Annotated in this window: 49 protein-coding genes, 1 tRNA gene, 1 rRNA gene and 2 pseudogenes (1 of these 53 running past the window's edge); 29 read left to right on the top strand and 24 right to left on the bottom strand. The window is 37.6% G+C overall.

The window, feature by feature from the left end:
- The 3 genes from rrf to B3394_RS04340 form a co-directional block, all read left to right on the top strand.
- Positions 1–84 (top strand): 5S ribosomal RNA (gene rrf, locus B3394_RS04350); the annotation flags it as partial.
- 284 nt (positions 85–368) lie between these two features.
- The gene (locus B3394_RS04345) at positions 369–671 is read left to right on the top strand and encodes a hypothetical protein (protein ID WP_177732231.1); all 303 of its coding nucleotides are present in this window, start codon (positions 369–371) and stop codon (positions 669–671) included.
- A gap of 149 nt (positions 672–820) precedes the next feature.
- Positions 821–2188: a sigma-54-dependent transcriptional regulator gene (locus B3394_RS04340; protein WP_286913404.1), complete on the top strand. Its 1368-nt coding sequence runs from the start codon at positions 821–823 to the stop codon at positions 2186–2188.
- Here B3394_RS04340 and B3394_RS04335 read toward each other — a convergent pair.
- Entirely contained in the window at positions 2185–4596 is a 2412-nt protein-coding gene (locus B3394_RS04335) for a hybrid sensor histidine kinase/response regulator (RefSeq protein ID WP_286913400.1), read from the bottom strand. The genes B3394_RS04340 and B3394_RS04335 overlap by 4 nt on opposite strands.
- Before the next feature lie 82 nt (positions 4597–4678).
- Positions 4679–5818: an acyl-CoA dehydrogenase gene (locus B3394_RS04330; RefSeq protein ID WP_177732240.1), complete on the bottom strand. Its 1140-nt coding sequence runs from the start codon at positions 5816–5818 to the stop codon at positions 4679–4681.
- A 96-nt stretch (positions 5819–5914) separates the two neighbouring features.
- Between B3394_RS04330 and B3394_RS04325 the strand changes: the two genes are divergently transcribed.
- The 5 genes from B3394_RS04325 to B3394_RS04305 all read left to right on the top strand — a co-directional run bounded on the left by B3394_RS04325 (position 5915) and on the right by B3394_RS04305 (position 10718).
- On the top strand, positions 5915–6985 hold the full coding sequence (locus B3394_RS04325) for an anhydro-N-acetylmuramic acid kinase (RefSeq protein ID WP_286913399.1): 1071 nt from the start codon (positions 5915–5917) through the stop codon (positions 6983–6985).
- Positions 6986–7060: 75 nt separating this feature from the next.
- The gene (locus tag B3394_RS04320) at positions 7061–8287 is read left to right on the top strand and encodes a Glu/Leu/Phe/Val dehydrogenase dimerization domain-containing protein (protein WP_177732246.1); all 1227 of its coding nucleotides are present in this window, start codon (positions 7061–7063) and stop codon (positions 8285–8287) included.
- A gap of 121 nt (positions 8288–8408) precedes the next feature.
- Positions 8409–9302 (top strand): energy transducer TonB family protein, encoded by an 894-nt coding sequence (locus B3394_RS04315; protein ID WP_286913398.1) that lies wholly within the window; start codon positions 8409–8411, stop codon positions 9300–9302.
- A 32-nt stretch (positions 9303–9334) separates the two neighbouring features.
- Positions 9335–10549, top strand: a complete 1215-nt coding sequence (locus tag B3394_RS04310) for a bifunctional folylpolyglutamate synthase/dihydrofolate synthase (protein WP_286913395.1) — start codon at positions 9335–9337, stop codon at positions 10547–10549.
- A 91-nt stretch (positions 10550–10640) separates the two neighbouring features.
- Positions 10641–10718: transfer RNA gene (locus B3394_RS04305), tRNA-Val, on the top strand.
- Between the two features lie 92 nt (positions 10719–10810).
- On the opposite strand, the pseudogene B3394_RS04300 reads toward B3394_RS04305, so the two are convergent.
- Positions 10811–11065 (bottom strand): annotated as a pseudogene (locus B3394_RS04300) (hypothetical protein); the annotation flags it as partial.
- Between the two features lie 574 nt (positions 11066–11639).
- Between B3394_RS04300 and B3394_RS04295 the strand changes: the two are divergent.
- From B3394_RS04295 to B3394_RS04280, 4 genes are all read left to right on the top strand, one after another.
- Positions 11640–12620, top strand: coding sequence for an adenine-specific methyltransferase EcoRI family protein (locus B3394_RS04295; protein ID WP_286913391.1), 981 nt, complete (start codon positions 11640–11642; stop codon positions 12618–12620).
- A gap of 62 nt (positions 12621–12682) precedes the next feature.
- Positions 12683–15451 carry a DEAD/DEAH box helicase family protein gene (locus B3394_RS04290; protein ID WP_286913387.1) on the top strand — a complete coding sequence of 923 codons (2769 nt, stop codon included), beginning with the start codon at positions 12683–12685 and terminating at the stop codon, positions 15449–15451.
- A gap of 9 nt (positions 15452–15460) precedes the next feature.
- Complete coding sequence (locus tag B3394_RS04285; protein ID WP_286913382.1) at positions 15461–16393, top strand: DNA-methyltransferase; 933 nt, start codon at positions 15461–15463, stop codon at positions 16391–16393.
- A gap of 488 nt (positions 16394–16881) precedes the next feature.
- Positions 16882–17046 (top strand): hypothetical protein, encoded by a 165-nt coding sequence (locus tag B3394_RS04280; protein WP_286913380.1) that lies wholly within the window; start codon positions 16882–16884, stop codon positions 17044–17046.
- Between the two features lie 14 nt (positions 17047–17060).
- Here B3394_RS04280 and B3394_RS04275 read toward each other — a convergent pair whose 3' ends face one another.
- Genes B3394_RS04275 through B3394_RS04265 form a run of 3 tightly spaced genes read right to left on the bottom strand, consistent with a single transcriptional unit; the run spans position 17061 to position 18565 of the window.
- Entirely contained in the window at positions 17061–17339 is a 279-nt protein-coding gene (locus B3394_RS04275; protein ID WP_286913376.1) for a hypothetical protein, read from the bottom strand.
- A 2-nt stretch (positions 17340–17341) separates the two neighbouring features.
- On the bottom strand, positions 17342–17611 hold the full coding sequence (locus B3394_RS04270) for a helix-turn-helix domain-containing protein (RefSeq protein ID WP_286913374.1): 270 nt from the start codon (positions 17609–17611) through the stop codon (positions 17342–17344).
- Positions 17612–17626: 15 nt separating this feature from the next.
- Positions 17627–18565 carry a hypothetical protein gene (locus B3394_RS04265; RefSeq protein ID WP_286913372.1) on the bottom strand — a complete coding sequence of 313 codons (939 nt, stop codon included), beginning with the start codon at positions 18563–18565 and terminating at the stop codon, positions 17627–17629.
- Positions 18566–18635: 70 nt separating this feature from the next.
- Here B3394_RS04265 and B3394_RS04260 point away from each other — a divergent pair, with 70 nt between their 5' ends.
- From B3394_RS04260 to B3394_RS04230, 7 genes are all read left to right on the top strand, one after another.
- Positions 18636–19346, top strand: a complete 711-nt coding sequence (locus B3394_RS04260; protein ID WP_286913371.1) for a hypothetical protein — start codon at positions 18636–18638, stop codon at positions 19344–19346.
- Positions 19347–19456: 110 nt separating this feature from the next.
- A complete protein-coding gene (locus B3394_RS04255) occupies positions 19457–20983 on the top strand; it encodes a type IV secretory system conjugative DNA transfer family protein (protein WP_286913367.1) in 1527 nt (508 codons plus the stop codon).
- A gap of 12 nt (positions 20984–20995) precedes the next feature.
- Entirely contained in the window at positions 20996–21769 is a 774-nt protein-coding gene (locus tag B3394_RS04250) for a hypothetical protein (RefSeq protein WP_286913361.1), read from the top strand.
- A 227-nt stretch (positions 21770–21996) separates the two neighbouring features.
- A complete protein-coding gene (mobF, locus tag B3394_RS04245; protein ID WP_286913360.1) occupies positions 21997–24735 on the top strand; it encodes a MobF family relaxase in 2739 nt (912 codons plus the stop codon).
- Positions 24725–25105 carry a hypothetical protein gene (locus B3394_RS04240; protein ID WP_286913357.1) on the top strand — a complete coding sequence of 127 codons (381 nt, stop codon included), beginning with the start codon at positions 24725–24727 and terminating at the stop codon, positions 25103–25105. The genes mobF and B3394_RS04240 overlap by 11 nt, the downstream gene beginning before the upstream one ends.
- A 103-nt stretch (positions 25106–25208) precedes the next feature.
- Positions 25209–25502, top strand: coding sequence for a hypothetical protein (locus B3394_RS04235; protein ID WP_286913351.1), 294 nt, complete (start codon positions 25209–25211; stop codon positions 25500–25502).
- 10 nt (positions 25503–25512) lie between these two features.
- Positions 25513–26322, top strand: a complete 810-nt coding sequence (locus tag B3394_RS04230; RefSeq protein WP_286913347.1) for a hypothetical protein — start codon at positions 25513–25515, stop codon at positions 26320–26322.
- 247 nt (positions 26323–26569) lie between these two features.
- On the opposite strand, the gene B3394_RS04225 is transcribed toward B3394_RS04230, so the two are convergent.
- From B3394_RS04225 to B3394_RS04185, 9 genes are all read right to left on the bottom strand, one after another.
- A complete protein-coding gene (locus tag B3394_RS04225) occupies positions 26570–27487 on the bottom strand; it encodes an ArdC family protein (RefSeq protein ID WP_286913345.1) in 918 nt (305 codons plus the stop codon).
- 200 nt (positions 27488–27687) lie between these two features.
- Positions 27688–28590, bottom strand: a complete 903-nt coding sequence (locus B3394_RS04220) for a toprim domain-containing protein (RefSeq protein ID WP_286913342.1) — start codon at positions 28588–28590, stop codon at positions 27688–27690.
- Between the two features lie 64 nt (positions 28591–28654).
- Positions 28655–28846, bottom strand: coding sequence for a helix-turn-helix transcriptional regulator (locus B3394_RS04215; protein ID WP_286913336.1), 192 nt, complete (start codon positions 28844–28846; stop codon positions 28655–28657).
- Between the two features lie 220 nt (positions 28847–29066).
- Positions 29067–29957 (bottom strand): glycosyltransferase, encoded by an 891-nt coding sequence (locus tag B3394_RS04210; protein ID WP_286913334.1) that lies wholly within the window; start codon positions 29955–29957, stop codon positions 29067–29069.
- A 124-nt stretch (positions 29958–30081) separates the two neighbouring features.
- Positions 30082–30699: a DUF6705 family protein gene (locus B3394_RS04205; RefSeq protein WP_286913333.1), complete on the bottom strand. Its 618-nt coding sequence runs from the start codon at positions 30697–30699 to the stop codon at positions 30082–30084.
- Positions 30700–30710: 11 nt separating this feature from the next.
- Positions 30711–31586: a hypothetical protein gene (locus B3394_RS04200; protein ID WP_286913332.1), complete on the bottom strand. Its 876-nt coding sequence runs from the start codon at positions 31584–31586 to the stop codon at positions 30711–30713.
- 853 nt (positions 31587–32439) lie between these two features.
- Positions 32440–32973, bottom strand: a complete 534-nt coding sequence (locus tag B3394_RS04195) for a hypothetical protein (RefSeq protein ID WP_286913330.1) — start codon at positions 32971–32973, stop codon at positions 32440–32442.
- A 33-nt stretch (positions 32974–33006) separates the two neighbouring features.
- Complete coding sequence (locus tag B3394_RS04190) at positions 33007–33552, bottom strand: hypothetical protein (protein WP_286913328.1); 546 nt, start codon at positions 33550–33552, stop codon at positions 33007–33009.
- A gap of 10 nt (positions 33553–33562) precedes the next feature.
- Positions 33563–34177: a hypothetical protein gene (locus B3394_RS04185; protein WP_286913326.1), complete on the bottom strand. Its 615-nt coding sequence runs from the start codon at positions 34175–34177 to the stop codon at positions 33563–33565.
- Between the two features lie 209 nt (positions 34178–34386).
- Here B3394_RS04185 and B3394_RS04180 point away from each other — a divergent pair, with 209 nt between their 5' ends.
- A complete protein-coding gene (locus B3394_RS04180) occupies positions 34387–34740 on the top strand; it encodes a helix-turn-helix domain-containing protein (RefSeq protein ID WP_286913324.1) in 354 nt (117 codons plus the stop codon).
- A gap of 29 nt (positions 34741–34769) precedes the next feature.
- On the opposite strand, the gene B3394_RS04175 is transcribed toward B3394_RS04180, so the two are convergent.
- Complete coding sequence (locus B3394_RS04175) at positions 34770–36056, bottom strand: tyrosine-type recombinase/integrase (RefSeq protein WP_286913316.1); 1287 nt, start codon at positions 36054–36056, stop codon at positions 34770–34772.
- Between the two features lie 413 nt (positions 36057–36469).
- Between B3394_RS04175 and B3394_RS18140 the strand changes: the two are divergent.
- Positions 36470–36811: pseudogene (locus tag B3394_RS18140) on the top strand (JAB domain-containing protein).
- Here the strand turns inward: B3394_RS18140 and B3394_RS04170 are convergent.
- The 3 genes from B3394_RS04170 to B3394_RS04160 form a co-directional block, all read right to left on the bottom strand.
- Positions 36808–37341, bottom strand: coding sequence for a hypothetical protein (locus tag B3394_RS04170; protein ID WP_286913303.1), 534 nt, complete (start codon positions 37339–37341; stop codon positions 36808–36810). The pseudogene B3394_RS18140 and the gene B3394_RS04170 sit on opposite strands and share 4 nt — an antisense overlap.
- An 8-nt stretch (positions 37342–37349) precedes the next feature.
- The gene (locus tag B3394_RS04165; RefSeq protein WP_286913300.1) at positions 37350–37577 is read right to left on the bottom strand and encodes a hypothetical protein; all 228 of its coding nucleotides are present in this window, start codon (positions 37575–37577) and stop codon (positions 37350–37352) included.
- 75 nt (positions 37578–37652) lie between these two features.
- A complete protein-coding gene (locus B3394_RS04160; protein ID WP_286913295.1) occupies positions 37653–38870 on the bottom strand; it encodes a site-specific integrase in 1218 nt (405 codons plus the stop codon).
- 555 nt (positions 38871–39425) lie between these two features.
- On the opposite strand from B3394_RS04160, the gene B3394_RS04155 reads away from it, so the two are divergent.
- The 4 genes from B3394_RS04155 to B3394_RS04140 all read left to right on the top strand — a co-directional run bounded on the left by B3394_RS04155 (position 39426) and on the right by B3394_RS04140 (position 43905).
- Complete coding sequence (locus tag B3394_RS04155) at positions 39426–39965, top strand: DUF3575 domain-containing protein (protein ID WP_177732255.1); 540 nt, start codon at positions 39426–39428, stop codon at positions 39963–39965.
- 431 nt (positions 39966–40396) lie between these two features.
- Positions 40397–40972 carry a helix-turn-helix domain-containing protein gene (locus B3394_RS04150; protein ID WP_286913287.1) on the top strand — a complete coding sequence of 192 codons (576 nt, stop codon included), beginning with the start codon at positions 40397–40399 and terminating at the stop codon, positions 40970–40972.
- An 87-nt stretch (positions 40973–41059) separates the two neighbouring features.
- Positions 41060–42556, top strand: a complete 1497-nt coding sequence (locus tag B3394_RS04145) for a class A beta-lactamase-related serine hydrolase (protein WP_286913285.1) — start codon at positions 41060–41062, stop codon at positions 42554–42556.
- 197 nt (positions 42557–42753) lie between these two features.
- On the top strand, positions 42754–43905 hold the full coding sequence (locus tag B3394_RS04140) for an aspartyl protease family protein (protein ID WP_286913279.1): 1152 nt from the start codon (positions 42754–42756) through the stop codon (positions 43903–43905).
- 141 nt (positions 43906–44046) lie between these two features.
- On the opposite strand, the gene B3394_RS04135 is transcribed toward B3394_RS04140, so the two are convergent.
- The 5 genes from B3394_RS04135 to gldJ all read right to left on the bottom strand — a co-directional run bounded on the left by B3394_RS04135 (position 44047) and on the right by gldJ (position 49130).
- A complete protein-coding gene (locus B3394_RS04135) occupies positions 44047–44640 on the bottom strand; it encodes a hypothetical protein (RefSeq protein ID WP_286913273.1) in 594 nt (197 codons plus the stop codon).
- Complete coding sequence (locus B3394_RS04130) at positions 44627–45133, bottom strand: RNA polymerase sigma factor (RefSeq protein ID WP_286913267.1); 507 nt, start codon at positions 45131–45133, stop codon at positions 44627–44629. The genes B3394_RS04135 and B3394_RS04130 overlap by 14 nt, the downstream gene beginning before the upstream one ends.
- 6 nt (positions 45134–45139) lie before the next feature.
- Positions 45140–45991: an alpha/beta fold hydrolase gene (locus B3394_RS04125; RefSeq protein ID WP_273246433.1), complete on the bottom strand. Its 852-nt coding sequence runs from the start codon at positions 45989–45991 to the stop codon at positions 45140–45142.
- A gap of 102 nt (positions 45992–46093) precedes the next feature.
- Positions 46094–47377, bottom strand: a complete 1284-nt coding sequence (locus B3394_RS04120) for a UDP-N-acetylmuramoyl-tripeptide--D-alanyl-D-alanine ligase (RefSeq protein ID WP_286913262.1) — start codon at positions 47375–47377, stop codon at positions 46094–46096.
- A gap of 76 nt (positions 47378–47453) precedes the next feature.
- Positions 47454–49130 (bottom strand): gliding motility lipoprotein GldJ, encoded by a 1677-nt coding sequence (gene gldJ, locus B3394_RS04115; protein ID WP_177732277.1) that lies wholly within the window; start codon positions 49128–49130, stop codon positions 47454–47456.
- A 213-nt stretch (positions 49131–49343) separates the two neighbouring features.
- On the opposite strand from gldJ, the gene porU reads away from it, so the two are divergent.
- The 4 genes from porU to pdhA form a co-directional block, all read left to right on the top strand.
- Complete coding sequence (gene porU, locus B3394_RS04110) at positions 49344–53210, top strand: type IX secretion system sortase PorU (RefSeq protein WP_286913257.1); 3867 nt, start codon at positions 49344–49346, stop codon at positions 53208–53210.
- A gap of 40 nt (positions 53211–53250) precedes the next feature.
- Positions 53251–54423: a type IX secretion system outer membrane channel protein PorV gene (gene porV, locus B3394_RS04105; RefSeq protein WP_273246430.1), complete on the top strand. Its 1173-nt coding sequence runs from the start codon at positions 53251–53253 to the stop codon at positions 54421–54423.
- Between the two features lie 75 nt (positions 54424–54498).
- On the top strand, positions 54499–54981 hold the full coding sequence (cdd, locus tag B3394_RS04100) for a cytidine deaminase (RefSeq protein ID WP_177732287.1): 483 nt from the start codon (positions 54499–54501) through the stop codon (positions 54979–54981).
- Between the two features lie 250 nt (positions 54982–55231).
- On the top strand, positions 55232–55988 hold the 5' portion of the coding sequence (gene pdhA, locus B3394_RS04095; protein WP_177732290.1) for a pyruvate dehydrogenase (acetyl-transferring) E1 component subunit alpha. The gene runs 242 nt beyond the window's last position; only the first 757 of its 999 coding nucleotides appear in the window; the start codon lies at positions 55232–55234; its stop codon lies beyond the right edge, outside the window.

Below are 55988 nucleotides of genomic sequence, written 5' to 3'. Positions count from 1 at the left end.
CCTCTTCCCATTCCGAACAGAGAAGTTAAGCCCGCCTGCGCAGATGGTACTGCAATCCTGTGGGAGAGTATGTCGCCGCCTTTCTTTTGAAAACCCTATCCGTTTGGATAGGGTTTTTTGTTTTTAATAAAATTGCGAATCAGGCAATTACCCTTTCTCCACACTTTTTCCGGACTAAAATGTAGAATAATTCTACACACTGTAACAGTTTCTACATTGTTTTTTCTAAATAAATAATAACTGTTTTTGTTTTAAATAACTGATTATTAGTTGTTTGATTGTGTTTACTGCTGCTGTTGGTATTCTGGTATGCTTTTTTCATATAGGTTTAGTGTAACACAATTTAACAACCTATAAAATTTAATATTATGAAAAATTTACTTTTATCAACAGTTTTAGTTTTAGGATTAGGAACAATTGCTATGGCAAACAACGTTTCAATTTCAGAGGTTCCATCAATTGCTATCTATCAGGATAAAGAATATAAAGAAATTAAACCATCAGAAGTAAGTGCTGATGCGTTGAAAAAAATTGGTGAAAAATATGCAGGATACACCTTAACCGGTGCTGCTGTTGCCGCTGACGGTGAATACAAATTAACATTACAAAAAGACGGAAAGTCTGTAGTAGCGTTGTTTTCATCAACAGGTGAATTCATCAAAGAAGCTTAATTATTGGAATGTAGTAAGGTGAATAAGTAGAATTTTTCTACTCAGTGAGAGGAGGCTTTGCCTCCTTTTATTGTTTATATACTTTTTGGACTTAACATTTATTAACAACCAAAAACGTTAAATTTGTACGGTTTCAAATTTAATTTTAGATGAGTTCGAAAATATTAGTTGTTGATGACGATATCTCTTTCTGTGTAATGCTGAAAACCTTTTTGGAGAAAAAGGGATTCGCTGTTACCAATGTTTTTTCTGCAAAAGAAGCAGAGACTGCTTTGGAAAACGACAGCTTCGACATTGTACTTACAGACATACGCTTACCGGATAAAGATGGGATTGAGCTTTTAAAATTAATTAAATCAAAATCTTTCAGCACACAGGTTATCCTGATGACAGGTTATACTGAAATCAGAACAGCAGTAAATGCAATTAAGCTGGGTGCTTTTGACTACGTAGGGAAACCGATAAATCCGGATGAAATCCTGCACACTATCAACCAGGCGTTGTCAAAGAAAGGAATGCCGCAGACTGCTGCAGTAGTGACGGATGCTCCTGTAAAAGAAAAAAAGAAGCCGCAAAACCAGGATTTCCCTTTTGTAAAAGGAATAAGCGATCATTCCAATCAGCTGCATGATTATATCGGTTTAGTGGCACCAACCAATATGTCTGTCCTGATTATAGGCGACAGCGGAACCGGAAAAGAATATATTGCCCATACAATACATTTGCAAAGCAAGCGAAAAGACAAACCGTTTATTGCGGTCGACTGCGGAGCCATTCCGAAAGATCTGGCTTCCAGTGAATTCTTCGGCCACTTAAAAGGATCTTTTACCGGTGCGATCAATGATAAAACAGGTCATTTTGAAGCGGCTAACGGCGGAACGTTATTTTTGGATGAAGTGGGGAATCTTTCCTATGAAGTCCAGATACAGCTGCTCCGGGCTTTGCAGGAACGCAAAATAAAACCGGTGGGCAGTAATACCGAAGTGGGTGTCGATATACGCGTTATCGCGGCAACCAATGAAGATTTACAGGAAGCGGTGAAAAGAGGCGATTTTAGAGAGGATCTATACCATCGTCTGAACGAGTTTAGCGTTAAGGCGCCAAGGCTTTCCGAAAGAAAAAACGACATACTGATTTTTGCCAATCACTTTCTGGAAATGGCAAATAGTGATCTTGAAAAAGATGTGCTGGGATTTTCTCCGGATGTCACCGATTTGTTCCTCACGTATGACTGGCCGGGGAATTTAAGAGAAATGAAAAACATTATCAAACGTTCCGTTTTATTGTCCAGAGGCGATACGGTTTTAAAAGAGGTTTTGCCTCAGGAAATGTTTGAAAACAATTTTCAGGATAAAAACGAAAGCGAATTTTTGCTTTACTCGTCAAAGGATGAAGAAAAAGCCATCCTTGAAGCCCTGGAAAAAGTGAAATTCAATAAAACCAAAGCAGCCCAATTGCTGGGTATAGACAGAAAAACACTCTACAATAAAATAAAACTGTACAACATCGAGCTTTAATCCAGCTCGATGTTTAGTTTTTCGATCAGGTTGTTCATCTGGTCGGTCAGTGTTTTCAGGTAAACGGTACGATCCGCTGCCTTAAGATCCAAGGTTTTGTCTTCCAAAGGGATCAACCGGTCTACAATAGCATAGGCTTCCATTTGTTTTAACATCGGAATCAGCCTGTGTGCGAGCTGTGCAACGGCATCCCAGTCGTTATTTTGAGCAGCCGTGTTTAGCGCTTCCATATTTTCGGTACTACTTTTTATAAAAACCTTTATGATGTTGTTCAGGGCAGTTTTGTCATTCTGGGTAAACTGGTTCAGACTGCTTAAGTCATATAGTTTTTCGGTACTTTCCACCGCCGTGTCATATTTTATTTCTACCGGGGTATTTCCTTCAAAAATAGCCTGTAATTGCTGTAATAACTTATCCAGCTGAATCGGTTTCGGATGAAAAGTGATGAATCCTTTCCGGATAAAATCTTCCTGGATTAGATCGCGTTTGCCTGTCAGGGCAATTACGGGGATTTCCCGGATGGAAGCGTCCTGTTTTATTTTTTCGACCAATTCAAAACCGTCCATTTTGGGCATTTGAATATCACTGAGTACTAAATCGAAATGATTTTGTTTTAACAAAGCCACCACTTTGGAAGCATCGGTTGTTGTGGTAACCGAAACCGGATAATTGGCAAATATTTCTTCCATCAGTTTTAACTGCATAGGATCGTCATCAACGATTAACAGCTGTTTGTTTTCCAGGTAATCGTATTTCTTTTCCTGATTGTCGGAAACGGAATGCCGGTTTTGATCCGGGGCTTTTACATTCGGGATTTTAACCGTAAAGGTCGATCCGGTATGTTCTTTGCTTTCCAGTGAAATACTGCCGCCTAAAAGCTCCATGATACGTTTGGCGATGGTTAACCCTAATCCGGTACCGCCAAATTTCTTCTCAATACCCGAATGTGCCTGAGTGAATTCTTTAAACACGGCTTTTTGCTTGTTTTTCGGAATTCCGATTCCGGTATCGGTAACGGCAATCGAAATCCAGTCGGCGTCTTTGCTAACGGAAACACTTACAGAACCTTCCTGGGTAAATTTAATGGCATTGGTAACCAGATTGGTCAGAACCTGTTTGATCCGGTACGGATCGGAAATATAAAGTGCATCCAGTTCTTCAGGGACATCCCAGCGTAGTTGGATCCCTTTGTTAGTAGCATTCGGAACCAATGGCTGGCAGGTATTTTCAATCAGATCCTTAAAATTGAAATTAATTGTTTCAATCTTTATTTTGTTGTTTTCCAGTTTTGAAAAATCAATCAGGTCATTCACCAGCTTTAGAATATAATGCGAGGAGTGCCTGATGTTGTCCAGGTATTGCAGCTGCTTCGGCGTAACCGGTGTGTTTTTTAATAAATCGGAAAAACCGATCACGCTACCCAAAGGTGTCTGAATGTCGTGTGTTACGGTTGCCAGCAGCATGGTCTTGCTTCGGAGTAAGTCTTCTTTTTCCGAATTAAGGCGTTCCAGCTGCTGCCGGTATTTCTGATTGATGTTCAGGTCACGAATAATAATCAGTCCGAAAAGCAATACCAGTAATAAGGCAGCGGCGCCAATCCAGGCGATATTTTTGGTGGTTTTGCTGATGGCATATTTGGAATCGTTGATCTTCTGATAGGATTTTTGCAGAATTTCTTTTTCTACGGAAGTAAGCACATTGCGGAGCTGGTCGGATATAACCCTGTTCTCATCCAGTAGTTTCTGTTCTCTCATGAACAGCTGACTTTTGATGCGGTTTTCTTTCGTGACAACATCCGAAATGATCTTTTCAAAAGCCAGTACCAGCGAGTCATTCGAAACCGGTAAAATGCTTAAGGAATCCCGTTGATGCGGATTGAGCACATTGTCCAGAAATTTCCGGATCTGCGAATTGTTCCGGGCACGGCTGATGGGCTGGAAGTTGAGCACCAGCGAATCTTTAACGTTGTATATTTTAGTAATGGCTTTGTCCAGATTGTTCTCGTGGCTGTATTTTTTACGGAAGTTCAGAATTTCACTGATACTGCGTCTTTTCTTTTGCAGCAGCATCTGGATGGAATCAAATTTGGCAAGCTGATTTTCTTCGGCATCCGTTTTTATGGTCTCGATCTCGGCATTGATACTGTCTAAAAGGCGATGGTATTCCCGGATGCTGCTTTTGCTTTCGGTAAGCATCGCCGCTCTTCCCACAGCTTCGGAGGCATACAGGTTGGTAACCACATTACTGATCATCAATATTTTCTTATTCTCTTCGGAAGCCGTTTCTTTTGGGGTGGCAATCTTTAAAATTTCAGAATAGATATACCAAACGGAAATAATGGCAATAACGATTAAAAAGAAATAACCTATTACGACTTTAAATTGTAAGGACTTTGCTTTTTTATTCATTCTATAAAGATAATTTATCTGAATTTTTATTCAAAAAAAAAGTCCAACATTGCGTTGGACTTTTCGTTTTATGATGAAAATCTTAAGAAATAAGGCTTCTTGAAATAACAATTTTTTGGATTTCTGAAGTTCCTTCATAAATCTGGGTGATTTTTGCATCACGCATCATACGCTCTACGTGGTATTCTCTCACGTATCCGTTTCCGCCGTGAATCTGTACCGCTTCGATAGTAGTATCCATTGCTACCTGTGAAGCATATAATTTTGCCATAGCACCCGATTGTGAAATATCCTGTCCGGCATCTTTTTCACTGGCTGCTTTAAAGCAAAGCATTCTTGCCGCAGTGATTTGTGTTGCCATATCGGCTAATTTGAAAGCAATTGCCTGGTGTTTGAAAATTTCTTTACCAAAAGCTTTACGCTCCTGAGAATATTTTAAAGCCAGTTCGTAAGCTCCGGCAGCAATACCTAAAGCCTGGGAAGCAATACCAATACGGCCTCCGTTTAATACACCCATTGCAAAGTTAAAACCAAAACCGTCTGCACCGATTCTGTTTTCTTTTGGTACTTTAACATCTGTAAACATTAAAGAGTGTGTATCGGATCCGCGGATACCCATTTTTTGTTCTTTTGGTCCGATCTCAAAACCAGCCCAGCCTCTTTCAACGATAAAAGCATTGATACCTTTATGTCCTTTTTCTACATCTGTTTGTGCAATTACAATATAAGTAGAAGCAGTATTACCATTTGTAATCCAGTTTTTAGTACCGTTTAATAAATAGTAATCCCCTTTGTCAATTGCTGTTGTTTTTTGTGAAGTAGCATCAGAACCAGCTTCCGGCTCCGATAAACAGAAAGCACCAATAACTTCTCCTTTAGCAAGAGGAACCAAATATTTTAATTTTTGTTCTTCGTTACAGTATTTTTCAAGACCTGCACATACTAAAGAGTTGTTAACTGACATAACAACCGCAGCAGAAGCATCAATTTTAGCAATTTCTTCCATCGCTAAAACATACGAAACGCTGTCTAATCCTGCTCCGCCATATTTTGGATCTACCATCATTCCTAAGAAACCAAGTTCCGCCATTTTCTTTACCTGTTCTTCTGGGAATTTTTGGTGTTCATCTCTTTCAATTACACCCGGTAGTAATTCAGTTTGAGCAAAATCACGAGCCGCTTGCTGTATCATTAAATGCTCTTCAGTCAGTTTAAAATCCATTTTAATTTAAGTATTTTGTTTGCGTGTTTTTTTAAAAAGTTCCCAAATATAGGGTATAAATATCATACTTTCAACTGGATTGCCTAATTTTAACCCATGCAAAATAGTGTATATAAAGTTATCGGTGTAATGTCGGGGACTTCCCTGGACGGAATTGATCTGGCGGTTCTGGTTTTTACTTTTCAAAATCAAAAATGGACCTATACAATTCAGGAAAGTGCCACGGTGGGTTATTCTGCTGATTGGGTTGCAAAATTAAAAGAAGCCGTTTCGTATTCTGAATCCCGGCTGAAAGAACTCAATAAAGACTATACGGAATTGTTAGCGAAGGTGATTCGTGATTTTATAAGCCGGCATGACATTCAGGAAATTGATGCGGTCTGTTCCCACGGACATACGATACTGCATCAGCCGGAAAAAGGATTTACGCTGCAGATTGGCAATCTTCCGGAAATAGCCGCACTTATTCATCAGAAAGTAGTTTGTGATTTCAGGGTTCAGGATGTGGAACTGGGCGGACAGGGTGCACCTCTGGTTCCGATTGGCGACCGCCTGCTTTTTTCAGGATATGACTACTGCCTGAATCTGGGTGGTTTTTCCAATGTGTCCTTTGAAGAGAACGGGGAACGCATCGCTTTTGATATTTCTCCGGTAAATACGGTACTGAATTTTTATGCCGGTAAACTGGGTTGTGATTATGACGACAAAGGGAAGCTGGCTGCTCAGGGAACTGTTTCGGAAGCCTTGCTGGCCGAATTGAATGCGCTGCCGTTTTATCGCAAACAGTATCCGAAATCACTGGGTTTTGAATTTGTAAAAGAAACAATTTTTCCGATCATTGAACAGTATCCCATTACTGCAGAAGCAGTGTTAAGAACGTTTACGGAGCATATTGCTTTCCAGATTGCCGAAGCGTTGCCGGTTAAAAAAGGAAAACTGCTGGTAACCGGTGGAGGTGCCTACAATGATTTCCTGATTGCACTTTTGAAAGGTCATTTGCCGGACATGACCATTGCCATTCCGGATCCGAAAACAATTGAATTTAAAGAAGCTCTGATCTTCGGATTATTGGGCGTTTTAAAGCTTCGGAATGAAGTCAATGTGCTGGCCAGCGTTACCGGAGCCAGGTATAATCACAGTTCCGGAAGAATTTATGATATACAGTAAAAACTTTGAGACTTTAAGAGTTTCAAGCTATATTTGTGCCACTTAAAAAACAACAATACAATAAAATTATATACAATGAAAGATTTATTGAAGAAATTCGAAAATAAAGAGCCGGAAGTAGTATTCCATTGGAAAGATGCTGAAACAGAAGCAGAAGGTTGGACGGTAATCAACTCATTAAGAGGTGGAGCAGCCGGAGGAGGAACCCGTATGCGTAAAGGATTAGACATGAATGAGGTTCTTTCACTTGCCAAAACAATGGAAGTGAAGTTTTCGGTTTCGGGCCCGGCTATTGGCGGTGCAAAATCTGGAATTAACTTTGATCCTAACGATCCGAGAAAAAAAGGTGTATTACAACGTTGGTACAAAGCGGTTTCTCCATTATTAAAAAGTTACTATGGAACCGGAGGGGATTTGAATGTTGATGAGATCCACGAAGTAATTCCGATGACAGAAGAATGTGGGGTATGGCATCCGCAGGAAGGTGTTTTTAACGGACACTTTAAACCGACAGAAGCTGATAAAATCAACAGAATTGGACAATTACGCCAGGGAGTTGTAAAAGTGATTGAAAACACGACTTTCTCTCCGGACATCAACAGAAAATATACGGTTGCCGATATGATCACCGGTTATGGTGTGGCGCAGGCGGTACGTCATTTTTATGATATTTACGGTGGTAATGTTGCCGGTAAAAAAGCAATTGTTCAAGGATTCGGAAATGTAGGTTCTGCTGCCGCATTCTATTTAGCAGAAATGGGTGCGAAAGTAATCGGTATCATCGACAGAGACGGTGGTGTGATCAAAGAAGACGGCTTTACATTTGAAGAGATCAGAACATTATTCCTGAATAAAGACGGTAATAAATTAGTAGCAGACAATATGATCCCTTTTGAAGAGATCAATGCTAAAATCTGGACTTTAGGAGCGCAGATCTTTACGCCATGTGCTGCTTCAAGATTGGTAACAAAAGAACAGCTTGACAACATGATCGCTTCCGGATTGGAAGTTATCTCTTGTGGTGCGAATGTTCCTTTTGCCGATAAAGAAATTTTCTTCGGTCCTATTATGGAAGAAACCGATAGCAAAGTGAGTTTAATCCCTGACTTTATTTCCAACTGTGGTATGGCGCGTGTATTTGCCTACTTCATGGAGAAAAAAGTTCAGATGACGGACGAAGCTATTTTTAACGATACGTCCGATACGATTCGCAAAGCCATTGAAAAGGCACATGCGTTAAATGCTGACAAGAAAAATATCAGTGCGACAGCCTTTGAAATAGCACTAAAACAACTTTTATAATTAAAAACACCCAACGAAAGTTGGGTGTTTTTTTTAACTAATAATTATTTACCTTTATCTCCGTTATATAAAAAGGAATAATATTTGCTAATACTATAAAAAGCATCTTATTTAATAGACAATGAAAGGATTCGAAACGGAACAGGAAAAGAAATCATTCGTAATAACAACCATCTTATGCGGGCTTATTGTTGCGCTGTTGTTTCTTTTGAAATTTACGTCCAGTCTTGATATCATGCAAATGCAGCTGGAAGGCGGAGGCGGAGGTGGTATTGCCGTAAATTTCGGTGATAGCGATGTGGGTTCCGGGAAAAACTTCCGGAGCGAGGTTTTAAACGTAGCCAATCATGCTAAAGTAACTCCGGCAGCTCCGGCACCGGAGGAGGAAATAATCGGGCAGGATTATGACGATGCTCCGGTAGTGGCAACAACTAAAAAGACAGAAAAAACAAAACCGGTTATCAAACCGGTTGATAAACCGGCAGTGGTACCGGAGAAAAAACCGTCCAAATCGACCAGTGACGCCTTGGCAAATTTGTTAGGTGGATCTAAAAACGGTGGTGACGGCGATGATAAAGCCAGTGGCAATAAAGGAAAACTGGACGGCGATAAAAATGCTTCCGGTTATTATGGCGGCGGCGGTTCCGGCGGTGGAAAAGGTTCTGGTGACGGAACCGGTGAAGGCAGCGGGTCGGGATCCGGAAAAGGCGGCGGTTATGGAAGCGGTAACGGAACCGGTGTTGGAAACTACCAGCTGGCCGGACGTAAAGCGATTTCGAAACCACGTCCTAATTATAACTGCAATGAAGAAGGGCAGGTTGCCGTAGCGATCGAAGTGGACAAAAACGGAAAGGTTATTGGTGCAGAACCCGGAGTAAGGGGAACAACCAATGCCGCGAAATGTCTGCTGGACCAGGCTAAAATAGCTGCACTGCAAACAAAATTTGACCCAAACCCGGGCGCACCTGACAAACAGGTCGGGAAAATTATATATAACTTCAAGTTGACAGAGTAAAGAACTTCTTTACTCTTTTTCTTTTACAGCAAATGAATTATCAGGAAACTTTGAACTGGATGTTTGCACAACTTCCAATGTTCCAGCAACAAGGCGCTTCTGCCTATAAAAAAGATTTAACGAATACCTTACTGCTTTGTAAACATTTGAATAATCCTGAAAAAGGGATCAGAACGATACATGTTGCCGGTACGAACGGCAAAGGTTCGACCTCTTCAATGATTGCTTCCGTTTTGCAGGAAGCAGGATACAAGACAGGATTGTACACGTCGCCGCATTTAAAGGATTTCAGGGAACGTATTAAGATTGACGGTGTGGAAATACCGGAAACGTATGTTTGTGATTTTATAGCGCGTAATAAGGCTTTTTTTGAATCCGGTCATCTGAGCTTTTTTGAAATGACTGTCGGACTGGCTTTCGAGTATTTTAAGGACCAGCAGGTCGATGTTGCAGTGATAGAAGTAGGAATGGGCGGCCGGTTGGATTCAACTAATGTGATTACACCGCTGGTTTCGGTGATCACGAATATCGGTTTTGATCATACGCAGTTTTTAGGCGATACTTATGAGGCGATAGCTTTTGAAAAAGCAGGAATCATTAAACCCGGTATTCCGGTGGTTGTGGGCGAATATAATGCCGCAACCCAACCGGTTTTTATTGCAAAAGCCAAAGAGTGTGCTTCGGAGATTTATTTTGCTTCCGATCTGGAACAGCAGGATTATCCGATAGCTTTGCTGGGCGATTACCAGGTGCACAATAAAAAAACAGTATTGCAAACTATTGATGTCCTGAAAAATGTTTTTACGATTTCGGAAGAAAATATAAAAAACGGCTTGTGGCATGTGGTTAAAAACACAGGACTTCACGGAAGATGGGAGCAGGTTCATAGCAATCCTAAAGCAATTTGTGATACGGCACACAATAGTCACGGGCTGAAAATTGTGCTGAATCAGATAAAAAAGGAACAATTTGAAAAATTATTCTTTGTTTTAGGAGTGGTAAATGACAAAGATCTGGAAACGATCCTGCCTTTATTTCCAAAAAATGCAAAATATTTTTTCTGTAAACCAAATGTTCAAAGAGGACTGGAAGCTTCCGTTTTACAACAAAAAGCAGCCGGATTTGAATTGTTTGGAGAAGTATATAATTCTGTTTCAGAAGCTTATGCGGAAGCGTTGCGTACAGCGGGAAAAGACGACTTTATCTACGTTGGCGGAAGCACTTTTGTTGTAGCGGAAATTTTATAAATTTTTTTTCGATTTTGTTTGCAGATATAAAAAAGTGTCCTATATTTGCACCCGTAATCAGGAACACAATTACTGATCACAACAACAAAAAGGGCGATTAGCTCAGCTGGTTCAGAGCACCTCGTTTACACCGAGGGGGTCGGGGGTTCGAACCCCTCATCGCCCACCAAGAAAAACCAAGCCCCGCAAGGATTTCCCTGCGGGGCTTTTTCTATGGTACAACATAGGTACAACTTTGTTTAAAAGGTGAAAGAATGGCTATTCCTTCAGGCAATCGCAAAAATGTGCCGTCTCAAAATAATTCCCGTCAAGATCAATCCATGTACCGAAAAACATTTCATTGCGCTTTGTTGGTACATGTTTACGGGAAATAAGATAGGCGAACATTTTGACTGTTTACTTGTGATGGCTTGTCAGTTCGTTGGTGCGCACCCCGCCCCTGTACTTGGTTTGCAGTAGATCGAATGATAAACAAGACATAGGGAAGCTTAATAATTCGATTTCATCGAACGCGTCCTAAAACTACGAACGCTCCAAAATTGAAGTACTGGAAATTTGTTGCCTTTATCCAACCATCGCAAAGCATCGATGATATGGAAGCTGAGTTGGATAAGTCTTATGTGTTTATAAGGTATAGAATTGAAGGCTAGTGAACTTAAATTCATGCCTTTTGAGTATGAGTATGTTCAAAAAATTGAAATGATTGAGTATTTAAAAAAAAAATCACCGCGCATTGTACAAACAAAAATTTATTACATGTGGTTTTTATAATAATGCAGGATGTTATTGGCGAGAAGTCTTTATTTGAAAATATCAATCTCGTCGAATTGGCACAACTGTCCTTTGAGGATCTTAATAAATTTAGAATCTAAGAAGTAATAAAACTGTACGTCTATTAAATTTCAAACCTTTTATTGATAGAGTATAACTGTTGCAATCACCTTAATCGCGCATTTTTCAATTGGTAAAAAGAGATTTTTAGATTTCCAAATTATCGGTACTTACAGATCGTTTTAAGAGGTATCCGTTTTAGGTTTTACGTGCTTTTTCGTATGTTTGCGATTATATTGAAATTTAAATATCGCTCTAAATGTTGGATAGAATACCAAACCAAACACTACACGTTGCAAAATTTTCAAAAAAAGACGAATTTTACACACAACTCGCTGATATTGAAAGAGAGTTACTGCATTACGAACAGCATTTTAAAGACAAAGTAGTTTATTGTAATTGCGACGACCCAAAAGTCAGTAATTTTTTTAAGTATTTTGCTAATAATTTCGAGAGGTTAGGTTTGAAAAAATTAATGGCCACTTGCTATAAAAACCAAGAAAATGATTTAAACATAAATGTAAATCAGAGCGGTTCATTCATCGAATACTTAGGTGACAAGAATGGAAACGGTGTTCCAGATGTAGAAGAAATAGGAATGTTTCCGCTGAATGGAGACGGCGATTTTCGAAATGAAGAGAGCATAGAATTTTTGAAGCAGGCAGATATTATTGTTACAAATCCACCTTTTTCTTTGTTCAGAGAGTATGTTGAACAATTAGTAAAGTACGATAAGAAATTTTTAATAATTGGAAATATTAATGCTATTACTTATAAAGAGATATTTAAGTTAATAAAAGAAAATAAAGTTTGGTTAGGCATAAACTTAGGTAGAGGAATTTCGGGTTTTATAGTGCCTGAACATTATGAACTTTATGGCACCGAGGTGAGTATCGATAGTTGCGGAAACAGAATTGTATCTCCAAATAACTGTTTGTGGCTAACAAACTTGGACACGTCAAAACGCCATGAAGATATTGTTCTTACTAAAAGATATTTTGGAAATGAAAACGATTATCCAAAATATGATAACTATGATGCTATCAACGTAAATAAAACAAAGAATATCCCTATGGATTATAACGGTTTTATGGGTGTGCCAATTACTTTCTTGCACAAATTTAATCCCGATCAATTTGAGATAGTTAAATTTAGAAAAGGAAATAATGATAAGGACTTATCTATAAATGGTAAATGTCCATATTTTAGAATTTTAATAAAAAATAAGCGGGTAATATAAGAAATGAAACGTTGTGCTTAAATTTTAATATATTTTAATAGAACTGAATCCACCAACGACTAATGAACCAAGAAATAGAAAATACCTCTGCGAATTACGGAAATTTACTTGAAAACGTGTCTTCAGTGACGCTACAAGAATATCTCGACATTTATAAAAATAGGATAACTCAAGAAAGCGAAATCCTTTTTGTCAGAGAGTTTCTTTTTCCTTTATTAGGATCGGAAAAAATGAAGCACGTAGTTCCTCAGTACCCATTTATAGATTCCGAAGGCCGTTCAAGAAGAATTGATTTTGGAATTGTTTTTAATAATAAAAGGGTAGCTTTAGAGGTGAACGGTGAAACTTATCATGCCGAAGGAATTATACCAAACGAAATGTTTGATGATAATCTTAATAGACAAAATGAAATATTAAATGCCGGTTGGTTTCTATTAAGGTACTCATATTCGCAATTGCAGCATCCTGAATGGAGAACAAGGGTTTCTGAATCATTATTTTATTTGCTTCGCAAACGGATTCCTGAAATTCTGTCAGATAGATTAATAGAACCAAACTATCTCCAAAGAAAAGTCTTAGAGGCGCTTGAGTACTATCGTGCGAAAAGTTGGAAAAAAGGTATTGTCGTTTTACCGACTGGAACTGGAAAAACATATTTATCTGCATTTGACACGTTAAACGCACCGGGAAGAATTCTATTTGTTGTTCATAGATTGGATATCCTCAAACAGTCCAAAGAAGCATTTGAAAAAATTTATCCTAACGAAATAATTGGTCTCCTAACTGGTGATGTAAAAGAAAATATTCCAGATAGTAAAATTTTATTCGCTTCGAAGGATTCGCTTCGAAGCACCGAAATATTAACTTCTTTTTCTCCAAATGAGTTTGACTATATAATCGTAGACGAGGTACATCACGGTCAAGCACCGTCTTATCAAATGCTCCTCAAATATTTCGAACCGAATTTCTTTATGCTCGGTTTGACAGCAACGCCAGACCGTATGGATAGAAAGGATATTTTTGAGCTGTTCGATTACCAAAAAATATATGAATATAATCTATTTGAAGCGATTGAAGACGGTTTTCTGGTGCCATATACTTACTATGGCCTCCAAGACAATATCGATTATAGTACGATTAAACACAATGGCATAAAGTATAATGTAGCTGATTTAGACCACAAATTAATAATCAAAGAACGTAATCAAAAAATATTCGAAGAATATTTATCAAAAGGAGAGGGGAATAAAGCGCTTGGTTTTTGTTGTTCAGTTAAACACGCAAATGCGATGGCTACATTTTTTAATGAGAATGGCATACCATCGGTTTCAATAACTTCGGAATCATTAAACAGAGACGATTTAATTAAGGGGTTTAGAAATAATTTATATACGGTCATTTTCACCGTCGATCTATTCAATGAAGGAGTAGACTTTCCTGACTTAAGAGTGTTACTTTTTTTACGGCCAACTGAATCAAAAACTGTATTTTTCCAACAATTAGGTAGGGGATTACGTCTCTGTGGTGGTAAAGAAAATGTAGTAATAATCGACTTTATTGGCAATTACAAAAAAGCTAATAATATCAGGAAGTACCTTTCAAAAGGTGCAAGCAAAGTAATAAATCAAGCAACTGGTAGAGTCGAGAAAATTGAATACGAGTATTCACCCAAATGTGAAGTCATATTCGATGTAGAAGTCGAGGAAATTTTAGACAGACAGGATAATTTTGAAAGAGAAATTACCAAAGAGGATCTAATTGATGCGTATTATATTTTAGCAGAAACACTCGGTAGAAAGCCTTCCCAAGAAGATATAAATCGTGATGGTGAGTTTAGAATAAGCCGTTATGTTGCTTTGTTTGGTACATGGGTAAATTTTCTTAGAGAAATTGGAGAGCTTACGGAATTTAGTTATCATTTTCCACAGGGAACTCATTTAGGTCACATTATGTACATATTAAATACAGTAGGCTCAAATTCGATAACAGGAAGTCATATTGCTCCTGAACATGTAAAATTTAATGGTAGTTATTCAGAAGGCCAAATGGGGAGTTTTCAACGAAAAACCAAATATGCTTTACAGGCTTCGATGGAGTTAGGTTTGATTATTGATTTTCGACAAGAGGCACTCGAACAAGATTTTAAAATAGCACTCACGAAGAGTGGCCATGAGATTTATAATTCGTTAAGGCCTATGCTTGAAACTATTGACTACTCGTTTAAAGAAGATGGCAAAGCAGTAATTTCATGGAGTATGAATTGTGAAAATACAATTAATGATACCATAAAAAATTATATCACTGAAAATAAAAAAGCTAAAACACTCCTTCGAAATCTATTCTTAGAAATGGATGCTGTGAGCTTACTCTTAAAGTATCTTTATACAATTCAGCGTAAAACGACGATAACAAAAACAGAAATATATACTGATTTTTTTGAAGCCCCTTTCGTCAAAAGTTATTTGGAACGCCATGGTTTGGAGAATCCTCCTCAAAATGTTATTGTTAGGCGGATTCCATTCCTATTTAATGTTTTGGAAGCTTTAGGAATAATCAAACAGCGGAGAAGCGATATCGAGGTTTTGGAATTTGTTCCTGCACGAGAAATTATTAAAATATCGTTGAAAGAAAGTAACGATATAATTGACGATCGTATTTCTAGAATTATTGCTTTCAATAAAGAATTATTGGCGATACCAGAAAATGAAAAAGATGCGGGTTACATAGTATCGATTCAAAATAAATACTTTTCAGCTGATGAGATATCGTTGTTAAAAGAAACACTTGGTGCGGAATTTTTAACAGAGAAATTTTATTTGCAAATTGTATAAATGACGACTATGGCAAACAAATCACATTTAAACAGCGGCCACATTGCATTAAATAGACAAAAAAAAATAAATAAAGAACATAGTACGCCTATTGGCAGTAAAAAAAATAAAAGTAGTATACATGGTATTTATATTGAAGACGCCATAAGTTTTTTAAAAAAATTACCAGACTCGTCAGTCCAATTAGTTTTAGTTGATCCACCATATAATTTAGATCTTGCTTATTGGGATAATTTTGAAAATTATCTTGATTGGGCTAAACAGTGGTTAGATGAAATCTATAGAGTATTGGAAGATGCAGGTAATTGTGTAATTTTTGGAGGATTTCAATATCAAGACCTAAAAAAAGGAGACTTACTTGAGGTACTTCATTATACAAGACATCACACTAAACTTAGATTTACAAATCTTATAATATGGTATTATAAAAATGGGATGAGTGCTCATCGTTTTTTTGCTAATAGGCATGAGGAAGCAGTTTGGTTAACAAAAACTAATAAATACTATTTTGATTTAGATAAAGTTCGCATTCCGTATGACGAAGAATCAAAAAGGTTAGCTTTGAAGGACAAAAGGTTAGTGCCGGAGAATATAGAAAAAGGGAAAAATCCAACTAATGTTTGGGAAATAGGAAGATTGAATGGAAATTCAATTGAAAGAGTTGGTCACCCCACCCAAAAACCTTTAGAAATCATCAGGCGATTTGTAAAGAGTCTGTCTTACGAGGGTTCCATTGTATTAGATTTCTTCGCGGGTTCAGGTACCACAGGAATAGTTTGCATGGAAGAAAATAGACATTCTATCATGGTAGATCTGGATGAAAAAATTAATGAATATCTCGACTTACATATTCAGAAAAATAAAAGTAAATTAAAAGGTAAAGATTTTAAAATTTTTAGAGATGTTGAGATTCGCGAGTTTTTAGAGACTATTAAAGAGTAGATTTTTTTTTTTGGTAGTTATTAAAAGTATTGATAAATATGGATGTAGGAGCAATCAATCGTTCTCCGAAACGTTGCTCTACCAGTTGCATCTTCAATTGTATAGTATACTCGTGGGATCTGAATTGTCTACAGATTTAAAAATTCTTTAGGAAACTGAAGAGTTTTTTTGTTTTCATCTATATGGAATATTTTGTTTATTTTTACAAAGGTTACCGATTGGCAGATTATGTGAAGAGGTTTACGCATCCAGGACAGAAGTCCTCAAATGTGAGCTACAGATTAAGAAATAGAAGAACGGAAAGATGATCATTAAGCTCATCTCGGATGACGAAGCGGTTTAGGGCATCCCGATTTTTCATCGGGAGGGTCGGGGATTCGAAGTCTTCATCGCTCACAAAGAAAACCCAAGCTCTAAAAGTATTTCCTTGCGGTGCTTTTTATTTGGTACAACATTTTATATCTGTTTAATAAAATTATATTTCTATTATGGTCAAAACTAAAAGTAACACAGAAGAAGGAAAACTAGTGAAGATTATTTACCAAGAAGGAGAAAACCGTATTGATGATGAGAAAGCCCGTAACGATAATGAGGCTAAAAATAAAGAGAAAATGCAGAATTTAGACACAATAAAGAAAAACAACATACCGTAAAAAAGTTTTGAGTTTCAGTCTTTATCCATGTCTATTTCACTTTTATCTTTATCCATGTCTATTGGCGTGTTTTGCTTTTGCATGAACATAAATGCCATACTTCGTTCAAGTTTTTTTTCTACGTCGTATTGCAGCATACCTAACTGAAAACCCTTACTTCGATCTGATAGGTTTTCATTAGCAAGGCTATCCGTTTTAAATTCAGGATTGTGTTTCGCAATTACATACCCATCGTTAAAACCTTTAATATATTCTGGTGACGGTGTTATTTCTTCATGTTCAATATTCTCCATAATTAAAAAGTGTCTTTTGAATTTTTTGCTAAAAACGTATCAATTGAATCACGATCATAAAGAATGATTTTCTTTTCAGGTTGTGAGAAACGTATTTTTCCATGATCACGCAATTTCTGTAATGTGGTTTTTGACTTGATATTCATTAGTCGCATGGCTTCTTCATTGGAAACCCACTTGTCGCGCACAATATTATTTTTTTCTTTCAACCGTTCAACAACCTGTTCAACAAGTTCGTAAAACGCTTTTTCTTCTAAACAAATTACTTGCATATAAAAAAAAATCAATTAGTCTTTATCAATGTCAGGGGCTACGCTTGGCGCATGATCGCTTCCTTTAATAGCAGAATAGTTAAAATTAACACTTGTTTTATTAGGCGTAGTTTTTTCTGTATCTAAAACAGCTTTATTAAAACCAAGATCGCTAAAATATCTATCTGCCGCTTTTGGCTTATCAGGATTTTGTGTTTCAGTTTTATCATCACCCTTATCTTGGCTCACCTCATCTTTTTGCTGACTGGCAGATTTGTTATATTGTTCTTTGATTGATTGCAGTTTTTCATTGCTCATGTCCAACGACATAAAAAACTTACTGGACATAGTATACTTTGCATCGCCTAGTGACGGATCATCTCTCTTTTCGTGTCTTTCTTTTTCAGATAGGCGGGTAGCTTCAAATCTATCTTGTGTTTCGTCAAATATTTTATCAGCGTATTTACGATTATATGCTTTAGGGTCGATCTCTTTTAATTCCCTTTCCTTAAACTTTTCCAAATTGTCCTTGTAGTTAGCAGCTTTATCAGGATTTTTTTTCTGAAAGTTATTATGTGCTCTTTCGGCAGTTAAATCCTCAGGAGAGAGTCCATTTAGATCATTAAAATTTTGTCGAAAATCAGTAAGTATATTACCAGACTTTTCATTAAAGATTTCATTTTTTGCAGGTTTCTCATACCCGTGTTTTTCAGCAAGTTTTAAAGCCTCTTTTTTATATTCTTCATTTGTTTCAAAGTTCCGCCAATCATTAGGTGCTATATCTATTCTTTGGGTATTGGTTACTTTCTTAAACGGATCTGGGGTAAAATTGGGAGCAGGAGAATCTACTGAAATCTGACTTATCCTGTTGCTATGATATTCATCTGATAAGTTTCTGAAATCATCATAGGATTCATTCGTTCCGATGTTGGCTACATAACGCATCATCCAGTCCGGCATGGCTTCTTTTTTCATAAATAAATTGATTTTTCAGTGGTTTTGTTTTACAATCTGCTTAAAATCACAGAACTAAAGGTAGATAAAAATGCCCTACAAAAAAAATCTGTTTGCAATTTCGGAAGAAAAGAATGATTTGGTTGGAGAGGATATTTACGGCAAATATTCCGATATAAACATCGCTTTATCACAAGACGGGTCTTTAGCTCGTTATGCTCCACTAAGCAGAAAAGTACTCTATCAAAACATTAAAGATTATAACCCCATTGACAACACTTATCGAGAATGGAAACTCCGCTATCTAATCAAGCAGCTTATGCTTAAATATATGTATGATAATAAGCCGTATGATCGAGAATATCTTGACCATAAATTTAAAAAAGTAGTGGGTATTCTTTTCAAAGTAGGTATCTCTTATAATTCTGAAATTATTTGTAACACAGAAAGTAAAGATGCTACCGATTATACAGAACAGGATTTCATTTTTCGATACGCAAAAAAAGAGGATGTAACGCAAGAGCAGACGTTGCCATTGTTTTATTATCTAACGCGTGGTGAATGGGAAATAGCGGTAAAAGCAAGAGATAATTATCCCAAATTAAAAAGACAAAATGCTATGTTTGATTTTGGAACAGATAATCCGTTTACGGTTTACGAAATCCAGTATCACAAACAAATGACTTGGTGTCTGAATCTGGATAATATCACGCGTTTTCTTCCAAATGGGGATAATTGGAAAGTAGCAAAAATACCTGTGCTTTGCTTTACAGAAAATCCAGAAATTGTTAACTCTAATTGACCAATTGTAATTTCACTTATTGTTAAATTAATGTAATTATTAGCAACGATTTTAAGACGAAATACTTTACAGTATTTTTATTTAGTATATTGCAATAAAATCATTATCAGATGAGTACGTTTAATTTGGATGAGCCAATCTTCGAGATTGGGAAAGAAAACGTGCCGTGGACAATCGGTAATTCCGTAGAGGGATTACAGATTTTCGGGGGCATTGGTTCAGGTAAAACGTCCGGTAGTGGACGTTTTTTTGCGCTTAAATTTTTGTCAAAAGGTTATGGTGGTTTGGTGCTTACTGTAAAACCTGACGAAAAAGATGAATGGATTAAATATTGCGAGATTACCAACCGAAAAGATGATTTGATTATAGTTGAGCCAAACGGCAAGCAATATTTTAATTTCTTGGAATATGAAAGCAGACAGGCGGGAAATAAATCTTACACGGATAACATCTTGCAAGTTTTAAAAACCGTTCTTCGTGCCAGTGAAGAAAAAGCAAATGGTAAAAATGATGATCCGTTTTGGGAGAATGCATCAGACATGCTTATTTCCAACACAATTGATTTGTGTTTACTGGCCTATGGCAAGGTTTCAATAGAATTGCTCTATAATATCGCACGATCTGTTTTAAAATCCGAATTTTTAAAAGAGGGTGGCGGAAATGTAGCAAGTGACCAGACCAATATAGTTGCTTTTGATAAAGCAATGGTTCTTGCAATTGAAACCGTCCATGAAAAAATTTCACATTGGTCGTCCTTTTTTGATATAATGGAACAGTCAAAAATGACCGATGAGGAACAGCAAGAAGCAATCAGGCAGAATGTACCCGAAGCAAGAACATTTACAGCTATTAAAGAGTTCTTTCTTGAAACCTATGCAGGGCTGAACGAAAAGACACGTTCGATTGTTGATTTTTCTTTCACTGGTTTTTTATTTCGATTGCTTAAAGAGCCTGTTTATTCCCTGTTTTGCAATAAGCCCTCCACTTTTACGCCCGAAGATTGTTTGAATGGAAAAATCATCATCATCAATTTGCCAGTCAAAATCTATCACAAGGTTGGGCGAGATGTACAAATTATGTTTAAGTATATCTGGCAAAGGGCTATGGAAAAAAGAAACGTAAAGGCAAATGGTCGCCCTGTATTTCTTTGGGCGGATGAAGCACAAAATTTTCTACACGAATATGACCCCGAATATCAGGCAACGGCTCGTAGCAGTCGTATTGCCACAGTGTATATCTCACAAAATATACCGAACTATTATTCTAATATGGGTGGGACAAAAGGAGAGTATAAAGTCAAAAGCTTTTTAGGAACATTGGCAACCAAGATTTTCCATGCCAATGCGGATATTGAAACCAATAAATACGCTTCTGAACTGATTGGTGAAGATTATAAGGAAAATCCAAGTGAATCAAGAAATAGTGTGGATGGCAAAGTTACTATTACCAAAACCATGTCATACCATTTGGCAAAGCTTGTTCGTCCCGAAGAATTTCATACACTTTCGACAGGCGGTGAAAAAAATAATAGCAAAGTAAGAGGTTATATACATGTCCAAGGCATGAAGCTTACGCGTGAATTTAGCTTTTACAAACTACAATTTGATCAGAACTATAGTACTACCAAAAACAATTAAATTAACATATTTATGAAAAAAAATCTTTACTATCGTGAAATGTTTCAGCGTCGAAATGTAATCAAAGAAGGTCTGCTTAATTTGTTTACAGGTCTAACCTCATTTGGGCGTCTTATTATTGAAGTCTTTATCCGTAAAAATATGGGTAGGCGTTATTTCAAATTTTCAGAGTCTATACTTACGGCTCTCAGTTTATTTATTGTACCGTTTCTTCCTATGGTGTTTTCTTTCGCCCGTTCGTTTGGTGAAAGACTTTCTTTTTGGGGTACAATCAAAGAATACTGGATGTGGTACGTTTTTATCGGGATATTTTTATATTTCTCTTATCTGAGATACAAAGATGTAAAACATCTAAAAGCTCAGTTCGATATGGAACATTTCAGCTTGTCAAGCGGTGATACTTTGCCTTTTTATCTGAATTTAAAAATGAATGGTAAACCATTTTCAATTCGGACGCTTGAAGTTTTTATAGAACCCTTGCCGTTCTTTATCGGTGGACTATTCTTCTTATTAATTGGATTTAAGCTTTTAGGCGCATTGTTTATATTTTCATCAATCATTTATTGCATCAGCTATGCTCGTGCATATATGATCGGAGATCATTTTATCATGGATAAAATTGATGAAGTTATTTGCAACGAACAATTAAGCAAAGTTTTTGTAAAGGACGAACCTGCTTCAAAAGGCTTTCGTTTCTATGGCGAAAAGCCCGAATCCGAGCCTTTAAGAGAGGAAGCTTTTAAACACTTCTTTGAGGATGACGATGATTTCAGTGAGGTGAATTAAAACACAAAGCTGTGCAACGAAATGGCATAAAAATACCCCTATGCTGTGCAAAGGGAAGATGTCTGATAGAATTAATTAAATATACGTCCTCACAGCATTTGCAGTTATAACAGCACAGCCCTGATAAAAATTGGGGCTGTGCGTGTATATTTAATATTGTTTATCTGTTTTATGCAGATAAGCAATTTTTACAGTTCATGTATGTAATAATATAAAACTCCGTCCTTATGATTAGGATGATACAAAACAAGTCAGCTTCAGGCGCAAAAAGCTATTTTGCGACAGAACTGAACCAAGCGGATTACTACATCAATGATCAAGAGCTAAAGGGGCGGTTTCAAGGCAGGCTTACCGAGCGCCTCGGCTTGGGGCAGGATGCTGACAAGGGTAATTTCTTTTCCCTGTGTGAGAACATAAATCCTCTGACTGGAGATAATCTTACTTATATGACGAAAGATAATCGTACAGTCGGTTATGATATAAATTTCCATTGTCCGAAGTCAGTGTCGATTGTCCATGCTCTAAGTGGAAATCGGGATATTCTTGAAATCTTCGAGCAAAGCGTTTCGCAAACGATGCGCGAGATAGAACAGGATGTCATGACCCGCGTACGTAAGGACGGGGCGTATTTTGACAGGAAAACAGGCGAGCTGGTCTGGGCGGAATTTACACACCAGACGGCACGACCTGTCGAAGATTATGCCCCTGATCCGCATTTGCACGCGCATTGTTTTGTTTTCAATGTCACTTGGGATAAAGAAGAAAACACATACAAGGCGGCACAATTCCGCGAAATTATGCGCGACATGCCATATCATCAAGCACGGTTCCACAAGGTGTTATCCGATAAGCTGATTTTGGCAGGCTATGATATTGAACGTACCAAAGGTTCATTCGAGATTAAGGGCGTTCCTAAGCATGTCATCGAACATTTTTCTAAGCGAACCAATGAAATCGGACAGATCGCCAAAGAAAAAGGAATTACCGATGCAAAAGATTTAGACGAGTTGGGCGCACGTACCCGTAGTAAAAAGCAAAAAGGCTTATCTATGATCGAATTACGGCAGGAATGGAAACGACAGATTCGAGAACTCGAAACTGCCAAAAGTCTTGATAGTGACTCTGACAATAATTCGATAATTCGCAAGCCTTTCGATAAAAACAGTCTGCCAGTCCATGATGCTAAAAATATAGTCGATTTTACGCTCAACCATGTGTTTGAGCGTGTTTCGGTTATTCCTGAAAGGCGGCTGCAAGCACAAGCGTATCGCTATGCAATAGGGCAATCAAGCGTATCGGCTGACGGGATAGATCAAGCCGTTTTACTAGATAACAGGGTTATTCGTGTTAAGGAAAAAGGCCGTGCCATGTGTACTACCAAGACAGTACTGACCGAAGAAAAAGAAATGGTTGATCTTGCCCGAAAAGGTATTGGTAAGGTTGAACCCCTTTATAAAAAAGCCCCTGCTCTGAACTTGCAAGGACAACAAAAAAATGCCGTTGAGCATGTGTTGACCACGAATAACCGCGTGTCGATTGTGCGTGGTGTAGCAGGTTCTGGTAAAACCACACTTATGAAAGAAGCTGCCGAAAAAATCGAGGCGAGTGGTAAGAAACTGACTGTTATAGCCCCGACAGCACAAGCCTCGCGTGGAGTTCTTAAAGATGAAGGCTTTGAGCAAGCCAATACGGTCGCAAAGTTCCTTGTCGATAAGGATATGCAAACGCAGATTAAAGACCAGGTACTTTGGGTAGATGAAGCGGGCTTGCTTGGGACTGGTGATATGAAACGGATATTACAGACAGTTGAAGAACAGAATGCCCGTCTGATATTAGGCGGAGATACAAGACAACACGCAAGTGTTGTACGCGGTGATGCCTTACGTATCCTAAATACTGTCGGTCGTATCAAAACGGCAGAGGTCAATAAAATTTTTCGACAGCGAACTGAGGTCTATTTGGATGCTGTGCAAGATTTATCAAAAGGCAATGTCAGTACCGCTTTTGAGAAACTGAAAGGTATGGGAGCTATCAAAGAGATTGAGCCAACGGACGGTAATCGTCAGTTGGTCGATGATTATGTCAGTACGCTGAAAAAAGGGAAAACAGGCTTGATCATCTCGCCAACACACAAACAGGGCGAGGAAGTGACAGCAGCAGTACGGCAGGAACTCAAAAAACAGGGTATGCTTGGTAAACGTGAAATTACCGCAAGGAAACTAGCAAATACCAATATGACCGAAGCGGAAAAACTGGATTATCGTTCATATAAGAAAGGACAGATTTTACAGTTCAGCCAAAATATGAAAGGCGTTAAGCGTGGTAGTGTATGGTCAGTTGATAGTGTTGAAGAAAACACACTGCACATAAATAACGAGAACGAGCAGATTTCCGTTCCGGTGTCCGCTTCAAAGAATTTTGAAGTATTTGAAGATAAGGAAATAGCCTTGTCGATTGGCGATAAGGTGCATATTACCAAAAACGGTTTCGACAAGCATCGTACCCGTTTGGATAATGGACAATTGTTACAGGTTAAATCCATATCAAAGAAAGACGGTATTGTTCTTGTCAATCCCGTGAGTCAAAACCGTTATCATCTTGATAAGGATTTTGGACATTTGGATCATGCCCATTGTATTACTTCCTATGCATCGCAGGGTAAAACGGTAGATGAGGTTTTCATACATCAACCTGCGGCGACATTCCCTGCTACCGATGCCAAACAGTTTTATGTGTCGGTATCTCGTGGTCGTGACAGCGTTCATATCTATACGGACGATAAAGAGCAATTACTCGATTATGCTTCGGAAATAGGCGATAGAAAGTCAGCTTTGGAATTGGTCGGAGAGCATCACGATTTTATCCGTGATCGTATGATTGATAAAGACAAGTCGAACAACGATAACTCAAAGAAAATAAGTAAAGAGTTTAACCGAAATAATTTTACACGGGATTATGAACCATGAGGAAATAAAAAAGAAGTTACATCAATATACGGGCAAGCAAAATAATGCGGACGATAGTAGTATCGCAAAATTTGAAACGGATTATAACGGAGTACGGAATGTTTGTTTTGTTTTATTGGACGGTAAACATATATTTTTAAGCTATAGTTATCTTGTGGCGGGCGAGTTCTTTCCCGAAGAAAACAAAATTGTCCTGCATTTTACTACTCATGTGATTAGCTTACAGGGGCAAAACCTTGAAAATTTGTATCAGGACTTAATGCTGCATTTGCCTAAAGTAATAATTGCGATAAATGATCGTTATAGAGATATATTAAAGAATGATAGTTCAATAATCTCAGAAATTAAAATCATGATTAATAATGCTTAATTGCAACTACAGTTTTTAAACGGCACGTTATAAGTGTTTTAAGGATAATTTGGCATTTTTATTGTTTTAATTTTATATATTTGATATACTAACGATGAATAAAATGGTAAATACAATTGATAAAGATCAAGAAAAGATTAGTGAAAAGGAGACAATTACTGTGGTGAAATATAATTTAACCGATCCTTTTCCTAAAAGTATGGCTCGTTTTTTCTATGAAATTACAGCCAAAGACCCAGATCAAGCAAGGTATTTAACTGAATGGAGTTACGATGAATTAAAAGAGTTTTTAGTACCTCAAAAAGATGAAAAAACACAAGAATTTTTAGGATTTAAAATCGAAGAGAAGAATAAAACTGAATATCTTGCTGCGAAAAGAAAGTTGAATCTTTTTTAAATAAATAGCGTTGAGTATAATAAATACCCTTGTATCTACGGTCTGTTTAATATTTTTTCTTCTCCCTGGAATAATATTTCTTAGGTCGTTATGGGGGAGTGATAAGGGAGCCTTATCAGCAAGTAATTTTTACCACTATTTAATGTGGAGTACATATACCTCTACATTAATATATTTCATTGCTTTTGGAATGTTTAATCTTTTTTGCATTATTCTAACAAAATGCAATATTGCGGTTCATGGTGTATATATTGATGAAATAATCCAATATGAAGCGGCCGAGAATCCTAATAGATTACTCATAGAAGATTTTTTCAAGATTATTTTTATTATCATTTTTTCAATTACATCATCATTTTTTCTTGGTCGCTTTTTACACTCAAAAATAATAGCAAAGCGTTTAGATTTAAAGTGGGACTTTTTAAGATTTAAGAATAAGTGGTTTTATATCTTAAATGGAAGAGATTATTTAGTGACAGATGTATTTCCTGATGGGTTTTATTCAGAAGTGTTTTTACTTTGTGAAATAGGAAACTCAATTATTCTCTATAAAGGAAGTTTAGAGAGTTATAAACTAAAAGATGAATCACTTGAGTATATATGTTTACAAGGAGTTTATAGAACAGGTATAACAGAATGGGAAAATGATCGAACTATAAAGGCAGATGTAAAAACTGTTGATTCAGATTTACTTAAACTTATTAATACAAACCCACCATTTTATCATCTAGATAATGGAACTACAATTTTCAATGCCGCAGAAATCAAAAATATTCACGTTAGATATATTGCTCTCCCTACGTTAAAAAAAGAAGATTAAATTAGTTCAAGCTTCTTTTTTATTATGATATAAATTACTTAGCTCAACTTAGGTGATTGCGAAAAATACAATATATGTTATCTTTTTATCAATAATTACCAAACAAGTTTATATGATTACATAGAAAAATACTATTTCAGGGCTTTGTTATTTTATAATATATCTTCTCAATGAAAAAAGCAAAGTAAGTTGATCGTTGCTAGATAAAAGGGGGCTGTTCTTTAGAAACAGCCCCCTTTCTTTTTGATTACGGTGTTAATTGCTTCATATAGTTTACAGCTTTCGATGCTTCACTGGCTGCGGAAACAATACAATGCTTATTGTCTTTTAGGACTTTCAACCAACTTGCAATATAATTGGCATGATCGCCCTTTTCCACATTGCCAATATCATACTCGGCACAAAGGAAAGCAGAACCAAGCTCGGCAATAAGTTCTTCGACCGCATACTGGTAATCGCCAAAGCGTTTGCTTTTTGCGCGGTCAAGACGTTTTGGTGCGCCTGACCAATGTACCAATTCGTGTAATAGGGTAGAATAGTAGCCCTCCGTTGCGGTACAACTTTGCGTATCTTGGAAAGCCTCAATCTTGGGCATATAGATTTTATCTTCGCTTGGACGATAAAATGCACCGTCTGTACCGTGTTCGATTACGGCTTGTGTGTTTTCTACAAAGCTATCGACAACCTCGATACGGCGAACCAAAGGTACGATGTTGGTTTCAGGCTTTGCTTCTTGCGGGGTGTAACTGTTTAACTGGCAGCGATTGAAAACATAGTATGATTTCAGATAAGGGATTTTCTGCAATTCGCCCTTTTCATCTTCTTTTTCGAGAAAGTCATAATAAACGATCATCGAACCTTTTTCGCCTTTACGGATGCTTTCTTTCTTTTCCGACCATTGCTTGAATGTCGCCCATTCAGCAGTATCGAAATTCTTTTCCAGAGTTGCACCCCATAGCAGAACGATGTTGATGCCCTGATAATGGTTGTTAGTCACCATATTGTAAGGTAGATCAAAGAACCCTTTGCTTGATAGACCTTGCCACGGCTGACGCCACGGAATAGTTCCTTTTTCAAGCTGAGAGATAATCGTGTCCGTGACCTCTTGGTGAATATCACGGTATTTCGTTTGCGGTTTTTCTTGTGATAAAGCTTGTGTTGTCATTTGTAACTCCTTTACTGTTAGGTTGTGATGACAGGGGATTTCAAACCGGTGCTTGAGCGACAAGCCGGCTGTTATTTTGGTTGGGCGGGTGAATGGCTGCGAAGCAGACAGAGGAAAATAATAGTTGGTGACGGAGCGGTATCGGTTATATCCTGCCGTCACATCATCAACCTTACTTGACTGTAAAGAGTGACCACAAATTACAAATCAAGCTTTGCCATGTGTGCCGCATTTACGTCTTTATATGGCTGATAGAGGCAATTCATCGGACAGAACACAATGTTCTCCTGCTTGAAAATATCAATCAATTTTGGAGTGGCTTTCTTGCCTGCAAGGTCATTATCAAGCCAAGAGTAACCGAATGTGTAGCCATAGCTTTTGACATACGGCATGACCTGTTTCATGCAACCAAGCGAGTTCAGGATTATGGTGTCGCTCTTTAGAAGCTTGCCGTTGCGTTGGGTAATGACGGAAAGATAGTCAAACATTCCCTCGAAAATATTGATCCCCTTTGGCGGTTTATTATCACTTCCTCGAATAAAGGAAATGCTTTTTTGTCCGATGCACCCCTTGAAAAAAGCATTTCGCAATTCGTAACCCTCATCTTCGTTAGGCAACCCCAAAGCGAAAATCGTTTTGCCTGAGTTCTCGTTGATAAAGCTGACCTGCTTTAAGAATTTCTCGGCAACCGTAAGCGGAATACCGCGCTGTTCAAGATAATGTTTCATGGCGATATTCTTGATCGAGGAAACGGATTTAAGTGTTAAGGCGGGTGGCTGTTCTTCCTGTTCATGTGCGGCTGGGGGGGCATAGTCGATTTTACCGTCTATGGCGCTATCGAGCCATTTGAGAGCAGCCGAAACGGAATTGTCTTGTCCAAGCTGTTGCAAAATAGCCTGGACAAGCGAGATTGTATCACCGCCCTTTCCCTCGCCGAAATCAAACCACAGGTTTTTATGGTTGTGGACATGAAAGCTTGCGGTCTTTTCATTACGGAATGGTGACAAATACCAACTTTCTTTTTCGGTCTGTTTTGTGGGATATAAATTGAGTTTTGCCAAAATTTGGGCAAGCGGAATACGCTTGGCTGTTTCGATTTGCATCGAAGCCTCCTAAAAATACGAATTGTGAAAATGAAGTAAGGAACGGCTGATTGCCGTTCAAAGATTACCGGACTGCTTGTGAAGCGATAAAGGCATCCAGTACGGATTTACGATAACGCACGGAACGGCCGATTTTGATCGGTTGCAGATTGTATCGTTTGGTGCAATCCCAAACGGCCAGTGTTCCTGCTGTGAATCCCGTATATCGGGCTGCCTGTTTTCTATTAAATAGTGTGTCGTGGTCGTTAATATTCATTAATGAATAGCCTTTATGTAGTTAATATATACAAGAATATAATTCGGTTTTATTTTACCGAATCAAATGCGGGTTAAGCTTGTAACATATCTGCTATGTTCAATTCAAAGATTTGAACTTCATTAATAACGAATAAGAACAATTAACATATTATGCTATTCATTTATTGGCCTATGGTATGTACAAATCAATCTGAATTTGAAAATGTTATGAAACTTTTCTATTCATCATTTAGTTCTACGGGATTCTTATATCCGAGAGTTAACCATGTGTATTGCATGAAAGCTAAAATGAAATTGATAGGTGTTCGTTTGATGGGCTTGAATGTTGTAGGTGTTAAGTTCAGATCATAAAGTTGGCTTATGATTTTATTTCCACGACCATAGCGTATAAAACGTTCCTTGAAATCACGAAGTCCATCACCAAAATTATGTTTTGCTACACTATCAAAAGCATAAGAAAGTTGTCCAATGTTAAGTAATTTAAAGCCTAAATCAATATCCTCACCACCTGCAATCCTTATTTTTTCGTTGAAGCCACCAACCTTATAAAATGCAGGTCGCCAAACAAGGCAGTTAGCAGTGACTAAATAATCAGGTCTTGATTGATTAGGTTGTTCATAAACTTTTGGAGGTATAAGAATTTCCTGTTGTTCGTAATATTTTGAAATAATATCGGAGCCATAAGCTTCTATATTACCCGCATAGCCAATAGAACCATTTTGTACTTTTAAATAGCCTGTAAGAAAGCTTTTTGTAGGAATACAATCGCTATCGGTAAATAAAATCCAGTCCGTTTGAGAATGATTTACCCCCATATTTCGAGCGCTTGCAGGGCCGATTTTAAGACAAGTCAAGAGCTGTACCGGAATAGGGAAATCATTTTTTTTTAGTTCGATCTTAGGTTCCGAATTATTATCTACGATGATTATTTCTTTAGGGAAATTTTCAAATGTGTGGGTTTCAAAAAACTCGGTCAAAAAGAGATCAATACCTTTTTGATTGTTTTTAACTGGGATAACAATAGTAATCTCGTTAGTTGTTAGGAGTAATTCTGATTTGAATATATGTTGCTTGGTTGGCTTAAACCCTAAGCGACTAATCATTGTCATATTTAATATTTTTAATAACGGTGCTTTTTTATAAGAATTGATAACTTATGGAATAGCATTTTAGGCAATCAAATATGTTTATGATTGCTGTGTTCGCATAAAACTATAAATAGTTTGAGGTATGCTAATTGGTCTTTGTTAATGTGACGTTGGTTGGTATTGTAAAGGTACTTGGCTGATCCATGCCCCGCATCCCTTGTGGTAAGGTAACTTTCCATTGTGCCGTGTTTGGATTGGTAGAATTTATTTTCATTTCCAATTGCCCTCGAACCCCAGTAGGGTATGCCGGATTTACCTGTCCTGTAACATCGTATATTGTCCCCGACATCCTGTAATTATCTATTACTCTAGCTGAAGTTAGAACGGTTGACCATGGAGTAGGTGAAGTTCCAATATTAATTTCAGATGTGTAGACGATTTGCTCGTTCGGCTGACCGTAATTTTGTACAAGCTTGTAGTGTCCTCGTAATTCGTCCGTGTAATATCTAGGAGCCTCCGCTGTATAATCAACTTTGGTTTCTTTCCAGAGCTGTATAACAAAGGTTTGATTGCCGTTTTGGTAAATCCATTTGCCGATGAATGGTGCGTAATGATTATTGATGTCCTTGTAATAGTAGGTATATAACTGTAACTTCCTAAAATTAGAGTTATATAATTGCTTTGCATCTTCTACTTTTTCTGCTTGGGCATAAGAGAAAGAAGCAACGAATAATAGTAAACCAAGACTGAATATCTTTTTCATGGTAAATAGGTTTAATTTGGACATGGTTTTCTGATGATACTATTTGTTTTTGAATCCAATTCTAATTTTTCAAAACTGGTAAACGTTTCATCAACTTCAAAGAGGTTTATTCCTAAGTTTCCAGCTTTTATAAATTTTAAAAACTTTTTCGTATCATCTATAGGATTTGATTGTGAGTGTATGCCGTCATCGGAGTTGTAAGTGTTATCAATTAAAACGCCTGTTTTTAACAGTCTTGTCATGTCAACTGGCGTACCCATTCCTGCCGATTCACAAGGATAACAAAACGGTTCCAGACACGTTGCGCAGTTTATAGTCATGGCATATCGTGTGCCATCAGCGGTAATCACATAGAATACGAAATTATCTAGGTCTATTTTATTTTTCTGAATAAGATTACTTATTACTGCCATATCTCCAGATGAAAATATCGAATATGTACCTGTCCCGTCAGAACCGTATGCGTCATGCGTATGTGCTAGCATTACGTATGGTTGACTTGGGTTTGTATTGATTTTAATCATACCGCCAGTTCCTTGTGGAATAGTCTGAAACGGATTAGCTGTTTGCGCTGTTGCTGATTTATCAATAAATATGCCGTTTTCGTGATTTTGTGATGTTGTTCCTGCAAGATTTACAAGTTCCTGTTTCAGGCTTGGAAATTTTGTAAATTGATCCGATATCGTGATACAATCTGCTGGAGTAAGATATACAGGTGCTGTAATAACAGGCGGATTTGTACTTCCATTATTGCCTGGGCTGCTACCGCTTCCGCCACCGGAATGACCACCACCAGTATTTCCACCTGTTGAGCCGCCATCACCACCCAAGCCGCCGCCAAAACCACCGTCCCCCGAACCACTATTGCCGCCACCGCCTATAGACATACTGCAATCCACAGTCGTAACTGAAAAAAGGTGACTTGAGTCATTGCAATACTGTGTAGCTACATGCGGTTCTGTTGACCCTCCTGCTGTCCATGCCTGATTGCACATCCAAACAGTTGCNNACCGTGCCTTTGAAATGAAAAGAATGATGTTCTTCGCTTGGTGTTAGCGGTGCTGTCGGTGTGTATTTAACAAGATACGCATTCGCCTGATTCAATGAATCAATACGAATGACAAGGTTCTCGAAAAAATCAGGGTTAGAGATTTCGCGTTTGATCTGGAATGTATAGCTTGTATAAGATCCGTCCTTAATCACTTTGGCAATATCGGGCATAATGGAAAATCCGTGTGTATCTTCCATAACGGTTTTGGCAGTGCTGCCTTTTTTCTGTTTTCCCTTATTCAATCTTGAAAGGGCTGTAATAAACTGTTCTTCTTTTAGCAGCATATCAAAAGTGCTGTTTCTTATGCTTATTTTTTCCTGATAGCTTTCTTTGCTTATTGCATCATGTTCCAGTTCGCATCCGAACAGAATAAATACAACCAAAATCATCACAGGAAAGCAGGCGTGTAATTTTCTATGGTTCATTTCCTTGAGTTATTAATAATCGCAAATATTGTATTTTTTTGAATAAAAATATTTGTGATTTTCCGTAAATTGGTGCAATACGTGTAAAAATACGTATTTATACGTATGCGTTTTACGGATGTTGATATTTAAAAAGTGTTTTTATAATTTGACCTTTCGGTTTTACTGGCACAATTGCCAATTTTAAAACATTTAAAAACCCCGATCGTTAAACATATCGGGGCTTTCGTTTGAATAGAGTTTTTGCGAATAGCAAATTTGGGATTAGTCTATCCCGAAACAGGTAATTTTGATTTTGTTACCCATACTCATACCCTCGGTCGAGTTCGGTACAAAAGCATATTCCCCTGTAGATGTATCGTTTGGTAATTTAACTTCATAGATACCGTCTTTTAGCTTTTTATAAACAGCTTTGATTTTAGGCTCTCCCGTATCTTTCGCTTTTCCGCCCATAGCATAACTACCGACAAGGAAGCTTCTTTTTTTCTTTTTCACTGTGGCTTTCAAAATTACATAGGCTTCGGCAGGATCAATCCCCTTATCAACCTTAATAACGAATGTCGGTAGCTTATCTTTGGCAAACCGAATATCTGATTTATCGGTAAATACGGTATATAAAATGTCAACACCGCCATAGCCTAATGCTTTGGATTTCGTATCAAATTGCGCTTCGATACGTTCCAGATCAGATAATTTTTTGTCTTGCCATAGATACGGACGACCGGAGTATTCAGGATTTTGGGCAAATGCAGTCATTCCGATAAAGAATAACATTGTCGTTAGAATATATTTTTTCATTGTCCTTGATTTAGAATATTATAAATAAAATGGTTACTCAATGCGGATAGAGTATAAGCCCCCCTCTAAACAACCGATATAAAGCTTGTCTGCTTTCTTGTTGCCAACATTCATGGTTATAGTCATTAACCCGTTACCGCTTTCTGCAATGTTGTTTTCAGCTATTACTTCATTGCCATTACACAAGCTAATTCTTCCAAGTCCGTAACTTGCGATAGTTATCGTGACTTTTTGGATAGCAGGTAAATTACTGACATCGGCAATCAATGTATTATAACTTCCTGTACCGATAGCGATTGCACTTTGCTCACTTGCATCGAAAGTTACATTTTCTAAAACGGCATTATTTGAATCGGCACAGTCTGACCAACCTGTCGTATGATGATAGGTGTTTCCTGCTTTGACGATTATACCATTGAGGTTAACTGACGTGGCATTATTCGGCACAGTCATACCTCTAAAATCGAAATCTATCGGAAGCACGATACCATTGCCGTTATTTGTTGCTTCGTTGTCGTCACTTGAACAGGAAGAAAATATGAAAGAACAGACTGAAAGAAATAGAAATACTTTTTTCATATATTTAGATTTATTGGTTATTGGTTTTTCCTAAAACAATATCTTTTACTTTGTCAAAGAGAACTTCTGCTTCGTTCAATCCTAGACCTTTGGCAATCGCTATGTTTTTTGTTCCGTAGCGCATACATATTTTGTAATTTGAATCCGCTACGATTTTCCTGATTTCTCGACCGCTTTGCTTTGCGAGATTGGTTGTTTGCGACATTGCCCCGACAAGACTTGGTGAATACCCGATAACTGTCGTGCTAACCACCATTTCGCTTTCATTGCCGTATGTGTCCTGAATAAAATAACTGTGGATATGGTCATTGTCATACGTTTTACTTCCTATGATTATGCCTTTTGTCGTTACTCGGAATGTGTTCGTATTTCTTGTGCGTAGAAAATTGATAACAAATGTGATTATTAATCCGAGGATAATCATAACAACAAACCAAAGGATAAATCCCGAAACGACACTGCTTGGCTCTAGCATAAAAACTATTATAATAGCGGGGATAGCGGTGATAAGTGCCAATGAAAAAGTAAGTTTGTAGCTAAATGGGGTTTTCTTATACTGAAATACGGTATCGTTTCCCTCTTTGTGCGTTGTAAAATTGTATTTTGCCTGTACTGCGCTATTCATATAAAAGATGTTTTTAGATTGATATTTTTCTTTTATCCTGTTTCTAAATACACTAAGCAAACAGGAAAGCTTAGGTTCTTAAATTGTAGATTATGTTTTCATGAATTTTATGTATTTTTGTTTCTACAAAGATTTATAGAAACCTGAAACTTGATTGTGACAGTTTCGGGGTAAATCATACCGATATTGTCTAAAATTATACCCTATTTATGGCTACACAAACACGAAACAAAATCCGAGCTATCCGAGAGATAAAGGGTTACAGTCAGGATTTTATGGCAGAGAAAATGAACATTTCTCAAAAGACTTATAGCCGTATTGAAAGCGGGAATGTTAAGCTCGATATTGACCGCTTGAAGCAGATTTCTGAACTACTGGAAGTTGAACCGAGCGCATTGCTTGATAACGAAACCAACGTGTTTAATTATTACGATAAGGTGAATAACTCAGGCACGTTTTATAATATTTCGTCAGAGGAATATATTTCACATCTGAATAAGGAAATTGAATATTTAAAAGAGCAGAATGAAAGATTAATGCGTATGTTAGAAAATAAAGGCTGATATATAGTAATATATAGTGTTAGTAAATATTATTTCAACATTATACCAATTCCTCTTTCAATAGAAGCTCGAACAGGATCAAGATATAATCTTGCATAAATTTGCGTAGATTGTAATGATTTGTGTCCTAAGCTCTTTCCAATAATTAGCAAACTTGATCCTGTAATAGCCTGATAGCTGCCGAATGTTCTACGTAAATCGTGAATACGAAGATCCATTAATCCTACAGGAAGCGTTATTTTGGCTCTTTCTGCATCTGCCAAAATTCGTTTATATGCACTATCTACACTTTCATAGGTGTCCAATAATAAATCTTCAGCACGAACGAGTTGTGTGTACTGCTGATCGCTATTCAAAAGATAAATTGTGGCTTTTTGTTTAGTACGCTTCCAAGCACGTTTGAAATTTATAAAATGCTTACTGTCATCATCCTGACTTGGAAAAACCCAATCGCTTTTCGCATGTTTTTTTCTTTCCTTCAATATATCCATTGCTTGTTCAGCCAAAGGCACATTGAGTGGGTCGTCATTTTTAGTTAGAGAAATACGCCAAATATTCAAATCCCAAATTATATCTGCCCAACGCATTTTTTGAGTGTCAGTTCGGCGTACTCCAACAAGTAGTAATATCCACAAGTAATGCTTCGCAGTCATATTGCTTTCTTCCTCCAAAGCTTTTATCAAGCAAGGCATTTCATTTGGTAGTACAAAGCGCTCTCGCGGTTTTTCTCTGTATTTTTTTATTCCGGCAGCAGGATTTGAACCATTCCAACCCCATTCGATAGTTTTGTTATACATGCCCCTGATACGTTCAAGTATTCTATTTGCTTGATACATACCACTATCATCGTGAACTTTCTCTATCAATAATTTTACTTCAGTTTTTTTGATATCGCTTATTTTTCTCTTGAACCAATGTCCAAGAAACTTCGGTATTTCGCGTTCATCGTACATCCAAGAACGTTTATGCTTTTTACTGTAACGCTCCATATATTCTTGGAACATTTCTTCAAATGTGTATTCTTTTTTGATTTCTCGCACGCAGTCTTGTGGATTAATACCATTAGCAATATCAGCTAATTTACTGATTGCCATTTTTCGCGCATTCTCAATTGTTAAATCGGGAAACGTACCCAGAAAAATACGTTCGGGATATCCTTTAATCTTTTTATAAACGTAGAACGACTTTGTGCCACTGGTGCGCACATTAAGTATCAGTCCTTTGATTTTTTCATCGCTATAATCTGCCCGTTTATTTTGCGGAGTTGGCAGATTTTGAATTGCTTGTTTAGTGAAATTAATACGCTTACTCTCCATAAAACTGCACCTATCCTCTAAATATGGTTCTACCGTGGTTCTACCTCACACGGTAATTTTAGTTCAATTTGAACAATAGAGAATAAAGACTAAATTTCAAGTAAGATATTGTATTATATGGCATAAATAACAGCCTTTAACTACCATTAAAGTAGACATAATATAGCTTAAATCTGACTCATAACCTGAAGGCCGCAGGTTCAAATCCTGCCCCCGCAACCAATAAAATCAATCACTTATCCAATATTTAAAATGCACCATAGAATCCGGTTCTACTGTGGTTCTACCTAAACGGTTAATGTTTTTATTTGAGGGTTTTGTTTTCTATCATTAATAGAATCCGATTTTTGACATTAAATGAATATGCTTCGCTACTTGATTCCCATTGTTCTTAACTCTGGGAAAAATCAAAAATCCTGCTTCTTAATCGTTCCAATCAAGTATTAAGGATTTGCCATTTATCAACTGGTGATACTTCTGGAACGGTTTTCAATCCAAAGCAGGTATTTGCAGTTGTATTAAAAGCCAATGCAAGTGGAATTATTCTCGCTCATAATCACCCGTCTGGCAGTCTTTGACGAAGTGATGTTGACGATCAAATCACACAGAAACTATACAAAGCAGATAAGCTTCTTGATATTGAGGTTTTAGACCACTTGATAATTACAAAAGAGGACTACTATTCCTTTGCGGATTCAGGGCGTTTAGGTGTGGCGTTTAAAACAAAAGCAGCTATAAAGCCGCTTTTGTTTTAAGAAATACTTGTTCGATTAACAAGGAAATATATCAAACTGTCTGCATTGATAGCCAATTGCCTATCAATCATTTCGGCCTCATTAGTTATAGGATTATCCAATACTATTCTTTCATCCCAATTTAAACCTGAAATATGTGCATTTACAGAACGATTTACTTCAATTGAATTAGAAAAGAAAACGCCGTAGACATTATAAAAGTTTTCTTTTCCTCTTTGTATCATTTTTTCTATGTCATTTGGATGCAGATGTGATGAAATAAAGGCTATATCGGTAGGATTAAAATGTTTGTCAAAAAAAATATCTATTGTTTCATAAGTAGATATTTTTTCCTGAAAGCTCCTATTCCCGAATGAAGCTTTCAAATATTTACGCTTTATTTCTGGGTGCATGATATTAAAAGCAAGGTTAACATCCAGTTTTTTGTATTTAAGCCCACATAATCTTTCTACAATGAGCTTTTGTAGCGTGGTCTTTCCGGTTCGATCATCCCCTATAAGAATGAAAAGCATTTTTGTTTTTGCTGACATATAAATATCTATCGTAAGGTTGAGTTCAAAATATCATCTGGTGTTGGCAAATCTAGATCGGTTATTGCTTGGGCTAATGTTAATGTTGTATCACCTTTTCTAAATACTATATCCCATTCATATTTTAATGAGCTACCATCAATAGAAGTAACAGCAATTTGTCGTACATCATAATCAGGTGCAGCTTCCTTATAATAATCAACTATTTTTTCTCTATCAAATTCTATATATTTCATAATGTTGGTGTTTTTTACGAAATGTAATTAAAATTATTTAAAAAAATAAATTTTTTCGTATATATAATATTTTATTTAACTCCCAATTACCGCCACCAAAGCATCGTCTGCATCCTTATAAATGAAAGCTGACTGATAGCCGATTGTAGTTCTGACATCACTATGACGATAAAGCTTTTGCAACATTTGGATTGGTACTTTGTCACCCGCCAATGTTGCAAAAGTATGTCTGGCAATATGGGTTGTCAATTTACCCTCAATCTTCGCCATTGGGGTAATGTATTCAGTAAGTAGTTTGTTACACCTGTTGACTGCTAAAAAAATTTCTTCCTTGATTTTGAATGTGTCCTTTAGGTCTATTCCTTTGAGGTCGGTAAATATAAAATCATCTTTGGACGTTTTGAGGTGTTCGTATTTCTGCAAAATACGCCAAGCCTTTTCAGTCAGGATCAAAGAGCCAGACTTGTTGTTTTTACCCATTGTGTAATAAAGGCGATCATTTTGAAAGTCCGACCATTTTAAGCGTAATACGTCCGAAATCCTCATACCTGCAAAATAGAATGAAGTTAGCCATTTGTTACGGGCATCATCCCACTTGGGATTGGTAAGCTCTATCAGTTCAAGCTTGGCAACATCTTCGGCATTTAACCCGCGTTTAGTGCTTTCAGGTAGCTTTATAGCAATTTTTTCGGTACTATTCCCGAACGGATAATATTTTTTATCTAACACACCTTTATTTATAGCTTGATTAAAAACAGCGCGGATTACCATGAGGTAATTTGCAATCGTTCTGTCGCTTAGTTTTCTTTCGGATTTTAAGTGTATTTTTAATAGCTCTATCAATCCGACATTTATATCAGAAAAAGCAATATCACTACCGTTCAGAAATTCTCTAAAATATTTTACACGCGCTTTATCAGCGTTGTAACAATTAAAATTACCTGTATCCTGCAAGCGTTTGAGATAGATTGTTGCTTGTGTAAAAAAGGTAGCGCCACCTTTAGGTTTAATCTTCTGCTTAATTGCCTTGACTGATACCTCATCTTTCAGTGTTTCAGCTTCAAGGGATTTATCACTGGCTGCCGCTTTCTTGGAGAGAATAAAATTATTCAAGCGTTTTGAATTGGGATGTGATGATTTAACGCGCTGTTCAGATTCAATCCATTCTTCTGGTTTGATATTGTAACCGAGATGGATAAATGAAGTTTTCCTATCTTTGGTAATACGGATTGCTAGGGGATAAGTACCGTCCTTGTTCACCTTCTTCCGCAAAACAACTTTGATTGTCGCCATAGTGCATTGAATTTATATTCAATACAAAGCTATAAAAAAAGGTACAACATAGGTACAACAAATGGCGTTTTTTTATGGTTTTAAATGAAATGCTATTTTTATAAAACCCAGTATAACAAGGATTTTTAAATCATATAGAGCCATATTGATATATAAAATGAGGGTTCGAACCCCTCATCGCCCACCAAAAAACTCCTTAAGAAATTAAGGAGTTTTTTATTTTAATATACCTTCCTAATACAAACCGTCTGGTTTGTTTACTGTTTAAAAAACAAATCTCACCTTATCAGAAAAACGTCAATCATAGTTTTTTAAAATTATAGCCTGATTAAGTTTACCCCGCGGGAACTTGAAAAATGGAATTAAAGACAAACAGATTAAGTAATCTGCATAATCATTACCCCCGGTTTATCATAATTTAGAGGTCTGGGCTTAATTCAAAGATAGTTTAATGTGTAGGAAAATTATGTTTCATTTAACTTAAACCATAGATATTATTAACAGTTGCTAAAGCAAATTATTATATGTTTGGCCTTAACAATCAAATTCTATTTTATGAAAAAAAACTATTTACTAATTATCATTTTCTTTGCCTTTTATTCTGTAAATGCTCAAAATGAAAACGCTGAAAATGTGAAAAAAAATGAATTAAAATTAAATGTAGTTATCCCGCTAGTTGGCAGTGCATTTGAAGGGACTTACGAAAGGAACTTAAACAGTAAGTCTTCCATAGGTGTTACGGGTTTGTATGTATTTAATGATAATAAAAATGAGGATATGAATTATTTTGTATCACCCTATTACAGAAGATACTTTGGGAAGAAATTTGCTTCTGGTTTTTTTGCCGAAGGATTTGGAATGTTAAGTTCAATAGATGGAAAAAAAATATACACATCAGAAGATCATTCAGTATATACAGAAAATCCCGATGTTATTGATTTTTCACTTGGAGTTGGTTTAGGAAGTAAATGGGTTACTAAAAGTGGAATTATATTTGAAGTTAATGCTGGCTATGGAAAACTATTATTTAACGCTGATAAAACTGACCATACCATAGTTGCGAGATTTGGTTTTCATGTAGGCTATCGATTTTAAAACAATAATTGAATAACACTTTTTAGAACGTCGGGCATAATTAAAGTTACTAACGAAAATACCAATCAGTTAATACTACTGGTAACAACGATTTCACGCTATTGTTGTTTTCGTTGTGGAAGTTTTAAGATCAAAATATTCTTCATTTTATATTTTTGAAAAAAGTCAAAATTGGGATTAAGTGTTCGATTACAGCCCCTGATAGTCCACACTAACACAAAAAACCGCTATTGGTAACAATAGCGGTTTATTTATTACAACTCATTGCTATAATGGGTCATTTTTTCTTCTTCATGTTTAGTAAAATAAAAATGGGATCCTTAATGGTAATTTTTAAATTAGTACATTTACTTTTGTTATAAGTCACGTTGTTTTTAACATACAAATGGCCTTTACATCTATTTAAAGTCTACAATTTTTTATACCCTAAAATGTCCATATTAAAAAATATAAGGGAGCAACAAAATCTTACTCAGGAAGAATTAGCGGATCGATCCGGTATTTCGACAAGAACAATACAAAGAATTGAAGCGGGAACAAAACCGAAAGGATATACCCTAAAAATATTAGCAAAGACATTAGGTGTTAAAGAGGAAGAGTTACTGCACAAAAAAATACAGGAAGCAATTGCAGGAAATCCGGAAGAGAAGGCAATCCGTATGGAAGAACCGGTTTTAGTAAATTATTCATTAATAAAATTAATCAACCTTTCGTCGATACTCTTTGTCATTCTTCCTCCCCTTAATATTCTTCTTCCGGTTGTATTGATGTTTGCAACGAAGCAGAAAAATCAGGTAATCAGGCAAATTATTTCGATTCAGATTATCTGGACAATTGCAGCGCCCATTATATTTATGATGGTAATTTTTACAAAGCCTGGAAATAAGGTTACATTGTTTACGATGATAGTACTGGCTTTAGTGAATATTTACATAATCCTTAGAAATGCAATGGAGATCGATAGAAATAAAAAGCTGTATTATAGGTTGAATTTCAGTATGATATAAGTTTGTCAGGTATTTGTCGGGTTATTGTCGGGAAGATTTTTATGATTTACGGAAACGTATTTTTAATCTTTGCCGAAAACACGAACAATGGCAAAACAACTTTTTTTAGGCTTCATTTTGCTCATCACTTTTGCGCCGGACAGTAAAGCTCAGGTTGAGCGAAATTCCCGTTTATACACTACAATACTTTTAAAAGACAGCCTGCTTTTTAATGCAGGGTTTAACACCTGCGACATATCCCAATTTGAAAACCTGCTGGCTGACCAGTTTGAATTTTTTCACGATAAGGATAGTATTTCAAACAAACAAAAGTTTCTTAATGATTTAAGAAATGGATTATGCAAATCACCAACAAGCTATCGATCAAGAAGAGAATTGGTATCAGGAAGCACCCGGGTTTTCCCGCTGTATAAAAAAAACGTTTTGTATGGAGCGGTTCAAACAGGCGATCACCGGTTTTACGAAACCATTTCAGGTAACAAAGAAACGTATGCAGGTTCGGCAAAATTTACGCATGTCTGGCTGTTGCAAAAAGGTGTCTGGAAACTTGCTAAAGGTTTGAGTTTTGACCACCAGGACACCGATAGTACCCGTTACCAAGCTGCCGGTTTTGATAATGATGCGGCAATAGAAAAATGGATGAAGGAAATCCATCTGCCAACTTTAGGAATCGGGGTTATTAAAGATGGAAAATTACAGCAGGTAAAGGTTTTCGGATCGTTGCAAAATGGAATTTCGGCACCCTATAATACTATTTTTAATGTAGCGTCATTGACCAAGCCGGTGACTGCAATGGTAGCATTACAATTCGTTAGTTCAGGCAAATGGAATCTGGATGCGCCTGTTTATAAATATTGGACTGATCCCGATGTTGCACAAGATGAAAAACACAAAATACTGACGACAAGACATATTCTTACACATCAAACAGGATTTCCCAATTGGCGATGGAATAATGAGGATGGAAAGCTGCATTTTGAATTTACTCCGGGAACAAAATATCAGTATTCGGGAGAGGGTTATGAATACCTGCGGAAAGCACTGGAAAATAAATTTCATAAATCACTGGGCCAATTAGCGGCAGAAATGATCTTCAAGCCATTGAAGATGACCGATACAAAATATATTTGGACGGAAAGAACAGATAGTACAAGATTTGCAAGGGGATATAACAACCAGGGCAGGCCTTATAAAACGGTTAAGCATAAAATGGCAAATGCGGCAGATGATTTGCTGACAACGATAGCGGATTATGGCAATTTTCTGGTAAGCGTGCTGAATGGTGATGGATTGTCAGAAAAGGTATTTACAGCTATGATGAGCAAACAGGTTGCCATCAAAAAGGATAAATATTTTGGATTGGGTTTTGAAATCTATGATTTAGGGAACGGAGCGATTGCATTATCGCACGGCGGTGCCGATCAAGGCTGTCAGACAATCGTGTTTTTATTGCCTGAAACCAAACAAGGGCTTATCATATTTACTAATGCAGATGAGGGGTATAAAGCTTATGAAAAAATCCTGACGCACTATCTGGGCGAATACGGAAGAAAAATAATAGCTATAGAAATGCATGCAGAATAATATGGTACGGCAGCCTTCATGTTTTTAGTCTGTGCTTTATAGGTAATGCCAGAAGCGGGATCCCCGGTTTTTTATTCATACAATAAGTAATAGTTATTTAAATAGAAACAGCAAGAAACCGGCGTTGCTATTTTGTGTTTTATTTAAGAGTGATACCGTTTATATTTGTAAGTGATATCATATAAAACCACATCTTAATGAAACAGCTACTTCAAATCCTTTTTCTTTTTTTGACAACGTATGGATTTTCTCAGCAAAGCCTGCCGGTTATAAAGGCTGCCTCCAAAGCGGCGACTATACACGAAGAGGGACAGCTCAAAAGAAAATGGAACGTAAGTCCGGAAATAAAAATAGATGCTTTTACGACCAATAAACTGATCCGTCCGACAGCCATAAAATTTAAAACCGATATTGATTCCATCGGCTTTATCCTGAAACCGGGGCAGTACAAAGACTTTATTGTTTTGCTGAATGGCAAGGATTCCTGCTATACAAGAATTGAAAGTCCGGTAATCAAAGATTTCAGGAAATTAAAGCCGGAAATCCATGATACGATTCCGCTTTTCATCAATAGCCAGAATACGATTTCCGTTAAGGCTGTCCTGAATAAAATAGATACCTTAAACCTGAATTTCGATTCCGGAGGCACAGAGCTGGTGCTGATAGAAGAAACGCTGAATAATAAAGTGAAAAGTAAATTAAAACTTTACAACACCCCTTACGAAGTTGCGATCGGGAGCAGGGTGTATAAAACGAAAGTATACGATACCAAGGTAACAGGAAATGGTACCGACGGGCTTATAGGCTGGGATCTTTTTGACGGAATGATTGTAGAGCTTAATTATGATAAAAATATAATGGTGATACATTCCAGGCTGCCTAAAGCTTTAAAGCGTGACAAAGCAGCTGTAAAACTGAATATGAAGTATTTTAATTACCGCTTTTTTACAGCGGCACAAATTGCCCATCGCGGAACTAAAGTAAACGACTGGTTCCTGTTTGATACGGGTTACCAAAGAACTGTAATGCTGGATAATGACCTGCTAAGAGAACAAAAATTTCCTGCCGATCAAATGGAAGTGATTAAGAAAGTGATCATGCGCGGTACCAAGAACAACGAAATTCCTGTAATAACCTCAAATCTGGAAAGCCTGAAAATAGGGAAACACGAACTTAAAAATGTTCCTGCACAAATAATGACAACCAGTAAAACGATGTTTGATGCCAACATTCATATCCTGGGGAATGAGGTTTTGAAAAGGTTTAATACTTTTATGGATTTTCAGGAAAATGTTGTTTACCTGCAGCCGAGTCATTTATTTAATGCAGATTATATCGAAAAGACATAAGGTGTGCTTTTGGAAAGTTCCTGCTTCAAAGCAATCCATGATATCGGTAATTTTAAATGGTATTAAAAGGGGAGCGGCCGTCTGGCTGTAATTCCGGATACTTTATAAAAAAAAACCACAGCTTAGCTGTGGTTTTTTTATTTATTGGTCATAACTTTTCTCGATTTCTTTTAGTGCATTGATAATGCTTTCTGTTTTGTCATACTCTTTGCGCATCTGTTTTTTACCAATGATAAAATAGGCTATGAGCATCCAGGCAATAAAGACGGTTAAGCCGACGGTTTTGAACATTACCGACATTGGCTGCATCACTTCTATAAAGTAAAGTCCGCTGGCAATGCTTAACAGGACAAAATAAAGCAGTGTGTATTTGGTACTTACTTTCTGCTGGAAACTGTAAAAATGCTCCATTTCAGATAAAACTACTTTTGGCGAAAGGGTCAGGTCAATTTTTTTCAGCATGTTAAGCTGGTACAAACGTAACGCGGAATAGGCTAAAATAGTGAGCAGCATTAAGGCTACGCCGGTAAATGTTGTTGCCATTTTAAAGTCAATGCCGCAAACAATTCCGCCGATAGCGACAGTGGTTAATAAAAGTACCATAACCTGTATGATGATCTTATTTGCCATTTGCTTTTTCGCTTTCTTTGCTTTATCGATAATGACGGTAACATCCGGAAGTGTGCTTTCTTTTTGTTGCTGCCACAGCTCTTTCAGATTATCAAACTCTTTCATATTTCTTATAGATTGTGCTTAACTGTTGTTTAATACGGTGGATTTTTACTCTCAGGTTGCCTTCTGAAATTTCGGTCGCTGCGGCTATTTCTGCATAGGGAACGTCTTCCAGCAGCATCGTAATGATCAGCCTGTCGGATTCTGCCAGTTCACTGATGCATTTGTATAGCAGCTGGATCTGTTGTTCTTTACTGTCGAGCTCATCTGTTTTTAAATGGATGTTGCTGTTTTCAATAGCCGTTGTCTTTTTGTTTTTTTGAGAACGGATATGATACAGGCAGGTGTTCACGGCAATACGGTATATCCAGGTAGCTATTTTGGATTCTCCCCTGAACTTGTCATAGTTTTGCCATACTTTGATAAAAACCTCCTGAAGCAGATCGTCGGCTTCCATCGCGTTTCCGGTGTATCCGAGGCATATCCGGTGTATTTTAGCCGCGTATTGGGCGTATAAATCCCTGAAAACGGTATCTCTTTGCTGCTCTAATGTCACGTGTGCTTATTTTGAATTTAAAAAAGTATCGATTTCCGTATAAAACCATTCCGGCTGGTCATACATGATAAAATGTTTGCTGTCGGCAACTTTAATGGTTTTGTTTGGAAGGGCGGCATATTGCTGGTTGTAAATTTTCGCACTGTTTTCTTTGGTGTTGAACAAGCTTGTCAGTACCAATACAGGACTTTTAATGCGGGCAATATCTTTTCGCAGGTCTGTTAATGACATTTCGATAATCGTGGCACCAAGAGTTCTTCTGTCGCTGGCGTAGCTCCATTCGGCAATCTGTCTGGCTCTGGTGGAGTCCTGAACTTGGTATAGCATCGCTTTGGTCATATAATCCACATACCCTTCGTTTGGAATGGCTTTAAAGTTGTTGATAACGGCTTCCAGGTTGTATCTCGGATCGTCTTTTAAAGAATCGGCTGTAATGTCGGGATTGGTTAAGGCGGAAATAAACGGAACACCATCCACGCAGATTAATTTGCCAAATAAATCCGGTTCGCTGCTGGAAAGCCAGAGTCCCATAAAAGCACCAAGACTATGACCGATTACAATAGGCTTGTTCAATTTGTTTGTTTTTACATAGGCTATGATTTCATTGTGAACAGTTTGTAGTATCGGGCTGTCTATTGGTTTTGTTCCGGCATAACCGGCAAGGGTTAAAATGTGCAGTTGGTATTTGTTTTTTAAATGATCGGCAGTCTCTTTCCACACATCGCCGCTGCAGGAATACCCCGGGATTAATACTACCGGTTTTCCTTTTCCGATTATTTTTACATCAAATGATTTTTGCTGTGCAAAAGAAGTGAAGCCAAGAAATACGATCAGTATTGTAAAGATTACATTTTTCATAAGGTTTGTTTTTTATGATTGGTTGTTCTTTTGATACCGATGTATATCATTTGTTACAAAAAAATATAAAAAAATGAAAAACGCCACGAATGTGGCGTTTTATTATAGCAGTTCCAGGGTTCTTTCCAGAGCCATTCCTCGGGAACCTTTTATCAGTATTACAGCGTTTTTCGGTATTGCAGACCTGAATTTTTCCGAGAAATCCTCAAAACGGGCAAAGAAGTGCAAATGCGGGTTTTGTGTTTGATTGGCATAAAAATCATTGCCGATAAAAAACGTTTCAATCTCGTGATTGTTGCTTAAAAGCTGAACGATATTTTTGTGCTCTTCAAGGCTTTCTTTGCCAAGCTCGAACATGTCTCCTAAAATAGCTATTTTGGGAGCGCCGTCCAGTTGTGTAAAGTTCTCAATAGCGGCACTCATACTGCTTGGATTGGCATTGTAAGCATCCAGTATGATATGGTTTGAATTCTTTTCGATCAGCTGAGAGCGGTTGTTGTTTGGGATATAATTCTCAATAGCGTTTTTAATATCGGCTGTGGAAACATTGAAATATTTCCCGATACTGATTGCGGCATTGATATTGTTGGCATTGTAAATACCGATGAGGTGCGATTGGATCTCGGTCCCTTCAAAGCTGATTTTAACCATAGGATTGGCAGAAACGGCATCGATTTTCACATTGGCTGCCTTGTCCCGGGAAAATGTATAGCGGGTTATCGCTTGTGTTTTTTCCTCCTGTATGGTGTCGTCCAGGTTTACAAAAGCCGTTTTGTCTTGCTGTTCCAGGTATTGGTATAGCTCGCTTTTTCCTTTTATTACGCCTTCCGTTCCTCCGAAGCCTTCCAGGTGGGCTTTGCCAAAATTAGTGATATAACCAAAATCCGGCTCGGCTATGGAGCACAGTAATTCAATTTCTTTTTGGTGGTTGGCACCCATTTCAACAATTCCGATATCGGTATGCTCGTCGAAAGATAGCAGCGTCAGCGGTACGCCAATATGATTGTTCAGGTTGCCGATGGTGGCTTTGGTGGTATATTTTTGTGAAAGAACAGTATTGATCAGTTCTTTAGTGGTTGTTTTACCGTTGCTCCCGGTTAAAGCAATTATGGGTAAACCAAGTTGCTTCCGGTGATAGTTGGCCAATGCCTGTAAGGCTTTTAAACTGTCGGTTACCAGGATCATTTTATCGGCATCCGTCAGGTACTTTTTATTGTCGATAACAACAAATAAAGCGCCTTTGTTTAACGCTTCCTGTGCAAAGGAATTGGCATCAAAGTTTTCACCTTTCAGGGCGAAAAATAAAGAGTTGGGTGCTATTTTTCGAGTGTCGGTACAAATGGTTGTACTTTGTAAAAAACACTGGTAAAGTTCTTCTATTTTCATAGCGTGAAAGTAATAAAAAAAATAAAAGCCCTAAAATAGTTTTAGGGCTTTTAAAAAAGTATGTATGAAAATTTTATTATCCTCTGGCTTTTTTCTTACCGGATTTTGGTCCTACTTTCGACATCGCACATCTGAATCCGATGTAGTCAGTAGCCATATCTTGTGGATAGTATCTTCTTGATGCCGGATCCAACCAGTAAGCTCTGTCTCTCCAAGATCCACCTTTGTAAACTCTACTGTCGTCGTTTACTAAAGTTGTTCTTTTGTTAGAGTGGTCATATTTTCTAATAAGATTTCCTAAACTGTCTTTCGTTACAGAGTGCTCTGGCGAATCGTACATTTTATTCTTATTGTTTTTCTTCTCGTCAGCACCGTCTTCTTCATTTCCGAAGTTGTAAAAACGAGTCGATTGTTTATCACCATCTCTGTAGTTTCTGTTGTCGCTCTTAGAGAAGTTTTGTCTTAAATAGGTTTCGTTGTCGTCAATAGCTACCTGAGCAATTTGTCCAGGGAAGTTTCTTGCCATGATTCTACCATTACTTAAAGTATCATAAGTGATGTTTTCTGTAGTAACCATTTCCACTTTTCCATCTTCACCAATTTTGTTTTTCATGTAGATGTTACCTCTGTAGTAGTTGAAATCATTTGCTTCATCATCTACAATCGGTCTGTAAACGTCAGCAACCCATTCGGCAACGTTACCAGCCATATCATACAATCCAAAATCGTTTGGTGGGTATTTTTTTACTTCGTTAGTGATATCAGCACCATCGTCAGACCATCCTGCGATTCCGCCGTAATCTCCTTTTCCTTGTTTAAAGTTGGCTAACTGGTCACCTCTGTATTGTCTTTTTCCAGAACGTGTGTACTGACCACTCCAAGGATATTTTTTCTTACCTTTATAAGTATTGTACTCTCTGATTCCTCCTAAAGATGTAGCAGCATATTCCCATTCTGCTTCTGTTGGAAGTCTGTACTCCGGTAAGATGTTACCGGTAGTTCTTTGAGCATATACGTTTTTAGCGTCTTCTTTACCCGCTAATTTATTTCGTTGACCTTTGTAAACCAATTCTTCATTACCACCATAAGTAGTAGAAGGAGAAGCTAAGTAAGATTCTGTACTGAAAGTACTTTCTGCTTTTGCCTCTGTGATTTTCGAATCTTTTTTCAAGTATCCATCTCTCTCTAAGATAGCCTCGTTAACACGATCCGTTCTCCATTTGCTAAACTCAACAGCCTGAATCCAGTTTACACCAACTACCGGGTAGTTTGCATAAGCAGGGTGTCTTAGGTAGTTGTTGGTCATAGTCTCGTTATATCCTAAACGATTTCTCCATACCAAAGTATCCGGTAATGCACCAACGTAGATGTTTTTATAATTCTCATCTGTTGGAGGGAAAATAGTTTTTAACCAAAATAAGTATTCAGTGTACATGAAGTTGGTAACCTCAGTCTCATCCATATAGAAAGACTGTACGTGTTGCTGATTTGGAGTGTTGTTCCAATCATGCATTACATCATCTTGTACTTTACCCATTGTGAATGTTCCACCCTCAACGGCAACCATTCCTGGAGGAGTCTCTTGTTTTTTGTACTTCGCATTGTATTGGAAACCACCTTTTTTATCGTTGATTTTCCAACCTGTAGCTGCAGAAGTTCCTTTTGACCCTGATTTTTTACTACAACCAGTAAAACCAATTGATAGCGATAATGCAGCCATCAATTGTAAAGCCATAATTCTGTTGATTTTCATACTTTCAGTTAGGTATAATTTTAGTGCCGCAATATAATAATTAACCATTAAACGACAACAATTTTTTTGTGATTTATTAAAACTAATTATAAATTTTTGTTAAATATAATAGTAAGAACGTTGGATGCTAATATATATTGTATGAAATTAGTTTTTAAAAAAAATATTTTTTCTCTTTGTAATATATGTATAATTAATACGTTTTGAATGTTGATGAAAAAATATATACTCTTTATCTTTTTATTTATTAGCCTGCTTTCCTTTTCGCAGCAGAAAGAACATATTGTTATTACATGGAAACCGGCCGCAGCGATAAGCTATGAAACGGTTAAATATACCGTACCGCAGTTTGCTTCCGAAAACTTTGAATTTAATGCCGACTTGAAGGCTGTCCGCTATAAAAAAGCATTCCCCGTTAACGGATTTGTAGATGTTAAATCGCTGAAAGTATCCAATATTGTTTATGAAACCGTTTCGGGAGCAGATTTAAAAGACCTGTCCGTTACCTCACTCAGTGATAGAATCAATGAAAAGCTGGAGTATTTTATTGCAAATGACGAGCAAAAAGCGATCCTTATTTTTTCGCCTATTATTAAGGTAAGCGACGGTTTTAAAAAAGTTGTCTCTTTAGATATTGATTTTTCTTCCGGCAGTGCTGCCAAATTACCGGCGCAGAACTTTAACGTAAGTGCCGTTTCCAATTCTGTTTTGGCTTCCGGAGATTTCTACAGGTTTTATGTGGAACGTTCCGGGGTTTATAAAATTTCCAGAAGATTTTTAGAGCAATTAGGGATGAATGTCAATATCGATCCCCGGAAACTTAAAATTTATGGCAATGGCGGAAGAATGCTGCCCTTGTTAAACAGTACGCCATATCCGGATGATCTGACGGAAAATGCGATTCAGGTTATAGGGGAGAATGATGGTGAATTCGGTGAATACGATTACATTGTGTTTTATGCCGAAGGACCGGAAGGCTGGAACAAAGAAAGTTTGACAAATGTTAATTTATATAGTGACCGCTCCTTTTATTATATAACCACAAAAGGCGGTGACGGAAAACGGATCAATACCAATGTGCAGCCAACGGCGGCAGTAACAACAACAATTAACCAGTTTGATGACTACCAGTTTCATGAGGTGGATAAAATCAACATCGGGCGTTTGGGAAGAAAATGGTTCGGGGAATCGTTTAATTTAGAAAACGAGCAAACGTTTAAATTCCAGATCCCGAATATTGTTACATCGGTTCCGGTAAAAATCACGGTAAATGCAGCGTCTGCTTCCTATGGTGTTTCTTCTTTTCTGGTAAAAGCCAATGAGCAGACCATCGGGACAATCGGATTCAGTTCTTTGGATCCGGATGTGCATGTGGCAGCTTATGAAACCCAGCTGCAGGGCAATTTTAATGCAACTTCCGGAGAGATAGCCGTAAAAATGACTTACGATAACGGCGGTGTACCGTCCTCAAACGGTTACCTGGATTTTATTGCTTTAGAATCCAAACGGCAGCTGTCGGGATATGGGAAACAATTTTTGTTCTACATAAATGATGCGGCTAATAATATAGGTGTAGGGGAGTATGTCGTGTCAAATGCTTCCGGAATCGGGCAGGTTTGGGATGTTACGGATATCTATAATGTTACAAAATTTGAAAATACCGGTCTGGGTACTTTTTCCTTTAGAGCTAATCTGGGTGAAGTCCGTAAATATATAGCGGTTGATTATAACGATTTGTACACGCCGCTGAGTGATGGTACAAACCGTATTGCCAATCAGGATTTAAAAGGAACGATTTTTAAAAACCAGCAAGGCGAATTTCAGGATATCGATTACCTTATTATAACACCGGGTTCTTTAAACGGACAGGCAGAGCGTCTGGCTAATTTTCACCGGAACTATTCGGGACTGAATGTGAAAGTGGTGAATCTTGAAAATATTTATCCGGAATTCTCTTCCGGTAAACAGGATATAGCAGCGATACGAAACTTTATAAAATATGTATACTGGAATGCTTCGGCAACCAATAAGAGAGTGCGCTATGTAAATATGTTCGGAGATGCGTCGTTCGATTATAAAAACCGTATTCCGAATAATACAAATGTCGTTCCGGTGTTTCACGGACTGAATCCGAATGATTCGAAAGTGAATAATTCGCAGAACTTTTCGGCGTATGCCTCTTTTATGTCGGATGATTTTTATGTGTTGATGGATCCGAATGAAGGAACGATGCTAACGACTTCCGGACTGGATATTGCTGTGGGCAGAATGCTGGTAAACTCTAATCAGCAGGCTGCGGAAATGATTAATAAAGTGCTGGAATATCACGATGAGAAATCCTATGGAAGATGGCGTAACGGTTATGTGCTGATTTCCGATGATGCCGATAATACTACCGATGCTACATTACAATTTGATCTGAATGCATTGGGTGATGAGCTGTATCAGAAAAAGCCGTTTGTGAACGTTAAAAAGATTCATACTGATTCCTATATTCAGGAAGTGGCGGCAGGAGGGGAGCGTTATCCCAAAGCCAGACAGGATATTCTGGATGCTTTTGCCCAGGGTTCTCTGGTTTTTAACTATTTCGGACACGGCGGGGAAGACGGTTTGGCGCAGGAAAGAATTTTTGATAAAGCCGATGCGCAAAATCTGACCAATCGGTACCGTTATCCATTGTTTGTTACAATTACTTGCGAATTTACACGTTTTGATAATCCGTACCGTCCAACCGGAGGAGAGTATATGTACTGGAATACTGCCGGAGGTGCTATCTCTTTAGTGGCAACAACCCGTGAAATAGGGATTACTACCGGATTGAATATGAATAAATCATTGAGTAAGTTTTTGTATTCTTTCGGATCGGATAATTATGATACGATGGCGGAAGCATTGCGAAGAACAAAAAATGAAAACCTGACGGAAAACAGAAATGTCGTGTTTTTTATTGGAGATCCGGCTGTAAAACTGGCTATTCCAAAACCAAAAATCAGGCTTACAAAAGTAAATGATGTTCCGGTGGCACAATCTACCGATGTTTTACAGGCACTGGCGCATGTAAAATTAACCGGGGAAGTGACAGATGAAAACGATAATTTACTGACAAACTATAATGGTGATTTAGCAGTACAGATCTTTGATAAGAAAATTTCCAGAAGCACTTTAGGGAATAATGGAACCTCAGATAATAACGGATTGATCATTATGAACTTTACGACACTTGGAGAAACGGTTTTCAGAGGGAATGCATCGGTTACTAACGGGGCATTCGAATTTGGATTTGTAATGCCGAAAGATATCCGTATTCCGGTAGGAAACGGAAGGATCAGTTTTTATTCCAAAAAGAAACAGGTGCTGGAAAACCAGACCGGTTATGACACGCTGATAAAGATTGGAGGGATTAATGCCAATGCAGCGGTGGATAACATGCCACCGAAAGTGCGTTTGTATATGAATGACGAATCCTTTGTGTCGGGCGGAATCACGAATGCTTCCCCGTTCCTTTTAGCGTTTTTGGAAGACGAAAACGGGATTAATACAGCCAGTGGAATCGGGCATGATATTGTCGGAATCCTGGATGGCGACGAGACCAGGCCGTATGTGATGAATGATTATTATGAAACCTTTCCGGATGATTATACTAAAGGAAAGCTGCGATTCCCGTTCCGGAATTTAGCGAAGGGATTGCATACGCTCACATTTAAGGCATGGGATGTTTATAACAATTTAGTGACGGCCGAAATTCAGTTTATAGTAGTAGGCGATGAAGGATTGGAACTGGATAAAGTGTTAAATTATCCGAATCCTTTTGTAAGTTATACCGAATTTTGGTTCTCCCATAACAGTCCTTATGAACCTTTGGATGTACAGGTACAGATCATGACGATTACCGGAAAAATTGTTAAAACAATTAACCAAACCGTACTAACAGAGGGGTTTCTGTCGCGCGACATCAAGTGGGATGGCAGGGACGATTTTGGAGATCGGATCGGAAAAGGAGTTTATGTATATAAGTTAACCGTTAAATCTGCCGTTTCAAATAAAAGGGCAGAAAAGTATGAGAAACTTGTAATCCTTTAATAAAATATTATATTTGTTGAATTAAACCAAATAAAAACGGATGAGAAAAATTGCAATATTATCGTTGTGTTTATTTGCAGGCGCAACGCAATGGATGAATGCGCAGGATAGAGTTATCACAACCGGTGTTCCCTTTTTGATGATCGCTGCAGATGCAAGAGCAGCTGGTATGGGGGATATAGGTGTTTCCAGTTCTACCGATGCATATTCACAACAATATAACCCGGCTAAATATGCTTTCGCATTAACAAAACAAGGGTTTTCAGTGAGCTACACCCCCTATCTTACTTCCATTGCTAATGATATTTCGTTAGGGCAGATAACCTACTTTAATAGAATTAATGAGCGTAGTGCTTTTGCAGGAAGCTTACGTTATTTTGGTTTAGGAGACATACAGTTAACAAATGCTTCTGGGGATATGTTAAACACCGTAAGTCCGAATGAATTTGCTTTGGACGGGTCCTACTCGTTAAAACTGAGTGATCAGTTTGCCATGGCGGTTGCCGGACGTTATATCCGTTCCAACCTGAAAATTAATGACGGAACGAATGACGCTTCTGCAGCAAACACTTTTGCGGTTGATATCGCAGGATTCTACCAGTCGGAAGAAATCGCTTATTCTGATTTCGACGGACGTTGGAGAGCTGGTTTTAACTTCCAGAACATGGGGCCGAAAATCAGTTATGATAACGACGACTTAAGCAGTAACTTTTTACCGGCTAACTTAAAGTTAGGAGCGGGATTCGATTTTATTCTGGATGAATACAATAAAGTTTCCGTAATGGGAGAAGTGAATAAGTTATTGGTGCCAACGCCACCGGAAGTAACAGATGTTAACGGTGACGGAGTAATTGATAATAACGACAGAAATATTGCTATTTCCGATTACAGAAAAACAGGATGGGTTTCCGGAATGTTTAAATCTTTTGGCGATGCACCGGGCGGTGTTAGCGAAGAGTTAAAAGAATTTACCTGGGCTTTGGGAGCAGAGTATCTGTATCAGGATGCCTTTGCACTACGTGCCGGTTACTTTAATGAAAGTGAATTAAAAGGAGCCCGTAAATATTTTACTATGGGAGCCGGATTTAAATACAGTGTTGTAAAAGTAGATGTTTCTTATTTGTTCTCTACGTCTAAAGTTAGAAACCCACTTGAAAACACCTTGCGTTTCTCCTTAACATTCAATTTTGGAGATTCTTATGATGAATATTAGCAGATAGATAAAATAACAAACAAAGTGTCCAAATTCCGTACGGAATTTGGATTTTTTGTCTAAAAGAAGTTTAGAATGAAAAAGATAGATTTTACTACTTCATTTTTGGTTTATGATTCAGAAAATGAATTGCCGGAAGATGTTAAACCTTTAATGGAGCAGGCAGTAGCGATCCGGAAAAAAGCGTATGCGCCATACTCAAAATTTAAAGTAGGAGCCGCCATCCTGTTGGATAACGGGAAAGTAGTGGTTGGTTCCAATCAGGAAAATGCAGCCTATCCGTCAGGATTATGTGCCGAAAGAGTAGCGATATTCCAGGCCGGAGCAATTTATCCGGACGCACAGATTTTAAAAATAGCCATTTCGGCCACTTCCGAAGAAAAACCGGTCGAATCGCCGATTCCGCCATGTGGTGCCTGTCGCCAGTCGATAGCGGAATATGAATTCAAACAGGAAAATCCGATTGAATTGTATTTTATGGGAGAAGTAGGGGAAGTGTACCACTCGGATTCCCTGAAAAATATATTGCCTTTCCACTTTGATAAAAAGTTTTTATAGGAATTAAAGTGTTAGCCGTGTAACTATTTTATGCCGGATTGTGATGCGATAAAGGAAGAAACTTGTTTATCGTTAATGAAGAGTGTCTTTGTGAAGCCGTTTTTTAAAAGTTGATAAAAAATTAACGAAAATACATCCGTGTAAATTTTCACGTGTTCGGGCGATGTCTTATTTTTGCACTTCGCAAAATTGTGTAATGTGCCATGTTCTGCTTCAACAGATAAGGGACAACAGCAAAAGTAAAAGCAATATGAAAGAAATTACAAAAGAAGTTTACCTTAAATGGTATGAAGATATGCAGCTTTGGAGAAAGTTCGAAGACAGACTTGCTGCATTATATATCCAACAAAAAGTTAGAGGTTTTTTACATTTGTATAATGGGCAAGAAGCCGTTTTAGCAGGTGCACTTCACGCAATGGATCTTACAAAAGACAAAATGATTACTGCTTATCGTAACCACGTTCAGCCAATTGGTATGGGTGTCGATCCGAGAAGAGTAATGGCAGAACTTTTAGGAAAAGCAACCGGAACGTCTAAAGGATTAGGCGGATCGATGCACATTTTCTCTAAAGAGCACGGTTTTTATGGAGGTCACGGAATTGTTGGAGCGCAGATTCCTGTTGGAGCGGGTATCGCATTTGCGGATAAATATTTCGAAACAGGTGGAGTAACCTTAACCTATTTTGGTGATGGAGCAGCCCGTCAGGGATCACTTCATGAAGCCTTTAATATGGCGATGTTGTGGAAACTTCCGGTTGTGTTTATCGTTGAAAATAACGGTTATGCAATGGGAACGTCTGTAGAAAGAACAGCAAACCATACCGATATCTGGAAATTAGGATTAGGATATGAAATGCCTTGCGGACCTGTAGACGGAATGAACCCAGTGAAAGTTGCCGAAGCAATGGCGGAAGCTATTGACAGAGCCAGAAGAGGGGACGGACCTACATTTATCGAAATGAAAACATACCGTTACAGAGGTCACTCTATGTCGGATGCACAACACT

The organism is Flavobacterium sp. UBA4197, assembly GCF_002379575.1.
Taxonomy (GTDB): domain Bacteria; phylum Bacteroidota; class Bacteroidia; order Flavobacteriales; family Flavobacteriaceae; genus Flavobacterium; species Flavobacterium inviolabile.
The sequence above is the reverse complement of the archived record's forward strand: the minus strand, read 5'-3'. Positions and strand labels throughout refer to the sequence as shown.

Bases quoted from the DNA above. Each gene is read 5' to 3' on its own strand.
- B3394_RS04165 (WP_286913300.1), bottom strand. From the start codon at position 37,577: ATGAAATATATAGAATTTGATAGAGAAAAAATAGTTGATTATTATAAG.
- B3394_RS04280 (WP_286913380.1), top strand. From the start codon at position 16,882: ATGGTCAAAACTAAAAGTAACACAGAAGAAGGAAAACTAGTGAAGATT.
- B3394_RS04335 (WP_286913400.1), bottom strand. From the start codon at position 4,596: ATGAATAAAAAAGCAAAGTCCTTACAATTTAAAGTCGTAATAGGTTAT.
- B3394_RS04345 (WP_177732231.1), top strand. From the start codon at position 369: ATGAAAAATTTACTTTTATCAACAGTTTTAGTTTTAGGATTAGGAACA.
- B3394_RS04215 (WP_286913336.1), bottom strand. From the start codon at position 28,846: ATGAATATTAACGACCACGACACACTATTTAATAGAAAACAGGCAGCC.
- B3394_RS04225 (WP_286913345.1), bottom strand. From the start codon at position 27,487: ATGACAACACAAGCTTTATCACAAGAAAAACCGCAAACGAAATACCGT.
- B3394_RS04285 (WP_286913382.1), top strand. From the start codon at position 15,461: ATGGCAAACAAATCACATTTAAACAGCGGCCACATTGCATTAAATAGA.
- B3394_RS04340 (WP_286913404.1), top strand. From the start codon at position 821: ATGAGTTCGAAAATATTAGTTGTTGATGACGATATCTCTTTCTGTGTA.
- gldJ (WP_177732277.1), bottom strand. From the start codon at position 49,130: ATGAAAATCAACAGAATTATGGCTTTACAATTGATGGCTGCATTATCG.
- B3394_RS04125 (WP_273246433.1), bottom strand. From the start codon at position 45,991: ATGAAAAATGTAATCTTTACAATACTGATCGTATTTCTTGGCTTCACT.
- porU (WP_286913257.1), top strand. From the start codon at position 49,344: ATGAAAAAATATATACTCTTTATCTTTTTATTTATTAGCCTGCTTTCC.
- B3394_RS04205 (WP_286913333.1), bottom strand. From the start codon at position 30,699: ATGAAAAAGATATTCAGTCTTGGTTTACTATTATTCGTTGCTTCTTTC.
- B3394_RS04290 (WP_286913387.1), top strand. From the start codon at position 12,683: ATGAACCAAGAAATAGAAAATACCTCTGCGAATTACGGAAATTTACTT.
- cdd (WP_177732287.1), top strand. From the start codon at position 54,499: ATGAAAAAGATAGATTTTACTACTTCATTTTTGGTTTATGATTCAGAA.
- B3394_RS04120 (WP_286913262.1), bottom strand. From the start codon at position 47,377: ATGAAAATAGAAGAACTTTACCAGTGTTTTTTACAAAGTACAACCATT.
- B3394_RS04190 (WP_286913328.1), bottom strand. From the start codon at position 33,552: ATGAAAAAAGTATTTCTATTTCTTTCAGTCTGTTCTTTCATATTTTCT.
- B3394_RS04250 (WP_286913361.1), top strand. From the start codon at position 20,996: ATGAAAAAAAATCTTTACTATCGTGAAATGTTTCAGCGTCGAAATGTA.
- mobF (WP_286913360.1), top strand. From the start codon at position 21,997: ATGATTAGGATGATACAAAACAAGTCAGCTTCAGGCGCAAAAAGCTAT.
- B3394_RS04220 (WP_286913342.1), bottom strand. From the start codon at position 28,590: ATGCAAATCGAAACAGCCAAGCGTATTCCGCTTGCCCAAATTTTGGCA.
- B3394_RS04270 (WP_286913374.1), bottom strand. From the start codon at position 17,611: ATGCAAGTAATTTGTTTAGAAGAAAAAGCGTTTTACGAACTTGTTGAA.
- B3394_RS04195 (WP_286913330.1), bottom strand. From the start codon at position 32,973: ATGAAAAAATATATTCTAACGACAATGTTATTCTTTATCGGAATGACT.
- B3394_RS04175 (WP_286913316.1), bottom strand. From the start codon at position 36,056: ATGGAGAGTAAGCGTATTAATTTCACTAAACAAGCAATTCAAAATCTG.
- B3394_RS04260 (WP_286913371.1), top strand. From the start codon at position 18,636: ATGCCCTACAAAAAAAATCTGTTTGCAATTTCGGAAGAAAAGAATGAT.
- B3394_RS04295 (WP_286913391.1), top strand. From the start codon at position 11,640: ATGTTGGATAGAATACCAAACCAAACACTACACGTTGCAAAATTTTCA.
- B3394_RS04140 (WP_286913279.1), top strand. From the start codon at position 42,754: ATGAAACAGCTACTTCAAATCCTTTTTCTTTTTTTGACAACGTATGGA.
- B3394_RS04185 (WP_286913326.1), bottom strand. From the start codon at position 34,177: ATGAATAGCGCAGTACAGGCAAAATACAATTTTACAACGCACAAAGAG.
- B3394_RS04160 (WP_286913295.1), bottom strand. From the start codon at position 38,870: ATGGCGACAATCAAAGTTGTTTTGCGGAAGAAGGTGAACAAGGACGGT.
- B3394_RS04325 (WP_286913399.1), top strand. From the start codon at position 5,915: ATGCAAAATAGTGTATATAAAGTTATCGGTGTAATGTCGGGGACTTCC.
- B3394_RS04265 (WP_286913372.1), bottom strand. From the start codon at position 18,565: ATGAAAAAAGAAGCCATGCCGGACTGGATGATGCGTTATGTAGCCAAC.
- B3394_RS04255 (WP_286913367.1), top strand. From the start codon at position 19,457: ATGAGTACGTTTAATTTGGATGAGCCAATCTTCGAGATTGGGAAAGAA.
- B3394_RS04320 (WP_177732246.1), top strand. From the start codon at position 7,061: ATGAAAGATTTATTGAAGAAATTCGAAAATAAAGAGCCGGAAGTAGTA.
- B3394_RS04210 (WP_286913334.1), bottom strand. From the start codon at position 29,957: ATGACAATGATTAGTCGCTTAGGGTTTAAGCCAACCAAGCAACATATA.
- B3394_RS04135 (WP_286913273.1), bottom strand. From the start codon at position 44,640: ATGAAAGAGTTTGATAATCTGAAAGAGCTGTGGCAGCAACAAAAAGAA.
- porV (WP_273246430.1), top strand. From the start codon at position 53,251: ATGAGAAAAATTGCAATATTATCGTTGTGTTTATTTGCAGGCGCAACG.
- B3394_RS04330 (WP_177732240.1), bottom strand. From the start codon at position 5,818: ATGGATTTTAAACTGACTGAAGAGCATTTAATGATACAGCAAGCGGCT.
- B3394_RS04180 (WP_286913324.1), top strand. From the start codon at position 34,387: ATGGCTACACAAACACGAAACAAAATCCGAGCTATCCGAGAGATAAAG.
- B3394_RS04275 (WP_286913376.1), bottom strand. From the start codon at position 17,339: ATGGAGAATATTGAACATGAAGAAATAACACCGTCACCAGAATATATT.
- B3394_RS04145 (WP_286913285.1), top strand. From the start codon at position 41,060: ATGGCAAAACAACTTTTTTTAGGCTTCATTTTGCTCATCACTTTTGCG.
- B3394_RS04235 (WP_286913351.1), top strand. From the start codon at position 25,209: ATGGTAAATACAATTGATAAAGATCAAGAAAAGATTAGTGAAAAGGAG.
- B3394_RS04200 (WP_286913332.1), bottom strand. From the start codon at position 31,586: ATGTCTATAGGCGGTGGCGGCAATAGTGGTTCGGGGGACGGTGGTTTT.
- B3394_RS04240 (WP_286913357.1), top strand. From the start codon at position 24,725: ATGAACCATGAGGAAATAAAAAAGAAGTTACATCAATATACGGGCAAG.
- B3394_RS04150 (WP_286913287.1), top strand. From the start codon at position 40,397: ATGTCCATATTAAAAAATATAAGGGAGCAACAAAATCTTACTCAGGAA.
- B3394_RS04170 (WP_286913303.1), bottom strand. From the start codon at position 37,341: ATGTCAGCAAAAACAAAAATGCTTTTCATTCTTATAGGGGATGATCGA.
- B3394_RS04155 (WP_177732255.1), top strand. From the start codon at position 39,426: ATGAAAAAAAACTATTTACTAATTATCATTTTCTTTGCCTTTTATTCT.
- B3394_RS04310 (WP_286913395.1), top strand. From the start codon at position 9,335: ATGAATTATCAGGAAACTTTGAACTGGATGTTTGCACAACTTCCAATG.
- B3394_RS04315 (WP_286913398.1), top strand. From the start codon at position 8,409: ATGAAAGGATTCGAAACGGAACAGGAAAAGAAATCATTCGTAATAACA.